The sequence below is a fragment of the Pedobacter miscanthi genome (assembly GCF_003315595.1).
GTDB lineage: Bacteria > Bacteroidota > Bacteroidia > Sphingobacteriales > Sphingobacteriaceae > Pedobacter > Pedobacter miscanthi.
The window spans coordinates 1-57,671 of sequence record NZ_QNQU01000009.1 but is presented as its reverse complement, the minus strand read 5'-3'; the positions used below and the strand labels follow the sequence as shown (position 1 = coordinate 57,671).

At 40.2% G+C, this 57,671-nt stretch carries 52 protein-coding genes and 1 tRNA gene (1 of these 53 running past the window's edge); 27 read left to right on the top strand and 26 right to left on the bottom strand.

What is annotated here, in order from left to right:
* The 4 genes from DRW42_RS11760 to DRW42_RS11745 all read right to left on the bottom strand — a co-directional run.
* Nucleotides 1-653: the 5' portion of a M28 family metallopeptidase gene (locus DRW42_RS11760; RefSeq protein ID WP_244215252.1), read on the bottom strand. Its footprint begins 916 nt before the window's first position; only the first 653 of its 1,569 coding nucleotides appear in the window; the start codon lies at nt 651-653; its stop codon lies off the left edge, out of view.
* Between the two features lie 87 nt (nt 654-740).
* Entirely contained in the window at nt 741-1,538 is a 798-nt protein-coding gene (locus DRW42_RS11755) for an ABC transporter permease (protein WP_113949021.1), read from the bottom strand.
* Nucleotide 1,539: 1 nt separating this feature from the next.
* The gene (locus DRW42_RS11750) at nt 1,540-2,448 is read right to left on the bottom strand and encodes an ABC transporter ATP-binding protein (RefSeq protein ID WP_113949020.1); all 909 of its coding nucleotides are present in this window, start codon (nt 2,446-2,448) and stop codon (nt 1,540-1,542) included.
* A 5-nt stretch (nt 2,449-2,453) separates the two neighbouring features.
* Nucleotides 2,454-2,711: a hypothetical protein gene (locus DRW42_RS11745; RefSeq protein ID WP_113949019.1), complete on the bottom strand. Its 258-nt coding sequence runs from the start codon at nt 2,709-2,711 to the stop codon at nt 2,454-2,456.
* A gap of 476 nt (nt 2,712-3,187) precedes the next feature.
* On the opposite strand from DRW42_RS11745, the gene DRW42_RS11740 reads away from it, so the two are divergent.
* A complete protein-coding gene (locus DRW42_RS11740; RefSeq protein WP_244215251.1) occupies nt 3,188-4,006 on the top strand; it encodes a sensor histidine kinase in 819 nt (272 codons plus the stop codon).
* 53 nt (nt 4,007-4,059) lie between these two features.
* Nucleotides 4,060-4,809 (top strand): LytR/AlgR family response regulator transcription factor, encoded by a 750-nt coding sequence (locus DRW42_RS11735; protein ID WP_113949018.1) that lies wholly within the window; start codon nt 4,060-4,062, stop codon nt 4,807-4,809.
* 109 nt (nt 4,810-4,918) lie between these two features.
* Here DRW42_RS11735 and DRW42_RS11730 read toward each other — a convergent pair whose 3' ends face one another.
* The 4 genes from DRW42_RS11730 to DRW42_RS11715 all read right to left on the bottom strand — a co-directional run bounded on the left by DRW42_RS11730 (nt 4,919) and on the right by DRW42_RS11715 (nt 10,011).
* The gene (locus tag DRW42_RS11730; RefSeq protein ID WP_113949017.1) at nt 4,919-5,677 is read right to left on the bottom strand and encodes a lysophospholipid acyltransferase family protein; all 759 of its coding nucleotides are present in this window, start codon (nt 5,675-5,677) and stop codon (nt 4,919-4,921) included.
* A gap of 36 nt (nt 5,678-5,713) precedes the next feature.
* The gene (tnpA, locus tag DRW42_RS11725; protein ID WP_113949016.1) at nt 5,714-6,175 is read right to left on the bottom strand and encodes an IS200/IS605 family transposase; all 462 of its coding nucleotides are present in this window, start codon (nt 6,173-6,175) and stop codon (nt 5,714-5,716) included.
* A gap of 687 nt (nt 6,176-6,862) precedes the next feature.
* Nucleotides 6,863-7,417, bottom strand: a complete 555-nt coding sequence (locus DRW42_RS11720) for an NUDIX domain-containing protein (protein ID WP_113949015.1) — start codon at nt 7,415-7,417, stop codon at nt 6,863-6,865.
* A gap of 104 nt (nt 7,418-7,521) precedes the next feature.
* Nucleotides 7,522-10,011: a TonB-dependent receptor gene (locus DRW42_RS11715; protein ID WP_113949014.1), complete on the bottom strand. Its 2,490-nt coding sequence runs from the start codon at nt 10,009-10,011 to the stop codon at nt 7,522-7,524.
* A gap of 219 nt (nt 10,012-10,230) precedes the next feature.
* Here DRW42_RS11715 and DRW42_RS11710 point away from each other — a divergent pair, with 219 nt between their 5' ends.
* Nucleotides 10,231-11,157: an NAD(P)-dependent oxidoreductase gene (locus tag DRW42_RS11710; protein WP_113949013.1), complete on the top strand. Its 927-nt coding sequence runs from the start codon at nt 10,231-10,233 to the stop codon at nt 11,155-11,157.
* A 165-nt stretch (nt 11,158-11,322) separates the two neighbouring features.
* Nucleotides 11,323-11,793, top strand: coding sequence for an OsmC family protein (locus DRW42_RS11705; protein WP_113949012.1), 471 nt, complete (start codon nt 11,323-11,325; stop codon nt 11,791-11,793).
* Nucleotides 11,794-12,060: 267 nt separating this feature from the next.
* Here the strand turns inward: DRW42_RS11705 and DRW42_RS11700 are convergent, their stop codons facing one another.
* A complete protein-coding gene (locus DRW42_RS11700) occupies nt 12,061-13,941 on the bottom strand; it encodes a M1 family metallopeptidase (RefSeq protein WP_113949011.1) in 1,881 nt (626 codons plus the stop codon).
* 277 nt (nt 13,942-14,218) lie between these two features.
* On the opposite strand from DRW42_RS11700, the gene greA reads away from it, so the two are divergent.
* Nucleotides 14,219-14,692: a transcription elongation factor GreA gene (gene greA, locus DRW42_RS11695; protein ID WP_047798983.1), complete on the top strand. Its 474-nt coding sequence runs from the start codon at nt 14,219-14,221 to the stop codon at nt 14,690-14,692.
* Between the two features lie 96 nt (nt 14,693-14,788).
* The gene (locus tag DRW42_RS11690) at nt 14,789-15,187 is read left to right on the top strand and encodes an HIT family protein (protein WP_113949010.1); all 399 of its coding nucleotides are present in this window, start codon (nt 14,789-14,791) and stop codon (nt 15,185-15,187) included.
* A gap of 57 nt (nt 15,188-15,244) precedes the next feature.
* Here DRW42_RS11690 and DRW42_RS11685 read toward each other — a convergent pair whose 3' ends face one another.
* Nucleotides 15,245-16,105 carry a hypothetical protein gene (locus DRW42_RS11685; RefSeq protein ID WP_113949009.1) on the bottom strand — a complete coding sequence of 287 codons (861 nt, stop codon included), beginning with the start codon at nt 16,103-16,105 and terminating at the stop codon, nt 15,245-15,247.
* A gap of 175 nt (nt 16,106-16,280) precedes the next feature.
* Here DRW42_RS11685 and DRW42_RS11680 point away from each other — a divergent pair, with 175 nt between their 5' ends.
* Entirely contained in the window at nt 16,281-16,919 is a 639-nt protein-coding gene (locus tag DRW42_RS11680; protein WP_244215250.1) for an RNA polymerase sigma factor, read from the top strand.
* A complete protein-coding gene (locus DRW42_RS11675; RefSeq protein WP_113949007.1) occupies nt 16,916-18,103 on the top strand; it encodes a hypothetical protein in 1,188 nt (395 codons plus the stop codon). The genes DRW42_RS11680 and DRW42_RS11675 overlap by 4 nt, the downstream gene beginning before the upstream one ends.
* Here DRW42_RS11675 and DRW42_RS11670 read toward each other — a convergent pair.
* The 3 genes from DRW42_RS11670 to DRW42_RS11660 form a co-directional block, all read right to left on the bottom strand.
* Complete coding sequence (locus DRW42_RS11670; RefSeq protein WP_113949006.1) at nt 18,100-18,990, bottom strand: pirin family protein; 891 nt, start codon at nt 18,988-18,990, stop codon at nt 18,100-18,102. The genes DRW42_RS11675 and DRW42_RS11670 overlap by 4 nt on opposite strands.
* Nucleotides 18,991-19,230: 240 nt before the next feature.
* Entirely contained in the window at nt 19,231-20,331 is a 1,101-nt protein-coding gene (locus DRW42_RS11665) for an NADH:flavin oxidoreductase (protein WP_113949005.1), read from the bottom strand.
* Nucleotides 20,332-20,344: 13 nt separating this feature from the next.
* Complete coding sequence (locus DRW42_RS11660) at nt 20,345-20,650, bottom strand: ArsR/SmtB family transcription factor (RefSeq protein ID WP_113949004.1); 306 nt, start codon at nt 20,648-20,650, stop codon at nt 20,345-20,347.
* A gap of 176 nt (nt 20,651-20,826) precedes the next feature.
* On the opposite strand from DRW42_RS11660, the gene DRW42_RS11655 reads away from it, so the two are divergent.
* The 7 genes from DRW42_RS11655 (at nt 20,827) to DRW42_RS11625 (ending at nt 30,683) form a co-directional block, all read left to right on the top strand.
* Complete coding sequence (locus DRW42_RS11655; RefSeq protein ID WP_113949003.1) at nt 20,827-21,405, top strand: RNA polymerase sigma factor; 579 nt, start codon at nt 20,827-20,829, stop codon at nt 21,403-21,405.
* Nucleotides 21,406-21,749: 344 nt separating this feature from the next.
* Nucleotides 21,750-21,923 carry a sigma factor-like helix-turn-helix DNA-binding protein gene (locus DRW42_RS11650; protein WP_279634123.1) on the top strand — a complete coding sequence of 58 codons (174 nt, stop codon included), beginning with the start codon at nt 21,750-21,752 and terminating at the stop codon, nt 21,921-21,923.
* A 135-nt stretch (nt 21,924-22,058) separates the two neighbouring features.
* Entirely contained in the window at nt 22,059-23,237 is a 1,179-nt protein-coding gene (locus DRW42_RS11645; RefSeq protein ID WP_113949002.1) for a FecR family protein, read from the top strand.
* A gap of 213 nt (nt 23,238-23,450) precedes the next feature.
* Nucleotides 23,451-26,807: a TonB-dependent receptor gene (locus tag DRW42_RS11640; protein WP_244215249.1), complete on the top strand. Its 3,357-nt coding sequence runs from the start codon at nt 23,451-23,453 to the stop codon at nt 26,805-26,807.
* A 10-nt stretch (nt 26,808-26,817) separates the two neighbouring features.
* Nucleotides 26,818-28,326 carry a RagB/SusD family nutrient uptake outer membrane protein gene (locus DRW42_RS11635; RefSeq protein ID WP_158544330.1) on the top strand — a complete coding sequence of 503 codons (1,509 nt, stop codon included), beginning with the start codon at nt 26,818-26,820 and terminating at the stop codon, nt 28,324-28,326.
* Nucleotides 28,327-28,337: 11 nt separating this feature from the next.
* Entirely contained in the window at nt 28,338-29,741 is a 1,404-nt protein-coding gene (locus DRW42_RS11630) for a PKD domain-containing protein (protein ID WP_113948999.1), read from the top strand.
* Nucleotides 29,742-29,801: 60 nt separating this feature from the next.
* On the top strand, nt 29,802-30,683 hold the full coding sequence (locus DRW42_RS11625; RefSeq protein ID WP_113948998.1) for a glycoside hydrolase family 16 protein: 882 nt from the start codon (nt 29,802-29,804) through the stop codon (nt 30,681-30,683).
* 462 nt (nt 30,684-31,145) lie between these two features.
* On the opposite strand, the gene DRW42_RS29065 is transcribed toward DRW42_RS11625, so the two are convergent.
* Together DRW42_RS29065 and DRW42_RS11615 are read right to left on the bottom strand one after the other, a co-directional pair.
* Entirely contained in the window at nt 31,146-31,673 is a 528-nt protein-coding gene (locus tag DRW42_RS29065; RefSeq protein WP_208643548.1) for a hypothetical protein, read from the bottom strand.
* 95 nt (nt 31,674-31,768) lie between these two features.
* The gene (locus DRW42_RS11615; RefSeq protein WP_113948997.1) at nt 31,769-32,161 is read right to left on the bottom strand and encodes a winged helix-turn-helix transcriptional regulator; all 393 of its coding nucleotides are present in this window, start codon (nt 32,159-32,161) and stop codon (nt 31,769-31,771) included.
* Nucleotides 32,162-32,267: 106 nt separating this feature from the next.
* Between DRW42_RS11615 and DRW42_RS11610 the strand changes: the two genes are divergently transcribed.
* On the top strand, nt 32,268-32,636 hold the full coding sequence (locus tag DRW42_RS11610) for a DoxX family protein (protein ID WP_113949186.1): 369 nt from the start codon (nt 32,268-32,270) through the stop codon (nt 32,634-32,636).
* A gap of 107 nt (nt 32,637-32,743) precedes the next feature.
* The gene (locus DRW42_RS11605) at nt 32,744-34,435 is read left to right on the top strand and encodes an arylsulfatase (protein ID WP_244215248.1); all 1,692 of its coding nucleotides are present in this window, start codon (nt 32,744-32,746) and stop codon (nt 34,433-34,435) included.
* 444 nt (nt 34,436-34,879) lie between these two features.
* Here DRW42_RS11605 and DRW42_RS11600 read toward each other — a convergent pair whose 3' ends face one another.
* The 4 genes from DRW42_RS11600 to DRW42_RS11585 form a co-directional block, all read right to left on the bottom strand.
* Entirely contained in the window at nt 34,880-35,443 is a 564-nt protein-coding gene (locus DRW42_RS11600) for an isochorismatase family protein (RefSeq protein ID WP_113948995.1), read from the bottom strand.
* Between the two features lie 15 nt (nt 35,444-35,458).
* Nucleotides 35,459-36,718, bottom strand: coding sequence for an MFS transporter (locus tag DRW42_RS11595; RefSeq protein WP_113948994.1), 1,260 nt, complete (start codon nt 36,716-36,718; stop codon nt 35,459-35,461).
* Nucleotides 36,719-36,722: 4 nt separating this feature from the next.
* Nucleotides 36,723-37,154, bottom strand: coding sequence for a MarR family winged helix-turn-helix transcriptional regulator (locus tag DRW42_RS11590; protein ID WP_113948993.1), 432 nt, complete (start codon nt 37,152-37,154; stop codon nt 36,723-36,725).
* A gap of 96 nt (nt 37,155-37,250) precedes the next feature.
* On the bottom strand, nt 37,251-37,442 hold the full coding sequence (locus tag DRW42_RS11585; RefSeq protein WP_113948992.1) for a hypothetical protein: 192 nt from the start codon (nt 37,440-37,442) through the stop codon (nt 37,251-37,253).
* Between the two features lie 151 nt (nt 37,443-37,593).
* On the opposite strand from DRW42_RS11585, the gene DRW42_RS11580 reads away from it, so the two are divergent.
* On the top strand, nt 37,594-38,472 hold the full coding sequence (locus DRW42_RS11580) for an oxidoreductase (protein ID WP_113949185.1): 879 nt from the start codon (nt 37,594-37,596) through the stop codon (nt 38,470-38,472).
* A gap of 497 nt (nt 38,473-38,969) precedes the next feature.
* Nucleotides 38,970-39,767: a helix-turn-helix domain-containing protein gene (locus tag DRW42_RS11575; protein ID WP_113949184.1), complete on the top strand. Its 798-nt coding sequence runs from the start codon at nt 38,970-38,972 to the stop codon at nt 39,765-39,767.
* A 63-nt stretch (nt 39,768-39,830) separates the two neighbouring features.
* Here DRW42_RS11575 and DRW42_RS11570 read toward each other — a convergent pair whose 3' ends face one another.
* From DRW42_RS11570 to DRW42_RS11540, 6 genes are all read right to left on the bottom strand, one after another.
* Nucleotides 39,831-41,447 (bottom strand): discoidin domain-containing protein, encoded by a 1,617-nt coding sequence (locus DRW42_RS11570; protein ID WP_113948991.1) that lies wholly within the window; start codon nt 41,445-41,447, stop codon nt 39,831-39,833.
* 461 nt (nt 41,448-41,908) lie between these two features.
* Nucleotides 41,909-42,493, bottom strand: a complete 585-nt coding sequence (locus DRW42_RS11560) for a hypothetical protein (protein ID WP_147243728.1) — start codon at nt 42,491-42,493, stop codon at nt 41,909-41,911.
* A 321-nt stretch (nt 42,494-42,814) separates the two neighbouring features.
* Nucleotides 42,815-43,039: a CDGSH iron-sulfur domain-containing protein gene (locus DRW42_RS11555; protein ID WP_010600649.1), complete on the bottom strand. Its 225-nt coding sequence runs from the start codon at nt 43,037-43,039 to the stop codon at nt 42,815-42,817.
* A gap of 77 nt (nt 43,040-43,116) precedes the next feature.
* Nucleotides 43,117-43,809, bottom strand: a complete 693-nt coding sequence (locus tag DRW42_RS11550) for a GNAT family N-acetyltransferase (protein WP_113948988.1) — start codon at nt 43,807-43,809, stop codon at nt 43,117-43,119.
* A gap of 152 nt (nt 43,810-43,961) precedes the next feature.
* Entirely contained in the window at nt 43,962-44,741 is a 780-nt protein-coding gene (locus tag DRW42_RS11545; protein WP_113948987.1) for an alpha/beta fold hydrolase, read from the bottom strand.
* A gap of 100 nt (nt 44,742-44,841) precedes the next feature.
* On the bottom strand, nt 44,842-46,095 hold the full coding sequence (locus tag DRW42_RS11540) for an ROK family protein (RefSeq protein ID WP_113948986.1): 1,254 nt from the start codon (nt 46,093-46,095) through the stop codon (nt 44,842-44,844).
* Between the two features lie 193 nt (nt 46,096-46,288).
* Here DRW42_RS11540 and DRW42_RS11530 point away from each other — a divergent pair, with 193 nt between their 5' ends.
* The 8 genes from DRW42_RS11530 to DRW42_RS11490 all read left to right on the top strand — a co-directional run bounded on the left by DRW42_RS11530 (nt 46,289) and on the right by DRW42_RS11490 (nt 57,361).
* Nucleotides 46,289-47,575, top strand: a complete 1,287-nt coding sequence (locus DRW42_RS11530) for a Gfo/Idh/MocA family oxidoreductase (protein WP_113948984.1) — start codon at nt 46,289-46,291, stop codon at nt 47,573-47,575.
* Nucleotides 47,576-47,594: 19 nt separating this feature from the next.
* Entirely contained in the window at nt 47,595-51,044 is a 3,450-nt protein-coding gene (locus tag DRW42_RS11525) for a 3-keto-alpha-glucoside-1,2-lyase-like domain-containing protein (protein ID WP_113948983.1), read from the top strand.
* Nucleotides 51,045-51,074: 30 nt separating this feature from the next.
* Complete coding sequence (locus DRW42_RS11520) at nt 51,075-52,526, top strand: Gfo/Idh/MocA family protein (protein WP_113948982.1); 1,452 nt, start codon at nt 51,075-51,077, stop codon at nt 52,524-52,526.
* A gap of 114 nt (nt 52,527-52,640) precedes the next feature.
* Nucleotides 52,641-53,726, top strand: coding sequence for a Gfo/Idh/MocA family protein (locus DRW42_RS11515; protein ID WP_113948981.1), 1,086 nt, complete (start codon nt 52,641-52,643; stop codon nt 53,724-53,726).
* 472 nt (nt 53,727-54,198) lie between these two features.
* Nucleotides 54,199-54,891: a helix-turn-helix transcriptional regulator gene (locus DRW42_RS11505; RefSeq protein WP_113948979.1), complete on the top strand. Its 693-nt coding sequence runs from the start codon at nt 54,199-54,201 to the stop codon at nt 54,889-54,891.
* A gap of 75 nt (nt 54,892-54,966) precedes the next feature.
* Nucleotides 54,967-55,419, top strand: coding sequence for a DUF1569 domain-containing protein (locus DRW42_RS11500; RefSeq protein ID WP_113949183.1), 453 nt, complete (start codon nt 54,967-54,969; stop codon nt 55,417-55,419).
* 12 nt (nt 55,420-55,431) lie between these two features.
* Nucleotides 55,432-56,007 (top strand): YdeI/OmpD-associated family protein, encoded by a 576-nt coding sequence (locus DRW42_RS11495; RefSeq protein WP_113949182.1) that lies wholly within the window; start codon nt 55,432-55,434, stop codon nt 56,005-56,007.
* Between the two features lie 322 nt (nt 56,008-56,329).
* Entirely contained in the window at nt 56,330-57,361 is a 1,032-nt protein-coding gene (locus DRW42_RS11490; protein WP_113948978.1) for a S41 family peptidase, read from the top strand.
* Between the two features lie 139 nt (nt 57,362-57,500).
* Here the strand turns inward: DRW42_RS11490 and DRW42_RS11485 are convergent.
* Nucleotides 57,501-57,572, bottom strand: a tRNA-Glu gene (locus DRW42_RS11485).
* Between the last annotated feature and the right edge of the window lie 99 nt (nt 57,573-57,671).

The following is a 57,671-nucleotide window of genomic DNA, read 5'->3' as shown; positions in this document are numbered from 1 at the left end:
GTATTCATGGCTGCACGGATTTCACGCATTTTCATCATCTGCGCCATTCTATCAGCCATCGGCCCGCCTGCAGGGCGTTGCCTTGCTCCGGCTGCCTGCGGTTTTGCTGCAGCCATTTGCGCAAGGGTTGTATCTGCATAACGTGAAAAATCGGCTTTGATACCACTTGTAAGCGGTGTGCCCTGATCCATCATGATGATTTTTCCGGCCAATTTGCCCTTATATTTTGCTAAATCTGCAACACTATCGGCTTTGATTAAGATGACCTCAGATTTTATCGGCCCGTTTGTGCCGGGTGTCCAGGCTTTTGGCGAGGCAATAATGGCATGATAATAAGGAAGAGTGGTAGCTGCATAGTATTTATCAATCTGCCAGCCTTTACCGAAAGTTCCCCAGGCTTCGAGGTGGGCATTTTTCAATCCCCAGTCGGTAAGTTGTTTTACAGCCCATTCCTGTGCTTTTTTTAAGCCGGGCGAATTTGATAAACGCGGTCCGCTAACATCCGTCAGGTTAAAAGCAATGTCCATTGCCTTCGAATGTTCCAAACCTTCTTTTCTTATTTTTTGTACTACAGCTGCATCAGGGGTATCTTGTGCAAAAGCTGAAAGGCACAGGCTAAAAGCCAATGCGGTTGTGGTAAATCTTTTGATCATTCGGAATAATTTGTTAGGTGATTTTAGTCTAAAATACGCTTTAAACCCCTTCAAATTAATTTCTAATGATATTTTTACACGATTATCCTATTTTATGCTTTTTTTGGTTACAATAAAATAGCCGATAATGAAAAGAATGGCCGCATAGATTAAGCTTGTCCATATTTCCTGTGTAAAAACCGGAATATCTAAAGGATTGCCCGATTTTTTAACTTTAGTGATTCTTAAAGCTAGCGATGGTAGTGAATATGGTATGAGATAAGCATATTTCCAGCCTACATTAGCACCTATAATGCCCATAATCGTGCCAACAAAACCAATGCCCATAGGTTTAAGAAAATCGCCCCATAGTAAGCTCAAAATAAACTGGATGGATAAAATCCCTAATGATGACAGGAAAAGTTTAGCGTATGAATTGATGAGGATATCCAGCGGATTGTATTGATTAAAATTATATTCAGGAACCAAAAGCTGCAATAAATGGGCAAAAGCAAAGGTTAAAGTAGCAAAAAGGAATAAGCAAAGGAATATTAAAAATACAGCATAAAGGTATTTGGCCGCATAAATGGCAAACTTATTTAAAGGCTGTGCAAAAAGCATTTTCCAGGTATCATTCTTATGTTCGATATTATTGACTGAAAAAGCCATAAATATTACATAGAAAGGCATAATTAACAAACCCATTACGCCCAGAGCAGCGCCGCTATACTTGCCCCATAGCATTAAAGGTGGATTATGTGCTGCGATGATTTCTGTCCGTCCGTTGTAAAATCCAAAGGTGATAAGGCCACAAATGATCACTGGCAACAAAATCGCCGCCCAAAAAGCCAGTGTTTTCCGCGATTTATAATATTCTGATATTAAAGATATATAGAGCGTACGCATGTTAGTTTGTTTTGGTAATATCCAGGAATAAATTTTCGAGGTCTTTTCTTTGTTGATAAAGGCTGCTTACTGTAAATCCGTTCTGAACGAGCAGTGTATTTAATTCGCCGCTTTTTTGAGCTGAAGTAAATGGGACAGTAATTTTTTTGTCGGTTTGGGTAACGATTTCGTACCCGGCCTTTGCGATAAAAGCACTTGCATTTCCGATCTTATTCACTTCAATTTCGAGCATGGGTTTGCTCAACTGATGAAGTTCATCAATAGTACCCTGAAATAACAGCTGGCCTTTGTTGATGATGCCCACATGAGTGGCAGTTCTTTCTATTTCTGCCAGTAAGTGGCTCGATACGAGTATGGTTTTTTGGTGTTTGGTGGCCAATTCAATCATCAGGTTACGCACCTCAATAATGCCATTTGGATCCAACCCATTGGTAGGTTCATCCAAAAGCAGCAATTCGGGATCAGAGATTAGTGCCTGTGCAATGCCCAAACGTTGTTTCATCCCTAAAGAGTACTTACTGGCTTTTTTATTTGCCGCATCGGTTAAACCTACAAGAGCTAACATTTCGGCGGCTTTGGTTTTTTTAATACCGAGGAGGATACAGCGGTTAATCAGGTTTTCTTTGCCTGTTAAATGTCCGTAAATAGCAGGTTGTTCTACCAAAGCACCTACACGCTTTAAAATGGCAATGCGGTTGCTGTTTATTTCTTTGCCGAATATAAAAACCTGATCTGAGGGTGATTTCAGCAGGTTAAGCAAAATTTTTATAGTGGTTGTTTTTCCGGCTCCATTTGGCCCCAAAAAGCCATAAATGCTGCCTTTTGGTACCTGTAACGATAAATCTTTTACAATGGTTTGATTACCAAAGTTAAAGTTTAAACCTACGGTTTCGATTGCGTAATTTCCCATTGCTATTATTTAAAAATAGCAGTGGCCTGTGTTACGATGGTGTTGGAGGTTTTTGCAGGTTTAACTACTATTTCTGCATCATTCTGACTGGTGCTTACGGTAAGTGTTAAAATAATCATCATAAATACTGGTAATAATAGAAGTAAAAATGGTGATGTGTTTCCTAACTTTTTCATGATGTTTTGTTTTATTTGAGAGGCTGCGAAAATACCATCAGCCATTACTGTTTGATTTTTTAAGTTGATTGCTGATGTAGTTTTCATATTGTTTTCGTTTTGATGATTCAAAGAAACACAGGAAAAACTTCCTGCTAAAATCTATTATACCAAGTGTTCAAGATTCTAGATCAACAGACATTTTTGGCGTTGGTCGATAAAAATTGCCCATTGGGCCGTTGGTAGAAAAAAAATGCCCGTTGGTAGATTGTGTAAGTAAATCGATAAAACTTTATTTATTTTGTGGCTTTGAACAATATGCGTTAATTAAACGTGTATAGGTTTTGCCAATTTTTAATAAATTTCAAATGAAACAGAGTAAAGGGCCTTTAATATTACATGCTATATACTGGGTAATGATATCTTTTATTATCATACTGGGGTTTTTTCTCAGTCCGGAGCGGGGCAGTGTTAAGCATTATATGATCACTTTGGTAGGGTTTGGGATCATTAATGTTTCTTTGTTCTATATTAATTATCTAATACTTATACCGCAGTTAATAAAAAATAAGAAGAGGTACTTTTTGTATATTCTAACCTTTATCGTGTTATTGGGAGCTGGTGCGCTGATTAAAACCGTTATCGCCGTATTAAATCCAAAAGATTTGTTAGAGTACGTGGAAGCGGGACAGGGGAAAAAAACTTTACAGATAAACTCTTACTTTTTCGTTCAATTGTTTTTATGCGGATTCTTTTTGGTATCGAGTTGTATTATAAAATTTGCCGCCGATTGGTTTTCTAGCGAACGCATTCAGCGTAACCTGGAAAGCGAACGTCGCGAAATGGAACTCCAGTTTTTAAAATCGCAGTTAAACCCGCATTTTCTTTTCAACTCGCTTAATAATATCTACTCACTGGCTTATCAGAAATCGGATAAAACAGCCGATGCGATTATGAAACTTTCTGAAATTATGCGTTATATGATTTATGAAAGCAATACCCCAACGGTAGCTTTAAGCAAAGAGGTAGATTATTTAACCAATTATATTGAGCTGCAGAAAATCAGGTTTAAAGATGGTGCATATATTGAGCTTACTTTAAACGGGGAAATAGACAATCAGAAAATTGTTCCGTTGATGTTGATTTCATTTGTCGAAAATGCGTTTAAACATGGTGTGGTAAACGATCCGGCCGAACCGGTTAAGATCAATATCATTGCCAACCAGAAAATTCTGCATTTTAGTGTAATCAATAAAAAGAACCAGCAGAATAAAGATGCGCAGGGAGGCGTAGGTTTAACCAATGTAGAACGTAGGTTACAATTGGTTTATCCCGACAGATATAAATTAAATGTTGTAAATTCGGCTACCCATTACACCTGCGAACTGATGATTGATATATAACCGGACAACCATACCGGATATAATAAAATCGCGAATTAAATAGATTAACCAAAATGAACTTAAACTGTATTGTTGTTGATGATGAGCCTTTAGCGCTTGATATTTTACAGGATTATATATCAAAAGTACCTTTTTTAACCATGGTGAAAAGGTGCGAAAACCCGATAGAAGCTTTGCAGATTGTACAGGGTGGAGGGATTGATCTTGTATTTTTGGATATCCAGATGCCTGAATTAACAGGAATCCAGTTTTTAAAGATCGCAGGTAATAAATGCCATTATATTTTAACCACTGCCTACCCGCAATATGCTTTGGAAAGTTACGATCTGAATGTATCTGATTACCTGCTAAAGCCAATTGCCTTTGATCGTTTTTATAAAGCGGTAGAAAAAGTGCACAACCAGGTAAAACCGGTTGAAGCGCCTGCCAGCGTTGCGCAGCCGATTGTTACGCCTGCTCCATTTTCGGCACCACCAAACCCGGTACAGGATTATATTTTCGTAAAAACAGAACACAAGATCCAAAAAATCTATCTTCACGATATTTTATTCATCGAAGGTTTAAAAGATTACATCTCCATTTTTACCAAAGATGAACGTGTAATTACCTTGCAGAGCATGAAAAAAATGGAAGAGGCATTGCCACAAAGCCAGTTTATCAGGGTACACAAATCTTATATAGTTGCGGTTGATAAAATTGAAAGCATCGAGCGTAGCCGCATTACCATTAATCAGAAAATTATTCCTGTAGGCGATACCTACCGAGATGAATTTTTCAGGGTGATTGGGAATAAGAACATCTAAGGAATGATGTATGATGGGAAATGTAAGATGGATGATGGGCGGCTGGCGCTAAGCGTATAGCGTTTCACCTCGATTAACCGATTTAAACAATTAACCAGTTAACACTTCTTTACAGCGTAGCTGGCTGCTCCATTGGCTGGCCTAAAACTTTCCTGATTTCGTTTTCTACTTCGAGGGTAATTTCGTTAGCTGTTTTTACTCCGGGCTCTATCGGTTTTAAAACTGTCCATTTTAAGGCATTGCCCGTAGTTAATGGAAACATGCCAAAGCGCACAATTTTCCACGAATTTTCTATTGCTACCGGAACTACCAGTGCATCGGGTACTACCTTTAAAATGGTAGCAATGCCGCCAAACTGAAAGGTTTTTAGCTGTCCGTCTTTTGCACGTGTGCCTTCGGGGAAAATCACTGTGCTCCAGTTGTTTTCTTTCATTCTGCGGCCAAGTTTAATGATTTCTGAAATGGCCTGTTTGTTATCTTTTCTGTTAATGTTTGCTCCGCCACCTAAACGCAGGTTAATGGATATAGAAGGAATGCCTTTGGTAAGTTCGATCTTTGAGATAAATTTTGCACTGTGTTTTTTCAAAAACCAGATCAGCGAAGGGATATCGTACATACTCTGATGGTTGGCCGCAAAAATAATCGGTCGGTCGGTCGGCAGATTGTACTCATTTTTAAAGTTGATGGAATTGAACAGGAAAACCTGGCAATAGGTAAGGAAAAAGTTAAGGATATCAACCGAAACTTTATGTGCTTTATAGCCGAAAAATTTAAAACATATCCATTGTATGGGGTGGAAAATGCAAAGCGTTAATCCAAAGAAAATATAAAAAATTGGGCTTAAAATATATCCGAAAAGCTTGCTCATCTGCTTGATTAAATAGATGGCAAAGATAATAATAAATTATTCTGGTTCTTTGAAGATGTATTTTTCTTCGTAGTTGATATCAAAGTCTTTTAAAAGGCCTGCATATTCTCCTAAAAAGGTTTTCTTTTTGTGGTGCTGTTCCTGATTTTTGATATATCTGATCACATTTTCTACATGTCCCTTCGAGTAAGAAAATGCCCCATAACCTTCCTGCCATGCAAATTTACTCTTGCAAAAACCTTGGTTGTTAACCCATTTCGAGCTTTCCGTTTTTACATTTTGGATCAAACTGGAAATAGATTGATGTGGGCGCATTCCGATGAGAATATGAATATGGTCGGGCATACAGTTGATCTGGATCATTTTATGGGTATTTGCCTGAAATATTCCTGTAATATATTTTAAGAGCTGCTCTTTCCAATGGGGTTGAATTAATGAAGCGCGGAATTTAACAGCAAATGCAAATTGAATATGCAATTGGGTATAGGTATTTGGCATAGCGTTAATGGATTAAATATTTAACGTTCTACCGGGGATTTGTCTCTCCAAAGACAACAAGCAGGTTAATTTGGGATAGGTTTCAATTGCTTCTGGCAATTGATTACTCAAATTAAGAAATATTTCCGGAATTCCATAACATATTGAATGTACTAAACGTTCCTAGGGAACGAAAAAATGCTTTTCGTATTTTTTTTACCGATGAATTGTCCCTACGGGACAGCAAATAGCATTATTATCGGAGGTAAAGCAATGCGGCTTTCGATTATAATAACCAGATTGATTAATATAGTTAGAGCTTTAATATATTCTATGAGACACAAAATGGATTTGCTTGAGGTAAAAAGAAGCAATATGGTTTTTGATTTTAATAACCAGATTGATTTATACAGTTAGGGCTTTAATAGATTCTACAGGACAAAAAATAGATTTATTGGCCGTAAAAAGACGCAATGTGCTTTTCAATTTTAATAACTAGGTTGATTTATACAGTTAGATCTTTAATAGGTTCTACGGGACAGAAAATAGATTTACTGGATGTAAAGGAAGCAAAATGGTTTTCGATTTTAATAACCAGGTTGATTTATACAGTTAGGGCTTTAATATGTCCCATCGGGACATATCCTGGGTAGAAAAAATATGAAATATTTTTGATGTTCCGTAGGAACATTTGGTGATTGCGTGTCGTTACAATTCGCTATTCAGTATCATTAGCCTGGCTTTAAGAATGGCTGCCACGCTCATCGAATCGGTAATTTGTCCGTTTAATACCATGTTATACGCTTCCTCAAAAGGCAATTTTTTAACTACCAGTTCTTCCGTTTCTTCGGGCATGGCAATGCCTTCAATTAAACCGGTAGCTACATAAATAATGCTTAGTTCATCGCTCACAGAATTGGAAAGGTGCATTCTTTGAATTTCTTTCCAGTTTTTGGCGCTCATTCCGGTTTCCTCCAATAATTCTCTCCGAGCGCTTTCCAGAGGTACTTCATTTAACGGACCGCCGCCTTCGGGGATTTCCCAGCTATAGGCATTTAACGCATAACGGTACTGACCAACGAGCCAGGTATTGTAATTTTCGTCTAAAGGGAGGATGCCGATGGCCAGGTTTTTAAAATGGACGGTACCATAAATACCCTTTCCACCTGACGGGTTAATCACCTGGTGTTCGGTTAAACGGATCCAGTTGTTATCATATTTTATTTCACTCTCCAGCGTTTTCCAGGGGTTGATGTCTTCCATGCTGCAAGATAAACAATCTGATTTTATATGAGAAGGGGGTAGGGGGCTAATAAAGATATCCAATAAAAAAGGTGCTTGATTTTTGACAAGCACCTTAATTAAAATTAGAATGATCCTTCATCAGGACGGTTATCCTGCTGATCGTCTTTTTTCTTTTTACTGGTGCCGGTAAAGGTCGTTTTTCCGAAGCGGTAAGAGAAGGTTAAACTTCCCATTGTGCCCTGCATCTGACGCTGGAAATCAACTATCGTGAAGTTGTCTTCCGTTGTCATGCTCCATCTTCTGGTGTTGAAAACGTCTCTCACATTAAAGCTTAACGAAGCTTTTTTGTTAGGGAAATCATATTTGGCGCCGCCATCAATGCCATACATTGCATTACGTTTACCCTGTGCCATTACTTCTGGTGCCCTGTAATCGCCGCGTACCTGCAATGATAAATTTTTAACTACGGTTAAGTTTCCGGTTAAATTGGCATTCCAGCTAAAACCACTGCTCGATGGGATATTAAATCGGTCATCGCCTGCAAATTTTGCCTGGTATAAGTTTACGTTGGTGGTAAAGTTTAAAGCTTTGATCAGATCGAAACGACCGATTAATTCCACACCACTATTAATCTGGTTGGATAAGTTTTGAGGTGTTGAAGTAATGATGCCGTTAACCGGAGTGCTTCTTACCCTTTGGATTACATCGTTGGTTTGGCGGAAATATAAACTTGATGTAAAGGTTACTTTTTTCCAGTATTTGCTATATCCCAATTCGAAAGAGTGTACATCCTCCGGTAATAAATTCGGGTTACCACCTCTGTAATTTAACGGATCTGAAACATCCAGAAACGGGTTGGTATCCCATGGGCGTGGACGGTTTACCCGACGAGTATAGCTTAACTGAAGCTGGTTATCGCCTTTTAATTTCTGCGTTAAGAAAACACTTGGATATATTCTTTTATAGTGGATATTTCCTTCCGCAGTAGTTAATACATTACCGGTATAACCTTCTAAATGCGTATCCAAACGGGCATCTTCGGCCCTTAAACCCAATTGATAGCCGAAATCCTTAATCTGGTTCTGATAATTGAAATAAAGCGCATGTACCTGGTCTTTACTATCAAAACCATTAATCAGTTTATTGTTGCTGATGTAAATGTTGGTATTGGTAGGAATCGAATCGGCATATTGATCATTCTTACCCAAACGGATCTGGCTGCGGTAACCTACTTCAATTTTACCTGCTTTACCTACCGGAAGTGCATAATCGGTTTGAATATTGTAGTTTGTATTATTTCCGGTGTTAAATACGCGCTGTAAACTTAGAGTTTCATTAATTGGCGTACCATTACGGTTGGTTGTGGTAGTACTGTAAGCCTGATCATTGTTATTTGTACCGTACGAATAACCAAAATTAAAAGTTAATTCTTCTTTTGGTTTTTTAAACTTTTGTACATAATCCAGGTTGGCATCATAACTATTTCCATAACCATCGGTGGTATTGGTTCTGTTGCTCAATAACACAGGTGCGTGGTTTGTGTTTAACTGTTTGATATCAAGTAAATCGTTGCGGTCGTTATCCCTCGAGTTGAAACCACCTGATAAGCTGATTACACTTTTTGGAGCGATATAATAATCGATACCGGCTTTTGCGTTATGGCCTTTATCTAAAGAATTTGAAACAGTGGTCTGATCGGCAAAAGCTGTTGAGCCGGCTGGTGTTTTATAAGTAATGTCCTGAAAACCACCACCCCTACGGTTACCGTAGCGATAGCTATAATTGCCATAAATGTTTACCTTACTGTTTTGGAAACTTAAATTGGTATTGGCGTTGTAGTTGTCGCGGTTACCCGCAGTTACTGCAGCCGAACCATTAAAACCAAGTTTGGTATTTTTCTTTAATACAATGTTAATGATCCCTGACTGGCCTTCGGCATCGTATTTTGCTGATGGATTGGTAATCACCTCAACACTTTCGATTGAGCTGGCAGGAATAGATTGAAGAATCTGCGCCACATTACCACCGGCAATTAATGATGGCTTACCATCAATTAACACTTTTACACCGGTTGATCCGCGAAGGCTCACGTTACCATCCATATCAGTAGAAACTGAAGGAACATTTTGTAATAAATCGCCTGCAGAACCACCTTCACTGATTACGCTTTGATCTACAGCAAAAATCTTTTTATCGATTCCCATTTGCATACCCTGTTTTTGCCCTGTTACGGTAATTTCGCTCAGTACATTTCCTTTGGCTGCGTTCATTTTAATGTCGCCAAAATTTAATGTGCCTGTAGAAGCCGTAATTGTTACATTATCCCTAACCATGGTTTGGTAACCTACAAAACTGATTTTAAAGGTAAATGTTCCTGTAGGAAGGTCGGCCATTACAAATGCACCATTCACATCTGTCTGAACTATTTTGGCATTTTTTGCTGTTGCCTTATTAATTAATACTGCCGTGGCAAAAGGAATGGTTTCCTGTGTTTTGGCATCTTTAAGTACTCCGGTAATTTTTGCTTTTCCGCCTGTTTGTGCGAAAAGGCTAAATGATAAGGTGAGAAGAAGGAGGGTAATCTGTATTGTTCTGTATTGAAAAAGTCTCATTAAAAAATAAAATTTGTGTGTTTTTATAAAGGGAGACAAAGTAACGGCAACTAAGTTTAATAAATGGGCCGTAACTATTTTATTACAGCCATTTTAGCGTAATATTTTTGTGGGTTAACCTCCAGTTTACAGTTCGCAATTACCGGTTTTCAGTTTAGCGAAAAACAATGGTTCAATTATTACAATCTAACAATCTGCAAAATGTTACTTTTGTTTATGATGAAAAAGATACTAATTGTTGATGATCTGCACCCTGCTTTTAAGGAACAGGCCATTGCCATGGGTTACCAGGTTGATGATGAACCATTAATTACGCGACAACAAACTTTAGATAAAATAAAAGATTATACCGGTATTGCCGTAAGGACGAAATTTAGGATCGATGCTGAAATTTTTGCAGCTGCGCCAAATTTAAAATTTGTGGCCAGGGCAGGGGCGGGTTTGGATAATATTGATGATAAAATCGCTTTTGAAAGAAATATCGAGCTGATTAATGCCCCCGAAGGGAATTGTGATGCCGTTGGAGAACACGCTACGGGTTTACTTTTATCTTTAATGAATAATTTCCGCAAGGCGGATACCGAAATCAGAAATGGTATATGGGACCGTGAAGGTAACCGTGGTTACGAACTGAAAGGGAAAAAAGTAGGTATTATCGGTTATGGTTTTATGGGACAGAGTTTTGCCAAAAAGCTTGCCGGTTTCGAAGTAGATGTAATGGCTTACGATAAATATAAAACTGGCTTTAGCGATGCATTTGCCCGTGAGGTAAGCATGGAAGAGATTGTAAAACACAGCGATGTGCTCAGTTTACATATTCCTTTAACTGCCGAGACCAAACAGATGGTGGATGACGAATATTTCTTCCATTTTAAAAAGCCTATTTTCTTTATCAATACCGCCAGGGGAGAAATTGTAAATACTACTGCCGTACTAAATGCCATAAAAACGGGTAAGATTTTAGGTGCAGGACTTGATGTTTTACAAACCGAAAAATTCCCGGCATTGAGCGAACAGCCCTGGTATAATGAACTAAAACAGAATGATCAGGTGATTTTAACCCCGCATGTTGGTGGCTGGACGTTTGATTCGTACCGAAAAATTTCTGAGGTTTTGGCTGAGAAACTTCGCGGACTTAATTTTTAACTAGCAAAACCTCGCAGGTTTTTAAAACCTGCGAGGTTTAAGCATCAATAGCTATACGATTCTATCGTTTATAAACGATAAATTATTCAACGCTCGTTAGAAACGAGCGCTAGCTTAAGTAATTTTATTTTCTTAAATTGGCTATACAATCTAACCAATTTTATCATGCCGAAAGATCATTTATATTCTACTACAGTTACCTGGACCGGTAATAAAGGTTCGGGTACGATGGATTACCGTTTGTACGACCGCGATTACATTATTTCAGTAAAAGGAAAAGCCGATATTTCGGGTTCTTCCGATTCTGCCTTTTTGGGTGATAAATCCAAATACAATCCCGAAGACCTTTTATTGGCATCCATTTCAAGCTGCCACATGCTTTGGTACCTGCATTTGTGTTCTAAAAATGAAATCGTAGTAATTGATTATAAGGATGAAGCGGTAGGAACAATGGAAGAGCTTGCTGATGGAAGCGGAAGATTTAGAGAGGTTACCCTACATCCGCAGGTTTTAATCGCAGATAAAGCCCATTACGAACTTGCAGCATCGCTACATCACGAAGCGAATAAAATGTGTTTTATTGCCAATTCATTAAACTTTCCGGTTAAACACGAGCCGGTTCTCAGTTTCAGTTAGTAACCTGAATTCGATTAATATTAATGTGCTTTTTTATTAGTTTTTAGTCTATTTTTCTTAACGCTATCGTCATGCTGTCCCGAATTTTCGGGATCTGCATCTTTCCTGCTAGATAGACCCTGAAATAAATTCAGGGTGACGACTTTGAGATAAAGATATCCGTACGAGACCTTTTAAACCAATATTAATAATCCAACCTGGGTTAATAATTAACAGTTTTCAGTTGACAGTTCGATAAACTGCCAACTGAAAATTGCCAGCTGCAAATTACTTCGCTTCCCAACTATTATCTTTAGGGGTAGCATCCATAAAAATACCATTATCCAAAGAAACCGACTTTACTTTTTTAGCGGTATTAACTGTTAAGTTCAACTCTTTTTGATTTGCTTTCCAAACTGCAGGTGTTTGGTGCATGGTTTCTGTTTTTCCATCAGCATAAGTTATCACCACGTTAAACGGGATGGCAAACCCACCAACATTTTTAACCGTTAAGGTCGATTTTCCTTTTACAGGTGTTACTTTAACAATGGCTAAATCGAGGTAATTGTTGGTGAAAAACCAGTTTTGAAAAAACCAGTTCAGGTTCTGCCCCGCACCCGCATTCATGGAGTTAAAATAATCCCAGGGGATTGGATGTTTACCATTCCAGTTGCTCATGTAAGTATGTAACGCTTTTTTGAAGAGTTCATCTCCAAGCATATCTTTCAATGCTAAATAAGATAATGAAGCCTTTCCATAAGAATTATTTCCATAACCAGCACCCGAAACCTGATCAGACATCGAAATTACAGGCTGATCTTCTTCTGTAGATTTATCATTAATGTATTTATCCACCCTGAAGCTTTTGTAAAACTTATCGGCAGCTTCCTTACCGTGTTCGGCAATACCGATCAGGTATTCGAAAGTGGTAGCCCAGCCTTCGTCCATATAAGCATAACGGGTTTCGTTAATGCCCATATAAAATGGAAAATAAGTGTGTGCAACTTCATGGTCCTGAACCAATTGTGCAAAAACAGGATCTCCGAATTGCGAATCATTTACCATCATAGGGTATTCCATATCGGCAAAGCCCTGAAAAGCAATGGTTTTTACATAAGGATATGGGATGCCCGGCCAGTTATTCGAAAACCAGTCTAGAGCATTTAGATTATATTTAACCGAATTAACAAAATCTTTCCCTGTTGTTGGGTTGTAAGCAGCCTGTGCACTCGATCTTCTGTTGGTTTTTTTATCTACAATTACGCTTGCACCATCCCATACATAATGGTTGCTTAAGGCAAAAGTAACATCGGTAATGTGATTTACGGCAAATTTCCAGGTATTCCATTCTTTTTGCTGGGTTACTTTTCCGTCTTTCATTTCCTGCTCGGTAGCAATGTGGATCACTTCATCACCATTGTATGATTTTTTTAAGCGGGCCGAAATTTCGGGCTGTAAAACCTCATCAGGATTCAGGAAATCGCCTGTGGCATAAACCACATAATTTTTAGGCGCTTTGATCGAGAATTCGTAATCGTTAAAGTCGTTATAAAACTCGGCCCTGTCAGTATGTGGAATGCGGTCCCAGCCATTATAATCATCATAAACTGAAATACGCGGATAACTGTAAGCCACAAAAAATGAATTCGGATCAATCTGCCCTTCGCGGCCACTTTCTTTAGATAAAGGATAATCCCACTCTATTTTAACCGTAATTTTCGATTTTGGTGCTAAAGGTTTTTTCAATTTAACATTCCCAACCGTTCCCCAGTTTTTGCTGTCTACTTTGTAAGTTTCGCCATCTACTGAAAAAGAGATAATATTTAGTCCGGTGCTTAAAAAGTCTTCGCTTACTGCGCCTCCTCTAGGTGAGGTAGGTTTATGCAGGTTGTTTACAAAACGGATAGCAAGCGTTTTTAAGGTATCGTTGCTGTTGTTACTGTATAAAATTTCTTCTTTACCGCTTACCACCTTGGTTTCGGCATCTACCTTGATATCCAAGTTGTATTTACCATGGTTCTGCCAGTAATTAGGGCCTGGTTTTCCGCTCATTGAGCGCGTACCCTTAGTGTATGCTGCTTTAATGTTCCGTGGCATATAAAGTTCTTGTGCCGAGGCCATATATCCACCCAAACCGATAAGCAGGGCAATAGAAAATAACTTTTTCATTTTTTTACGAATAATTTAGGCTAAATTAAAATTAATGATTGAATTTTGAATGGGTGTATGATTGAATGTTACTTTTCTGGTGGGAATTGCACATTATATAAATTGCGTTATGTAACAAAGAGATCCTGAAACCTAAAAATCCGTTAAATCTTAATCTTTTATTTGCTTTTGTAATTTCCACATTTTATCTTCGTTATAATTGAAGCAAGACTATGTAGCAAACCAACTATATAGTCTTGTTTGTTTTTTATAGCGTTTGAATAAAATTAATAGAGCAATGACAGAGGTAACATACTACACCCAAGAGGGGTTGGATAAATTGAAAGAGGAAGTACATTATCTAACTACCACCGGTCGTCAGCTTATATCTAAAGCAATTGCAGAAGCAAGGGATAAAGGTGATTTATCGGAGAATGCAGAATACGATGCCGCAAAAGAGGCACAGGGATTGCATGAAGCAAAAATTTCGAAGTTAAAGAATACGTTGGCGAATGCACGTTTAATTGATGAGTCGAAATTAGATTTATCCAAAGTGCTGGCATTATCCATCGTAAAAATAAAAAATGTTAAAAACGGTGCTACCATGACTTACCAATTGGTGGCAGAAAGTGAAGCGGATTTAAAAACCGGAAAAATTTCGGTTAAATCGCCAATTGCCCAGGGCTTATTGGGTAAATCGGTAGGCGAGTTTGCAGAAATTGAAGTACCTGCAGGTAAAATGCAGTTCGAAGTACTCGAGATATCGAGATAAGCGGATAGTGTTTGGCGGTGAGCGATTATTAAAACGCCTATCGCCAAACGCATAACCCTAACCGCTCGGCCCCCAAACCTTTTAACCTTCCACCTTATGACTATCTTCTCAAAAATCGTTGCAGGCGAAATCCCTGCACATGTTGTAGCCGAAACTGTAGAATATTTAGCTTTTCTGGATGTTCAGCCTTTAACAGCGGGGCATGTTCTCGTGATCCCTAAAATCGAAACCGATTATATTTTCGATATGGACGAAGATTTATATGTTGGTTTGTGGATGTTTGCCAAAATCGTAGCCAAAGGCTTAAAAGAGGCATTTCCCTGCAAAAAAGTTGGCGTTTCGGTAATCGGATTAGAAGTTCCGCATGCACACATCCATTTAATACCAATGAATAATGTGAGCGACATGAACTTTAGCAAAGAAAAATTAAAGCCAACAAACGAAGAGTTGGCTGAGGCTGCCGAGAAAATTAAGCAAGCTTTACTCACCGTATAAAAAAGGCCGGCTGATAAAATACCAGCCGACCATTCTACCCGCCTAATCCAAGTATTTTTATTGTACCGGAGCAACAGTTGTTGTGGTTGCAACATAAGGCCAAAGGGTGCCAATACCGCCAACGGTAATTCCTTTATTATCGCCTCTTTTTGTATCAGATGCAAAATAATATAATGGCCATCCTTTGTAAGTAAGCTGTTTTTTGTTAACCGTGGCTACCGTAATTACACCAAGATCTGTTTTTGCTATGGCTGAAGGCACATTAAGTACTTCTGATGTGTAAACCGGCCATATTCCTTCCTGTGCTGTACCTTTGGTGTAGGTATTCACCCCATTTTTATCAGGTGCAAAAGCATAAAGTGTTCTGCCAAATGCATCTGTAAAGTATTTAGTAAGGCCTGTTCCCTCAACATAAGCACTGGTATAGCTTTTAGTGTTCGAACCAACCAACTGTGCATTAGCTAACATTAATGAATAATCTGGCTTAGCAACAAACCATATTCCACCAACGCCATCACCTTTAATATCACCTTTTACCGCATCGCTGGCATAATAATAAAGTGGATAACCGCGGTAAGTACTTTGTTTACGGCCATCGGCTCTGGTAACTTCGCCAACTTCGGCTTTGTTCAGGTTTAAATCAGTACTGGCATCTGCCGAATAGTAAAGTGGCCAGATGGCTTCGCAACCACCTGTGCAGGTTGGGGTACCAGCAGCATCGGATGAAAAGAAGTATAAAGTTTTTCCGTCCTTATCCGTTAACACGCTTCCGAATTTGGCATCGGTTGCCAGTTGGATTCCTTTGTTGTTGTTAACAGGTGGGGTTGTAGGTTCGTCTGAACTATTTTTCTTACAGGCAGTAAATACCATGGCTATACACGCAACAGCCAATAGATTCTTTTTTAAGTAGATTAGCATAAGATTTTGTTTTTAATTTTAACTTTAATAAAAAATGATATGCCGCTATTACGCCGCCAAATTGCAAATGGTTGCTTGTAGAATGGATGTTTTTGACCAAAACGAACAAAATAAAATATTTTTAAAAAAATAAATTTTTAAGGCAACCTTTTGGTGTCCCTTGCCGTAATGTGTGTTGAAAGGAGAATTTGTGACCGCTAACCGCGATAGTGAAGAAACTATACAAAAGTATATTCAGGGCTGCATTAGAAATGAAAGAGATAGTCAGAAAGCACTATATAAACATTTCTATAGCTTCGCTATGGGTATCTGTTTGCGCTATGCAAATGATCGGTTAGATGCTGCAGGGATACTGAACGACGGTTTTTTTAAAGCCTTTAAAAATATAGCCAAATATGAAACTTCCAAGGCTTTTATGCCCTGGCTGGGACGGATTATAACCAATACCGCGATTGATTATTACCGTGCCAATTTAAAATTTACCGACCATGTGGATATCCAGGAACAGGAAAATATAGCACAGATAGGCTCGGTGTACGATAAATTGGCCTACAATGATCTTCTGGCGCTGGTGCAAACATTAAGTCCTGCCTACCGAACGGTTTTCAACCTTTTTGCTATTGATGGATATAACCATGAAGAAATTGCCGAAACACTGGGGATATCCGTTGGAACATCTAAGTCGAACCTTTTTAAGGCGAGGCAGAAATTACAGGAAATGCTAAAGGCTACAGAAGCGAAAACTTACCAGGTAAGGAGTTCGGGCGTAGATAAAAACCTTTTACAGATAAGGTTAAACACAAACATGCAATGAAAGAGGGAAAAGATATAGATAAATTATTTAAGGACGGATTGGAGAATCCTGATTTGCCTTTTAATGATTTAGATTGGGATAATCTGGAGGAAAGATTGCATCCGGCACCAAAAAGAAGGGTGATACCTTTGTATTGGTATGCTGCTGCGGCCGGAATTGCGGCAATGTTACTGATTGTATTTTTATGGGTTAAACCGAATGATAAAATTGAGGTTATTGCGGTAACGAAAACAAATAAAGAAAATCAAAACAATAACAAAAAAACACAGGATAATATTGCTAAATCAACTGAAGTACCAACAAAACAGATTGATCCAACCGTAAATATAGATTCAAATCAGTTAGCAGTAAATAAAAAGGATATCAAAGTTGCCGGGAAACCGGTTCAAAAAAATATTTCGGATTTAGCTGTAGAAAACAGTCAAAAAGCAACGGAAATTTTAAGTACTAATACCAATATGCTGGCCAATGTGCAGTTTAAACCAGAATTAAATTTGGACATAAACCAGGTTCAATTTAAAGGTCAAAATTTAACAACAAGCGTGGCAGTTGGTAAACCTGAGAGGATTAAAGCACCTGCCGTAAAGCAAAAATCGCGCTTCGTATTAAGTATTTTGGCTGCGCCTGATTTAACCAGCGTTCAGAAATCGGGTACCAGTAGTTTAAGCGGCAGTTTTGGAGTTGAAGCTACCTATGCAATCACCAAGCGATTAAGCATCACCACTGGCGCTGCCTATGCCAAGAAAATTTATGATTCGGATTTCAGTTTGTATAAACCAAATACCAGTTATATTTTTAAGATTGCCCCATCAAATATTCATGCCAATTGCGATGTAATCGATATTCCTTTAAATGTAAATTATAAGGTTTTTGGAAATAACAGAAATTCTGTTTCGGTAAGTACCGGGCTATCCAGCTATCTGATGTTAAAAGAGCAATACACCTATTCTTATGATGGTGCTTACCAGGGGCCGCAGGGTTGGGAGGTTAAGGGCCAAAATCAGCATTATTTGGGTATTGCCAATGTTGGGATAGAATTTCAACATAAAATAAATAATAATTTAAGCATCAGCGCCAAACCTTTCATGAAAATCCCATTAACGAATATCGGTTATGGCAATTCAAAATTATCATCAACCGGCGTAGCCGTTTCGGTAAACATGAATTTGTTTAAAAGAAATTAATGTTTAATATTTCTGATCGGATCTGGCAGTGGCACAAAACCGGTTTCGCCGGGCACGGGTTTAAAGCTTTGTTCAATCCACTTTTGTTTTGCTTTCTCGATCAGCTCTTTATCCGAAGCTACAAAATTCCAATAAATAAACCGCTCTTCGGGGAAAGCTTCGCCGCCGAAAATGTAAACGCTTGTATTTTCATGCATGGTAAATTCGCAGAGTTTGGCATCATTGGCGATTAAAATCTGCCTCGGTTCAAAAATGTGTCCATCGCTTTCTATTGCTCCATCTAAAATGTACAAGGCACTTTCTCCGAATAAGTAGTCGCCGATATTTACTTTCTGGCGGCGGGTACTTTTTAATTCCAGAAAATACAGCGGACTATAAACAGGAACAGGCGATTTACGGCCAAAAGCTTCGCCGGCAATTAATTTAATGGCAACGCCATCCTGTTCCCAGGCAGGAATGTCGGTGCCCTCTACATGGAAAAATTCAGGTTCCATTTGTTCCAGGTCTTTCGGCAAAGCCACCCAGATCTGTAACCCATGCAGCATTTTGTCGCTGTGGCGGAGGTATTCGGGTGTTCTTTCCGAATGGACAATGCCACTGCCTGATGTCATCCAGTTTACCTGTCCGGGTTTAATTACCACATCCGATCCCAGACTATCTTTATGGGTAATTTCTCCTTCGAACAAAAAAGTGAGGGTAGAAAGGCCAATGTGCGGATGTGGAGGAACATCGAGGTTTTCATGATCGTTCATGGCTGCAGGGCCCATGTGGTCGATAAAAGAAAAAGGGCCAACCATGCGTTTCTCTCTGAAAGGCAAAAGCCTCCCAACCATAAAGTTACCAATGTTTGCTGGCCGTTCTTCGATAATCAGTTTAATATTCGACATGGGATGATCAATTTTAATGAGGTGAATTTAAAGAAAAAGGGTGGGAGTTCAAGAGAAAATATACTCATTACAACACTACTTTCCACTCATCGTCATTTCGAGCGAAGTGCAACGGAGTCGAGAAATCTGTCTCGATGGATCTCTCCATTTCACTTCGTTTCAGTCGAGAGGACGGACTTAATGAAAAAAGCACCCCTTTCAGGATGCTTTTAAACTTAAAAAGAAAAATAGGGATATTTATTATACTAATTGCATTAAAGCTTCTTTGCTAAAGCCTTTCAACTCTTCTGTACGGTTATTTTTAATTTTTTCTACCCAGTTCGGGTCTGCTAAAAGCGGACGGCCAACGGCTACCAAATCAAAATCGCCACGGTCCATTCTGCGTACCAGTTCGTCCAATGAGCTGGGTTGTGAGCTTTGACCTGCAAAAGCACCAAAGAAATCGCCATCCAAACCAACCGAACCTACTGAAATGGTTGCTTTTCCGGTAACTTTTTTCGCCCAACCTGCAAAGTTTAAATCAGATCCTTCAAATTCAGGATCCCAGAAACGGCGTTGCGAGCAATGAAAAATATCAATTCCGGCATCGGCCAATGGGGTTAACCACTGTTCTAACTCCTGCTCATTTTTAGCCAGTTTATAATCGTAAGCAGCAGGTTTAAATTGAGATAAACGAATAATTAATGCGAAATCTTCGCCTACCCTTTTACGTACTTCTTTAATTACCTCAACGCCAAAACGGGTACGTTGGGCCAGCGTTTTACCTCCATAAATATCTGTTCGGTTATTTGTGCCTTCCCAGAAAAACTGATCGATTAAATATTGGTGTGCACCGTGTATTTCAACCGTATCGAAACCTAAAGCTTTGGCATCAGCGGCCGCCTGGCCAAAAGCTGCAATGGTATCGGCAATGGTGGCGTCTGTCATCGGCACACCGTTTTCGACGCCCGGTTTGTTAAAGCTAGACGGACCTTCGAAAGGTGCACTTGGCAACCATCCTGAAGCGTGGTTTTCCATAATGCCCTGGTGCCAGATTTGTGGCCCCATCTGTCCACCAGCCTGGTGAACACCTTTAATTACATTTTCCCAGCCAGCCAAAGCCTCCGTACCATAAAAATGTGGAATATTTGGGTCTGCTGATGAAGAGGGGCGGTTAATTACCGTTCCTTCTGATAAGATTAAACCCACTTCGCCAGCTGCCCTTTTGGTATAATAAGTGGCAACATCGGCTGTAGGTACTCCGCCCGGTGAGAAAGATCTCGTCATCGGGGCCATTACAATCCTGTTTTTTGTATTTAATGTTTTAAGGCTAAATGGCCTGAATAAACTATCTGTGTTCATATAATTTTAAAATTTATAATGCTGTGTTGATGATTTCACTTAATTTTTCCAAACCTTCTTTATTGCGTTTGTAATAAGTCCACTGGCCGATTCGCGTAGAGCTGATCAATTCGGCACGTTGCAGGATGGAAAGATATTCGGAAATGGTGCTTTGTGATAAACCACTTTTTAGCTGGATTTGTCCTACACAAACACCAACGGTTTCAAAGTCCGCACCGGCGGGCTGTTCAGGAAAGTTTACTGCCGGCTCTTTAAGCCAGGCTAAAATCTGTAAACGTGTTTTATTCGAAAGGGCTTTAAATATTTCTACCTGATCCATGATGCAAATGTATATCGGAATTTCCCGATATACCAATTATGTGATTAAACTTTACAATTGTGTGTAAAATGCCTGTATCAACGTTTTTAAAACGATTAAATCCAAAGGCATTGTTAAAATAATGTTAGGATATACGATAAACAATTTCTTACATTCGTATTATTCATTCTAACCAAGTGCCTGTATATAAATCATTAACCGATAACGAACTTTTCGTCCTGATACAGGATGGGGATAAGTGTGCTTTCGAAGAAATATACGAGCGGTTTAACGGTTTGTTATATATCTATGCCTGTAAAATGGTCCCGGATAGGGAAGATGCAAGAGATATTGTTCAGGAGATTTTTGTTTACCTGTGGAGTAATCCGGACATTAAAATCAAATCACAGTTATCGGCCTACCTCTATACCGCAGTGCGGTATAAAATCTTCGATTGGCTGGATAAAAATAAATCGCGCACCAATTATTTGCAATCATTAGAAAGTTTTGCTGATCGGGGCGATTATGTTACCGACAACTACATCCGTGAGCGTGAATTTGCTTCATTAATTGAAAAAGAAGTATCACTCCTGCCGCCAAAAATGCGGCTGATATTCGAAATGAGTCGCCAGCAACACCTTAGTCAAAAGGAAATTGCAGAAATTTTGCATTTATCGGATAAAACGGTAAAAAAGCAGATGAGCAATGCGTTAAAGGTTTTAAGGCTAAAGTTGACTTCGTTTTTGTTGTTGGCTGTAATTTTAATGCTTCGCTAGCTTTTAGCCTAACCCAAAAGTTATAAATTGATTGATTTGGACGTTACCCAATCCCGATGAAAAATCGGGAAAGGGGCGGGCTTTTCAGGGCTGCGCTTCGCTCCGGTACCGATGAAAGATCGGTACTGAACCCTTACAATCCCTAACGCAAAACCCACCGGTTTAACTTAGATCATTAACCTGCGAAGTTTGAAAGCTACCCTCTGTAAATAAACCTGATAGAACGGAAAGCCCGGAGCGAAGTATGAGTGAGGACTTGGAGGGATAGCAGGACAGGTGTCAGCCATTAACACTAAGCCATTCATTTACAAAATAATATTGACCACCTTGGTCACCTGAGAAAAATGCGCCTGATATTCGAAATGAGCCGCCAGCAGCACCTTAGCCAAAAGGAAATTGCAGAAATTTTGCATTTATCTGATAAAACGGTAAAGAAACAAATGAGCAATGCACTAAAGGTTTTAAGGCTAAAGTTAACTTCGTTTTTGTTGTTAGCTGTAATTTTAATGCTTCGATAGCTTTTTCTAGAGACCTTATAGGTTTTCAAAACCTATAAGGTCTGTGAATAAAAAAAATAAAAATATTTTCTTTTTATCTACTACCTGGGCTTTGCTTATCCTACATGTATTTAATTAGCCAAATATTTTGAAGTAATGAATAAAGCCGAAGTTGAAAAACTTTTAGAACGATACAGGGATGGACTGTGTACTGAAGATGAACAAGCTTTGGTAGAATCGTGGCACTTATCCGAGCTTAAGGCAGGAACATCCGACCTGGATCATGCTGAACTGATCGATGCCAAAAACCAGATCTGGAATGCTATTGAAGAGGAAACGGAACTAAAACCGGCACGCAAACATACGCTCTGGCCAAAACTGGCAGCTGCGGCAGTAATACTCTTTTTTATTGGTTTCGTAATTAATCACCAGCTTAAAAAACAATCAGCAGATCAGCAGCAAATTGCTACAACAACTGAAAAAATTATTAAACCGGGTGGCAATAAAGCTACTTTAACCCTGGCCGATGGTTCTAAAATCTCGTTAACCGATGCTACGAACGGTATCATCGCGAAACAGGCAGGCATCAACATTACCAAAACCAGCAATGGCGAACTGATTTATACCGTTGCGGCCCAATCGGCATCGAATGGTAAAAAAGACGTTTACAATACAATCGAAACGCCCCGTGGTGGCCAATATCAGATCAACCTTCCTGATGGGACCAAAGTTTGGCTCAATGCCGAGTCTGCTTTAAAATATCCGGCCGTTTTTAACGGTGATGAAAGAAAAGTGGAATTAAAAGGCGAAGCTTATTTTGAAGTAGCCAAGCTAAGGGATACAAAGGGAATGCGGGTTCCATTTAAAGTAAAGAGCGATATCGGTGCCGGCAGAAGTCAGGAAGTAGAAGTTTTGGGCACGCATTTTAACATCAATGCCTATAACAACGAACCCAGCAACAAAACCACGTTATTGGAAGGTAGCATCAGGATCAAAAATTTACAATCAAATATTTCGCAGTTGTTAAGACCTGGCCAGCAATCGGTAATTACTTCCTCATCCCCATCGGTAAGGATAGAAACCGTTGATGCAGAAGAATCGGTAACCTGGAAAGACGGTTATTTCAGCTTTAATGAAGAAAATTTAGCAACCATTATGAATAAGATTGCCCGCTGGTACAATGTAGAAATAGATTACCGCGGTAACAAAATCAATAAAACCTTTGGCGGCCGTATTTCGCGTTTCAATAGTGTAAACGAAGTATTGGATATGCTCGAAACCACCGGGGCCGTACACTTTAAAATAGAAGAGAGGAGGATTTTAGTTATGCCGTAACCTATACTTTTTCATCAAACGATGATGATTTTTTAGAATATGCCTGACTAAAAAAACCGGAAGCGCGGCAACGCTCCCGGCTATAATTAAGGCCTTGTTCTAATCGTAAAATTGTGAGATACAACTATTCTTAACCTAATAACCAAATATATGAATTTTTATACTGAATGGTTGCCCAAACCAAAGGGACGCCTGTTTAAAATTTTGTTGATTATGAAATTGACTTTTGTCTTGCTAATCACTACATTTTTACAGCTCAGTTACGGGGCTGCAAATGCACAAAACGTAACATTATCAGAAAAAAATACTACGCTACTCAAAGTCTTCCGCAAGCTGAACAAAAGTGTGGGTTATAGTTTTCTGTACGATTTAGACCTTTTAAAGGAGGCTAAACCGGTAACCATCGATATCCGTAATACCGATATTAAAGAAGCGCTCAAACGTATTTTTAACGATCAGCCACTAGGCTATACCATAAAAAATAATACCATTATCATCCATCGTAAAGCAGCTGAAGGTACACCTTTGATGATCCGTTCTTTTGTTGATATAAGGGGTAAGGTGATTGACGAAAAAGGCCTGCCGATGATTGGTGCCAGTGTAAAGGTAAAAGGAACCAACCAGGGAGCAGTGACCGACGAAACAGGTACATTTATTTTAAAAGATGTTACTGAAGGTGCTACATTGGTGGTTACCTACATCGGTTACGAAAATAAAGAAGTTGTTGCAGCCAATGGCGTAACCATAAAATTAGAACCACAGGCAGGTTTACTGGCCGATGCGGTGGTAATTGGTTATGGTACACAAAAGAAAAGTGTGGTAACCGGTGCAATTGCTTCGGTTAAAGCTGCCGATCTGGAAAATGCCCCTGTGGTACGTTTAGAGCAATCGTTACAGGGTCGGGCATCGGGCGTAAACGTAATGACGAGTTCTGGCCAACCCGGCGATGGCGGTACCATCAGGATCCGCGGTACAGCGAATATCAATAATGCAAATCCATTATTTGTAGTAGATGGGGTGGTAATTAATGGCGGTATCGAATACCTCAATCAATCGGATATCGAATCAATCGAGGTGTTGAAAGATGCCGCATCAGCCGCTATTTATGGTACGCGTGCCGCAAACGGGGTAATTATTGTGAGTACCAAAAAAGGTGCAAATACGGGAAGAATCAGGTTGGAATACAATAACTACATCGGTACGCAGGCACCTTCTACCAAGCTTAATCTGTTAAATGCTACGCAGTACGCTACTATTTATAACGAATCGCAACTGGCAGACGGAATTACTGCAGTACGGTTCCCCAACCCTGCACAATATGGCGAGGGCACCGATTGGCAGGCGGCTGTTTTTAATAACAGTGCCATGATCCAAAACCACGATTTAAACATGAGCGGAGGAAACGATAAGTCGGTTTATTACGGCTCGTTCAGTTATTTCGATCAGGATGGTATTGTGGCTACATCAAATTCGCAGTTCAAAAGATTTACTGCAAGGTTTAACTTCGAGCATAAAATTACGAAAAACATCAAGTTTGGTAACTCTATTGGTTACACCAGGATAAATTCTGTTGGTGTAAGTACCAATACAGAATATGGTTCGCCATTAAGCAGGGCCATTAATATGGATCCTATTACACCGGTTGTAGAAACTGATCCTGCAAAATATGCTGCTTCAAAATATCTCAATAATCCGGTAGTAAGAAATGAAGCCGGTTTCCCTTACGGAATTTCTGATTATGCACAATCGGAGGTTTTAAATCCGGTTGCCGCCTTACAGGTTGCACAGGGAAACAGCTGGAGCGATAAAGTGGTTGGAAATGCATTTGCTGAAGTTGAATTTATAAAAGGTTTAAAATTTAGGAGCACCGGAGGCGTGGATCTAGCTTTTTGGGGCGGACAAACTTTCCGTCCGATTTATTACCTGAATTCGATTAACCAATCAACCCTAACCGCTTATACAAGAGATAATAACAGGGGTTTATTCTGGTCGTTGGAGAATACACTGAGCTATGATAAAACCATCGGCAAACATGTATTTACGGCACTCTTAGGTTATTCGGCACAGAAAAATAAAGGCGAAACCCAGGGTGGTATTAAAGAAGGTATCCCGGTTGATAACATTAAAGATGCCTCATTACAATTTCCGGTAGCCAGAACCAATTCTGATTTTTACGGTGGCGAATATTTGAACACTTTAAATTCGATATTTGGTCGTGTAATTTATAATTATGATGAAAAATACCTGTTTACGGGTATCATCCGTAGAGATGGTTCATCACGTTTTGGTCCGAATAATAAATATGGTTATTTCCCTTCGGCATCAGCGGGTTGGGTAGCCTCACGCGAAGATTTCTGGCCAAAAAATGATATCATCACCTTTTTAAAGTTCAGGGGTTCGTATGGTATTAACGGTAACGATAATATTCCAGATTTCAGCTACCTGGCAACCGTAAGCGGTGGACGTAACTATTCATTAGGAACAGCTTCTGGTCAGGCGCTGGTTAATGGTGTGAGTCCGAATGCCCTTTCAAACCCTGATTTAAAATGGGAAGAAACCTCTTCAGTTGATTTAGGTTTTGACGCTACCTTATTTGAAGGTATTACTTTAAGTACCAGCTATTTTAATAAAAAAACTTACGGAATGCTGCTGCAACAGGTGGTTCCATCGTATGTGGGTAATAGCGGACCTTATGCCAATACAGCCGATTTATACAACAGGGGTTTCGAAATTGAACTGGGCTGGAACAAAAAAATCGGTGAAGTGAGTTTTCATATTGCCGGTAATGCTTCGTTTATCAAAAACCAGGTAACCTTACTGGGGGCCGATAAAGATTACATCCCAAGCAGACAAACCATTACGCCACAGGGTTTAGAGGTAACTCGTGTAGCTGTTGGTCAGCCGGTTGATTCCTTTTTCGGATACCAGACTGCAGGTCTTTTCCAGAACCAGGCCGAAATCAATAATTATAAAAATGGTGCAGGTACTTTGATTCAGCCAAATGCAAAACCTGGAGATATTAAATTTTTGGACCTGAATGGCGACGGGGTAATCAGCGATGCCGACAGAACTTTCTTAGGCAGATCGAACCCAAATTTCACTTATGGGTTAACTTTCTCTGCAAAATATAAAGGTTTCGATATCTCGTTGTTCGGACAGGGCGTTTCGGGAAATATGATTTTTAACGGATTAAGAAGGTTCGATTTAACTCCATCTAACTATACCACCAATATTTTAAACAGGTGGACAGGTGAGGGGACAAGCAATACCATACCAAGGGTAACCTTACAGGATGATAACAAAAACTATAGTCGTGTATCGAGCTTGTTTTTAGAAAGCGGCGCTTATTTCAGGCTAAAAAACGTTCAACTGGGTTATACCCTGCCTAAGCAACTGGTAAATAAAGTTGGTTTGGATAAGTTGAAAGTTTATGTAATGGGGAACAACCTGTTTACCCTGACGAAATATACAGGCTACGATCCGGAAATTGGTGGTGGCAGTTTGGGTGTAGACCGTGGTTTTTATCCGCAGGCCAGATCATTTTTTGTAGGTGTAAATGTTGGATTTTAATAAGAGCGATATGAAAATTAAACATATAAAATATTCGATTGCCATTTTGGCGATGATGCAATTAACAGTTTCTTGCAAAAAAGATTTTTTGGAGCTGGTGCCAAAAGGAACTGCAACAGAAGAAAATTTTTACCGTAACGAAACCGAGGTTTACCAGGGCCTGATATCGGTTTATGATGTAATGCAATGGGGTACCACTGGTGGTTATACCATGAAACAACCTTTATTAAGTGCCGCATCCGACGATTGTTTTGCTGGCGGCAGTAATGCTTCCGACCAGCCGGGCTGGGTAGCTTACGATAACTTTAATATGGATTCGAGGTTGGGTCCGCAGGTGGGTTTATGGAGCAAAAACTTTACGGGAGTTAACCGCGCCAATATTATTTTAGAGAAAATTGCCAAAGCTACAACACTGAGCGCCGCATTTAAAACCCGCGTTACTGCCGAGGCTAAATTTTTAAGGGCATATTTCTATTTTGATCTGGTAAGGTTTTTTGGTAATGTGCCATTAATTACAGCCACCATCCCAACAGGAGAATTATACACCCAAACACAATCTCCTCCGGCAGCAATTTACGCACAGGTAGAAAAAGATCTCCGCGATGCCTATCCGGGATTACCTGCAACTATTGCTACGAACGAAAAAGGCCGTATTTCGATGGGTGCTGCAAAGGCATTGCTTGCTAAAGTATTGTTATACCAAAACGATAATACCAAATTGCAGGAAGCGGCTACTTTGTTTAACGATATTAATAAAGATGGTAATGCCTATGGTTATTCTTTATTGCCAAACTATGCCGATATTTTCAGGCCGGACAATAAATTTAATGCTGAGGTAATTTTAGAGATTCCGCATTCTAACCTGGCTGCATGGGGCGATTGGGGTTGGGTTAACGGTGGCGAAGGTAACGTAGGTACACAGTTTGTAGGTATGGATAGCTATAATGGCGACACGTATTCTGCTGGCTGGGGTTTCTGCCCGGTAACGCTTAGCCTGGTAAATGCAATGAAAACCGATCCGCGTTTTGCCACTTCAATTATCGATGGTGCTGCATTAAAGGCAGCTGGGGCAACTTACAATGGCCGGTTCCAGAATACCGATTATTTCATAAAAAAATACGCTCCGTTAAAAGCTTACCGCTCTAACAGCGGTACTGCCGAATTAAACTGGCCGATTGATGAAATTGAAATGCGTTTGGCCGATACCTATTTAATGGAAGCCGAAGCTTTGGTAAGGTTAAACAGCGATCCAACACGTGCCCTGGCATTGCTTACTGCCGTTAGGGCAAGGGTTGGTTTAGCACCTATTCCGGCAACTTTAGATAATATTTTTAACGAACGCAGGTTAGAACTCGCTTTCGAAGGCCATCGTTTCTTCGATCTGGTACGCAGTGGAAGAGCCGTTACTGTTTTAGGCCCATCGGGTTATAAAGCTGGTAAAAGTGAATTTATACCCATTCCTCAACAGGAAATCGACCTTACTAAAGGTGTGATCAAACAAAATCCAGGCTATAATTAATTAAATATATCATGAAATTAAATTATATCATTAAACAAACAGCCGGGTTTTTAACCCTGCTGCTTTTGCTAAGCTTAAATGCCTGCAAAAAAGCAAATACAGATAAAGATTTAGCCCCTGCGCCTACAGCCGATCAGGTTAAATTTAGCGTAACACCAACTGCAACCAATGCCAATGTGGTTACGCTGGTCAATCAATCGCCTGGTTTTAAAGCCCTGTGGGATTTTGGTAATGGAGCAACAGCGGATGGCAATACCGTAACGGCTTCTTATCCGCTTGCAGGCACTTATACCGTAAAATTAACCATTGTTACCGACGGCGGTTCAGTTTCGAGTACCAAATCGGTGGTTATTGCAGCTACTAATCCTGCCATGCTAACCGATCCGGCTTTTACCACGCTTTCGGGCGGTTTATCAAATGCTACCGGTTTTACCTGGGTAATCGACCAAAAATCAGCCGGACATCTTGGTGTTGGTCCTGTTACTTCTCAATCACCGGATTGGTATCAGGCAGGCCCTGATGAAAAAAATGGTTTAGGTTTTTACGATGATGAGATGACCTTCAACATGAATGCCTTAAAATATACCTACGATAATAAAGGAACTACTTTTGCCAATGCAGCGAATGCGCCTGGCATCGGCGGACCGGCAGGGGCGAATGATCCAACGGTAAATTATACCCCGCCAACCAATTTAACCTGGCTGGTTACCGAAACCAATGGTGTGAAATACATTACCATTTCTGGCGGCGGTTTTATTAGCTATTACCTTGGCGTTTCACAGTACCAGATCTTATCTTTAAACGAGAATGAAATGTGGCTGCGTTGTTTGGATAAAGCCAACAGTGGAAATGCCTGGTATTTAAAATTGGTAAAAAAAGGTTATGTAAGACCAGTTGTGCAAAAACCGATGCAGGCTGCAAACCTTGCTGATGACTTTCAGGGTACAGCAAACTTCACCTGGACTGCCGAAAATATCAATTTTACCAGTCCTTACGATAATCCGGCAAAATTCCCGGTTAATACCTCTGCAAAAGTAGGTTATTATGAAAAAAGAACAGGTGATGATGGTCAGTACGGAAACCTGAATGTAACCCTGCCGTATCGTTTTGACCTTTCAGCAAAAAATAAAATCCGCTTAAAGGTTTTCATTCCCGGTGGAAATGATTTTACAACCTTACAACCGAAAGTTTCGGTTAAGCTGCAAAACTCACTATTAGGCGGTAATGCCTGGCAAACACAGATCGAAATTGTTAAAACCATAGCAGCTACCGATTACAACAAATGGATACAGTTAGAGTTCGATTATTCGGGATCTGCCACCCAAACCCTATACGATAAAATTGTGGTTCAGTTAGGTGGCGAAGGTCACCCGGCCCCAGGCATATTTTATATAGATGATTTTGAGTTTAAGTAAAGCCTGATTTACCAGGGCAGTTTGTACAACATACAAACTGCCCTATTTAACATTTATAACATGATACATTCAGTAAAGCATTTTAAACGCGTGGTTTTTGTTTTTGCAATTGGTGCAATCGCATTGAGTTCCTGTTCAAAAAAAGGAGACGATGATGGGTTGGTTTATGTACCACCGGTACCGGCAGGCCCTCCGGTTGATAAAGGCTGGACTTTTGAAACCTCCCCAACATGGGCTGATGAATTTACCAATACCGGTGCACCACTTTCAAATAATTGGGATTACGATACAGGTGGCAGTGGCTGGGGTAATAATGAATTGGAATATTACACCAATACCACCAATAATGCCAATGTAGCCGGCGGAATATTGACCATTACCGCCAAAAAGGAAAATATGGGTGGTATGGCTTACACTTCATCCCGCATGGTAACCCGCAACAAACTCGATGCTTTATACGGACGTTTCGAAATTAAGGCTAAGCTGCCTACCGGAAGGGGCACATGGCCCGCCATCTGGATGCTGCCAACTGATCGGGTTTATGGCGATTGGCCAAAATCAGGTGAAATTGATATTATGGAACATGTAGGTTACGATCAGGATATGGTACATTTTAGTACCCATAGCGAGGCTTATTATTTCAAAATCAATACCCAGAAAACGATTACCAAAAAAGTTGATGGGGCGAGTACAGCTTTTCATCTTTACCGGGTAGACTGGACTCCTTTTGCTATCAGGGGTTATTATGATGATGTAAAAGTATTCGAATTTACCAATGAAGGAACGGGTTATAAAGTCTGGCCTTTTGACAAACGTTTTCACCTTTTATTAAATGTTGCTGTTGGCGGCGATTGGGGTGGTGCGCAAGGTGTTGATGATACCATCTGGCCGCAAAAAATGGAAGTGGATTATGTTCGATATTATAAGATGATTGAAAAATAAGATACGTTAGTTTGATTGTAAGGTCGCTGAGGATTCAGCGGCTTTTTTTATGCCTGACCGTGGTCTGTGTCCCACAGACCATTTCGAAAATCTTTAAGCATTCTTTTTAGCCACGGAGGCACTGAAAACATGGAAAATTCCATGTAGTTTATAACCCTGAGCGGAGTCGAATAGTCTTTTTGATTACTTCTTACTGCCCATAGTATGCGTCCTCACAGGCCATTTTGTCATTTCGAACGGCGCTTCTTCGTACCGTCATTTCGAGCGAAGCCGGGAAATCTGGCTTGAGTATATTTTCGAGATAGATCTCTCTCCCGAACATTCGGGACGTTTCGGTCGAAAATGACAGGCATAAAAAAACGGGGATCGATCATACCGACCTATCCCCGTCATCTAAATTAACGCTCTCATATATATAAACAACCAAAAAGGCGATTTATTATATTCGGTGTAAAATATTTTTTATTTTTTTTCTGCAGGCTTTTTCGCTGCGGTTTTAACCTTCTTTTCAGCAGTTGGAGCTTCTTCCGTAACTTCTGCTTTTTTCTTTGCAGGTGCTTTAGCTTTCTTTACTTCAGCAACAGGTTCTTCAGCGGCTTCAGTTTTCTTTTTTGCTGGTGCTTTAGCTTTTTTAACCGCTGCCGGAACTTCCTCAGCTACCGCTTCTTTTTTCTTAGCCGGTGCTTTTGCTTTCTTTTCTTCAACAGGTACCTCGATAACATCTTTTTTAACTTCCGCTACTTTAGGCGCATGCTCCTGTTGCAGGTAATTGGCCAGAATCTGTCTTAAATATACCTCTGGTTTAGGCATATTGATGATTGTTCCAGGCTCTTTATCCTGCGATTGTTTAATATAAGCTGATTTTATTTTGCCCCAATCTTTAGAGTAAAGCCTGATAAACATCTCTACAAATTGTTCGTCTGTATATTTTTTAGGCAACCTACCCAGCACTGCCTGAATTTTTTCTTCTTTTCTATGTAATACCGCCATCGATTTTATTTTGCACAAAGATAGCCGAATTTTATCATTATCAGTGTTTTGCTTTTTTAGCGGTAATGGCGATTTTTTTTACTTCCGTTTACCTGTTAAGCATCCGCGTATTCCAGCTCTTTTTCAGTTCTTCTGCTTTTAACCAACCTTTCGCGATGTTTTAAGCCCCATTCTCTCAACTCATTAATTACCTTATCTAACGATTCGCTATAAGGCGTTAATTCGTAGGTTACAGTTACAGGAGTGGTAGAAAACACTTTGCGCACTACAAATTCGTTGAGTTCTAAATCTTTCAATTCTTTAGACAGGATTTTCGGGGTAATCTCTCCCAATGATTTCTGGATTTCGTTAAAACGCTGCGGTCCTTCCTGCAAACTGATAATTAAAGGCAGTTTCCACTTGCCATTTAGTACATAAAGCGCATCTTTTACTGCATTTAAACTTGCTGTGCAGGCTTCTTTACTGCGGTGTTCTTTTGCTGGTCCCATTTTACAAAGGTATATGCTTTCGTAAAGGATACCACTATCCTTTGGGATACTAGTATCTTTTGGATAGCAAAAGTACATAAGTTTGCATCAAAAAAATAATATGAAAATGAGAACACTTAAAATTACTTATTGGATATCAACAGCTTTGGTAGCATTGATGATGATTTTTTCGGGTTATTCGTACCTCACTAACGAAACCATTAAACAGGCTTTTCACCATTTGGGTTTCCCGGATTATTTCAGGATAGAACTGGCAATCGCAAAAATTATTGGCGCGGTTATACTATTGATCCCCATAAAAGGAAAGTTAAAAGAGTGGGCTTATGCAGGTTTTGCTATCACCTTTGTTTCTGCATTTATTGCACATACCGCTTCAGGCGATCCCATCAATAACCGGATCGGGCCGGTAGTGTTTTTAATCGTTTTATTCTTATCCTATTTTACCAACCAAAAACGGCAAGCCGATATTTCATAATTTCAGGTCGAACCATCCGATAAATACCATGTAAATCGATTTAGCTGTGTTTGCAACAAATTAATTGATAAAATCCTCCCTTTCGGATTTTTATTTTAATTTAGGATATGATGCGCACATTTACCAAATATTCAGCCCTGTTTTTCATCGGATCAATCGGCATTTTAATGGCTTTTACCAATAAGCCTAAACCTAAAAAAGCCTTAGATAAAAGACCTAACATTATCGTGATTCTGGCCGACGATCTGGGCTTTTCCGACATTGGTTGCTATGGAGGCGAAATTAAAACACCCAATATCGATTTTCTGGCAAGTAGGGGAGTACGTTTCAGGAATTTTTACAATACCTCGCGCTGTTGCCCTACACGGGCTGCTTTATTAACCGGATTTTACAACCATAACGCGGGCATCGGCGAAATGACAACCGACCGGAATATGGAAGGATACCGCGGCGCCATCACTGAAAATTCAGTAACATTAGCCGAAGTTTTAAAAGATGCAGGTTACAGAACCGCCATGTCGGGCAAGTGGCATGTTTCCAATACCATCGAACAGTCAACACCTCAGGCACAATTGGATTGGCTAAACCATAAAACAAACTTTCCCCTGTTTTCTCCAATCGATCAGTATCCAACCAGCAGGGGTTTTGAAAAATTTTTTGGAACACTCTGGGGAGTGGTCGATTTTTTTGATCCTTTTAGTCTGGTAAGCGGTACAACCCCGATTAAAGAAGTGCCCAAAGATTATTACCATACCGATGCCATTAACGATACAGCTGCAACTTATATCCGGGAATTTAGTAAAGGCGATAAACCTTTTTTCCTGTATGTAGCCGAAAATGCACCACACTGGCCTTTACAGGCAAAACCTGAAGATATCGCTAAATATAAAGATACTTATAAAGTAGGCTGGGATGCCATCCGCGAAGCGAGATATAAAAAAATGGTTGCCATGGGATTGATTGATCCTAAAACGGCTCCTTTATCTCCGCGCAAATCGACCGTGAAGTGGGAAGATAACCCAACCAAAACTTTTGATGAAATGGCGATGGCTGTGCATGCGGCTATGATCGATAGAATGGACCAGGGGATTGGCCGGATCATTAAAACTTTAAAAGAAACCAATCAACTGGATAATACGCTGATTATCTTCTTGAGTGATAATGGTGCTAGTCCGGAAGATGCCATGCGTTACGGACCAGGTTTCGACCGGCCAAGCGAAACCAGGACAGGAGAAAAAATTGCTTATCCCATTTACAAAAAGGTAATGCCGGGTCCGCAAACCAGTTATACCTCTATCGGACCAATCTGGGCAAATGTAGCCAATACGCCATATCAACTGGCTAAAGCACAATCGTACGAAGGTGGTGTACACACCCCAATGATTGCTTTCTGGCCAAAAGGAATAACGGCTAAGAACGGAAGTTATAGCGATCAGGTTGGACATGTGATGGATTTTATGACCACTTTTGTAGAACTGGCCAAGGCGAAATATCCCGGCAATTATAAAGGAAATAACATTAAACCTATGCAAGGTTTAAGTTTAGTGCCTGCATTAAAAGGAAAGGTTTCAAGCGGGCACGAAACTTTGTTTAACGAGCACTTTAATGCACGTTTTGTACGAGCCGGTGACTGGAAAATGGTTAATTTATCTGATGATTCTACCTGGCATCTTTATAACATCAGAAATGATAAGACAGAATTAAATGATGTGGCTGCCCAACATCCTGATAAAGTAAAAGAGCTGAATGCAAAGTGGCAGGCCTGGGCAAAAGAAAATCATGTACTGCCTAAGCCATAAGGTGTTAAGATTTCGGTCGGTGAGACACCGACCAATAGAATCAAAAAAAGGCGTCATCTCGACTGAAACGTCCCGAATATTTGGGGGAGAGATCTGCCCTGATAGATTTCACTTCGCTAGACCTCCAGACGATGGAGCCGTAAAATCCGTGTTTTTCCGTGCATCCGTGGCGATTAAGAAAGTGTAATAATAAACTGATGGTCTTAGCGAGACGCTAACAATGCTATTAAGTTAAGCCAATAACCCCGGATATATAATTTAACCACAGATAAAAAGGATGCACACAGATGAAATCCGTGTTTATCTGTGTGCATCTGTGGTTAAAAAACCTAACTTAATAGCATTGAAGACGCTAAGACCAGTAAAAGTTAATTGTGGTTTCGGTCAGTGAGCCACCGACCGATAAAGCTTGCTCAGTGTGACAGTGTTTCTGCCGAAGATATGCTAGCTTTTCAAGGCCTCAATAATCTTATCTGTATCATCAACTTCGCCCAACCGTGGAAAAATGCGCTTTACACTATGTTCGTGCGCATCTGCATTCGTATCTGCAATTGCGTCTTCTGCAAAAGTAATGTTGTAGCCATGTTCGCTAGCTGCCCTGGCCGTTCCCTCTACACCCACACTGGTAGAAATGCCAGCAAGTACAATTCCGGTGATTCCCCGTTTTTTCAGTTCAGCATCAAGCTTTGGATTTGTAAAAGCATTCCATGCATTTTTTGTGATGAAAATATCATTTTCTGTGGTTTTAATTTCTGGCGCAATTTCGAACCATTCGTCAGGGAAGCTGGTAAATTTTGCATTGGCATCTGTACGTAAATTATTCAGCAGTGATTTGGTCGGATCTACGTTTACCACTACAATGGGCAGATCTGCTTTGCGGAATGCCGAAACCAATGCTGCGGCTTTTGCTAAAATTTCGTTAACAGGCTTTACGACAGGAAATTGTACAATTCCTTTCTGAAGATCGATTAAAACCAAGGCTGTTTTTTTATCTATTGAAGTAACCATTTTTATAGTGATTTATTATATTTTTTCTAATTCGAGCTGGTTAATTTCTGGTTTGATGGCTGTATTTTTTATTTCATCTTTCCGGAGTTTCCGGTATAAATAAGTGCCGATAAAAAGTGCAATAGCGCCCTCCATTAAAACCGTATCGGGTGTGCCGATCCATTGCGAAATGGCACCTACCAGTAATCCGCCCAAAGGTTGCATACCGAAAAATGCCATCGCATAAAAACTGATAACGCGGCCGCGCATGGATGGATCGACTGTGGTTTGGATGAGGGTATTGCTAATGGTGATCTGCGACATCATGCCGAAGCCCGAAATGGTAGCAAAAACCAGTGCAATAGGGTAATAAGTGGTGTGCGAAAACAAAATCAGGCCCAATCCGAAAATTAAGGTGTTAATAGCAAGGATTTTCCTGAGGTTTCGTCCGGGTTTTAACGAGGCGAGAAAAATAGCGCCCGAGAAAGCACCCAAACCGATCACACTGTCAATTACACCAAAAGTTGATGCCGTACCTTTAAAGATATCTTTCGCATAAACAGGAATTAGTGTACTGAAAGGTAAAACCGTTAAACTAATCAACGCCAGCATAACCAGGATAATGCTGATAGAAGGTGTTTTCCTGATATAGGCAAAACCTTCTTTCAGTTCTTCCACTACATTTTTGGTATTGGGTTTTGCAATATATTTTGGCAGTTTCATCATCAGTAAAGAACCAATAACTGCAATAAAACTTACGGCATTAAGGCCGAAACAGATATCGTCGCCAAATTTTTCTAAAGCCAGTCCAGCTAAACCCGGGCCGATTAACCTCGATAAATTAACCATCGATGAGTTTAGTGCAAGTGCATTGGGCAGATCGGCTTTATCATCCACCATTTCGTAAACCAGCGATTGCCTTGCGGGAACATCAAAGGCATTAATCAGCCCGAGCAAAGCACTTAATGCAATAATTTCCCATACCGAATAATGCCTGAAGAAAATCAACAAGGTTAACAATACGGCCTGGATCATGGAGGCTACCTGAGTGATTAACAATAGCTTGTAACGGTTATAACGATCGGAAGCGACTCCGCCTAAAAAGGAAAAAATAAATGAGGGGAAGAGACTGGCAAAAAGCGTTAAACCCAGCATAAATTTAGAATGGGTTTCTGAATAAATTACCCAGCTTACGGCAGTTTTCTGCATCCAGGTTCCAATCAGCGAAATAGACTGTCCGCCAAAGTATAACCGATAATTACGGCTTTTAAAGGCATTAAATGTGCTGATTTTCATATTCTTAATATTCTACCAGTTTGGCCAACGGACCAATTGCTGCCTTTAAAATTTCCTGTTCTTCTTTATTGCACACTTCGGCAATGGCTTTGCTTAACCATTCATTGCGCTCGTTCCGCACCTGCTGGATCATCTCTTTGCCCAGTGCCGAAATGGAAAGGTATATTTTGCGCTTATCGGTATCGGATGGCTTTTTTTCAATCAGGCCGAGTTCATTTAAATGGGTAATCACCTGTCCCATCGATTGTGGAGTTATTTTTTCGATCACCGCAAGTTCTGCAGCAAGTAGGCTTTGATTTTCTAACGAAACCAATACAGCCCTTTCGGTTTGTGATAATGGCGTATCTACAGGCGAAAGTTTGCGCATTTTTCTCACCAAACGGGTTAAAACCGGACGGAGTTGCGCAGCGATGTCCTGACTATTTTTTGTACTCATATTAATAAGTAAAACTTATAAGTTTACCTTACAAATATACGCCTCTTTATTTAAGAAATTATGTTTTTTAAAAAATCGACACAGGATTTACAAATGCTACTTTTTCCAGCCCTTCTGCATTTTTTTATAGGCCTTTTTACTAATTTTTGATTTCTTTTTAGATCGGGATTTGCCTTTTTTCTTGCGGGCATTAATGTTATTTACCAGCGAATTTTTAACACCCAATTTGTTTTTCTTGCCTTTCTTTTTATCCTTTTTCTTTTTGCCTTTTTTCTTTTTCTCAGCCATAATATTTTGGTTATTTCCTATAGTTCAACAACAAATCTGTTAAAAAGGTTCCCGCAAAAGTTAAATGAGCTTTTTAACAAAGTAAATTGATCCTTTCAGCAAAGCTTAGCCTTCTCTTACGAGCTACCTTTGAATATAAATAATGGAAAAAATGAAAAAAGTTTGGTTTATAACAGGTAGCTCCCGCGGATTGGGACGTAGCCTCACAGCACAGGTATTGGCAAAAGGTGATTTTGTTGCTGCAACGGCAAGAAATATCGAAGCATTAAATGATTTTGTAGAAAAATACCCCGGTCAGGTTTTGCCGGTTACTTTAGATGTTACCAATTATGATCAGGTTCATTTAGCGGTAGAGGCGGCAGTAGAACATTTTGGTAGGATAGATGTATTGGTAAATAATGCTGGTTTTGGTATTGTTGGTGCCGCCGAAGCTTTTACCGAAGAGCAGGTACGCAGTCAGCTGGAAACCAATTTGTATGCGCCTATTGAAATTACCCGCGCCGTATTGCCTTTTATGCGCAAACAACGCTCAGGCAGGATTTTACAGATCAGTTCGGTAGGTGGCCGCGTAGGTAATGCCGGGTTAAGTATGTACCAGGCTGCAAAATTTGGATTGGGCGGTTTTACTGAAGCGTTGGCCAAAGAAGTGTTAGATTTGGGGATTTTTGTAACCAGTGTAGAACCAGGCGGTTTCCGTACCGATTGGGCCGGAGATTCGATGACATACGCACCCGCTGTAGAAGGTTACGAAAACAGTGTTGAAAAACGTTCTGATTTCTTTAAAAGTGGAAAATTTGTACCAATGGGTGATCCGGAAAAAGCCGCAAAAGCCATGATTAACCTGGTAGAAAGCCCTGAACCGCCAATGCATTTGGTATTGGGAAGTGAAGCCATCGGCCTGCTTAAACAGGCTGATGCTGCAAGAACTGCCGAAATGGAAAAATGGATGGACGTAAGTTTATCAACCGATCATGATGAAGCAGAGAACTTTTTAGCTACAGATTTAGGGAAGTCTTTTATAAAGAAGTAAGTTTTTTGGTAGCAAATTCATTTATAGTTTCTTGCCACGGAGACACAACTTAACACTGAGTATTTATTAGAATAGTTTTTCGCTCGTTTTGTCATCCTGAGCGGAGTCGAAGGATTCTTACTTCAGTTAAGATCAGACAATTATGTCGCCACGGAGACACAGATTTGCACGGAATTTTTTCTCTTAGCATGTATTGCAATTGCTTAAATATTAACCATAGATAAAAAGGATGAACCCAGATGACATATTGTAGAATTAAGATCTGTGTGCATCTGTGGTAAAAAAATAATAAGCCATGCAAAATGTAATAGAATAACACATAAAAAGATTATAATCTGTGTTTTTAGTGCATCCGTGGCGATTAGTAAAAAATATTAACCACAGATAAGAAGGATGAACACAGATGACATATTACAGAATTAACATCTGTTTTTACCTGTGTGCATCTGTGGTTAAAAAATACATCAATCCGCTTAAAAACCTTAAATTTGAACAACATGCCAAATCAATTAAAACGTCCGGATATTATGTTTTCCTGTTATGCTCAAAAAAGCAGTGAGGGCGAACAGTTTATACCCAACCATTCTTTAGGGCTGGTGATTGCCGGTACTTCGGAGATTTTTATCGGCGGTGAAAAATTTACCTTTTCGGATGGCGACTTCAGGTTTTTCAGGCGGAACCAGCTGGCGCGTTATACCAAATATCCTCCGGCAGGCGGAGAGTTTAAATCCATCAGCATTAATATCGATCAGGAGATTCTGCACAGCATCAGCACGGAGTATAACCTGCAAATGGACAAACCCAACCCCGATATTAAAGGTTTGGCACTCGAAACCAATGGCCTGCTGAAAAATTATATTGATTCGCTTTGGCCTTACCTCGACGGAAATAATGGATCTAACCAGGCTTTAGTTGATTTAAAAGTTAAGGAAGCGGTAATCATCTTATTGCAAACCAACCCGGTGCTAAAGGATGTGCTTTTTGATTTTTCTGAACCCGGAAAAATCGATCTCGAAGCCTATATGAACGCGAATTACAAATTTAATGTAGACATAAGCCGCTTTGCCTATTTAACAGGCAGGAGTCTGGCTACCTTTAAAAGGGATTTCGAAAAGATATTTAACCTTTCGCCTAACCGCTGGCTACAGAAAAAACGGTTAAATGATGCCTATTACCTGATTACCGAAAAAGGCTGGAAATCATCTGATGTATACCTTGAGGTTGGTTTTAAAGACCTTTCACATTTTTCGTTTGCTTTTAAAAAGGCCTTCGGTATTGCACCATCGCGGGTATGAATCTAAAAAAGCTCCATCAACTTTACATCGGTGGAGCTTTAAATCTAAAATCCTTTTTTGTTTTTAGTATAATCCTAATTCTGCAAGGGCTGCAAACTGAAGGCCATCATAAGCAGAATTGGCAATAACTTTGAAATACCTTAGCGATTTAGCCGTGCCAAAGCTAAAATATTGCGCTCCATAGGTGTTTTGAGCCACATAGTTATTTACAGCGGTGAAATTAGTGCCATCGGTACTGGTTAATACCTGGAAGTTTTTAACCGCCCGCGATAAACCGCTGCGTTGGGTTAAACTCAATCCGTTTGCGGTTTTAACCGATCCCAAGTCAACTACGATAGTGTGTGGATAACTGGTTGCCGAACTTGTCCACCTCGAATGCCAGTAAGTAGCCGAGCTGCCATCGATCAGTTTAGCTGCCCTTCCGTTTACGGTACCCTCACCACTGGTTTCTTCCGAGCTGAATGAGGCGATTGTCCAGCCTGTTTTGCTCAATTCGTTTTGCGTACTGAAAGTTAAAACTGGAACTCCGCTGGCAAATGTATAATTATAAACCGTTTCGGTTACATTGCCGTTTTCGTGCACCAGTTTTACCTTTAATTCGTAAGGAATACCGTCCGATTTATACTGCAGGTCGGAAATGGGCATTTCGACATAAAAACTATCTAAACCTATCGATTTAGATTCCCAGGTGGTGGCATTATAATCGTGGTTTACACCGGTACCTTCGTTATTAACGTTCGGATCGTTGTAGTATACAATGCTGTTCACCTTAACGCTTGTAGAATATTTACCGGATACAATAATCGCACTTTTTGTTGAAGAATAACTAGCATGTATTTTATCTATACTTGCCGAAACCGCACCGTAATAGGTTTTGCTGTCGTTATTAAAAATCTGGTTCACATTTAAAATGGCGGCATCGGTTGCAGTTAAAAAAGTTGGCGATTTACCCAGCGTTCCGTTACCGGCCCACATTAAGGCCATGCCCAAGGTTGCGTTTTCTGAAACTTTCTGGCAATTGTGCGGCAGGTTTAAACCATGGCCAAGCTCGTGCATCATACCGCCGAACCAAACACTGAAGCGGTTACCATCTGTGTCATTTTTGCCCAGGTTTTTAATGTCCATACCCTCATAGTCGAGCGCATAACACCATTTTCCTGTTCCGTAAAACGGTCCGCCACTTGGTGTACCATCGGGCTGAAAACTGTAACGCGGGATAATAATCAGCGTATGGTCGCTGGTTTTTTCCGTAGGATGGGCAGCAAAATAAGCGTTGATCTCGCTTGCAACTGCACCACTTCCGCCTGAATAAGGATAACTGCTTTTTGGCAAGCTTCCCCTGATCAGTATAATTTTTACACCACCTGTAGCCGTATCAGGCAGTAATCCAAAAGTTTTATTACCGTAGCCGTTGCGGTTCATTTCACCTTTGTACCAGTTTTGTCCCCATATCATCAAATCACTCAGTCTTTTTCTATAATTAGGCAAAGTATCCAGGTCGCTTGGTACAAAATAGATCAGGTTAAGGTTGCGGGTTTGTGTAACCAGGTTGGGATTTACCAGCGAAGTTTTGTTTTTTAAACCAGGAAGGTCTTCCTGATTTTCTGTAATCTGGTTTTTCCTGCAGGCCGTGCTCAATCCTGCAAGTAAAATGCAGGTATAAAGGGCGAATTTTTTCATAGTTTTTTTAAGGTTTAGGTTGTTTAATATTGGTTAGATATTAATGGTTAGGTATGATTGGGATTTTAGAATTCGGAATGAGGAAAACCTGGAGAATAATAAATTAGCGTACCAACGCTTTCTAATAAATACGGATTCATAAGTGCTTGTATACGATTTGTTTAATTGTTAAATCAATATAAACAGAATTGACCGGTGGCAGGAAAACAAACTCCACGCAAACGTTTGATGTATATTTTTTGAAAAATGCTGCGAAAAACAATAATTTATGCCATTGTTGTTGCTAAAAGCAAATTAAGATTAGGTAGAGGCAGCTTTTTTGTTAGGGTAAGAAATATTTACCAGCAGCTAAGCACAGAAATGAGGTATAAATTGATTGTAGTAATAGAAAGACAAACGTTTGTTCAAACTTTTATCTTTTCTGTAGTTGTGTAAGCTTTGGGGAGGTTTGATATAAACACTTATTTACAGGTAGATGCTAAATATCTGAGGTATCCGGCGTAAAGTGGCTCATTTACCATTCTTTTTAAAGCCCTCAGGTGAGGATCTTTAAGATTGTTGCCTTCACTTCTTAATTTCATAAAGTTTAAACCTGATTGAAGCGGGAGGCAATCGCCTTTTTCAGCAAGTTCTTTGGTTTTGAGCAATGAATACTCAAATGCGGCTTTTTCGCTGTTTTCCGGATTCCAATCGGCCTGTTTGGTTGTAATGTAATAATGCAGGTGACCAACTTCGTGATAAAGTACAACAATTAACCGGTTATCATCAAAATTGGGGCGGGGCGTTAGGATATAATCGATATTAATGGTAATGATCCCTTTTGGCGACGCAAATGCCGGACCAACACCCTGTTGTTTTACAAATCTGATTTTTTTGATTAACGGGTCATTTACTATAATATATTGAAATTCTCTATAAAATTTGGGATAAAGCTGTTTTGATTTTTCAATAACCCGGTAACCTGTACTGTCTGGAATGGTATCGCGTTGGGCTAACGCAGCAAAAGAAATAACCAGACCAAAAATCATTAGAAAAATTGATTTCATTTCTTAATGACTCGTTTGTAAATGAATGGTTTAATAACTCCATAGAATTGCCGTCATTGCGAGAAGGCTTTTTCAGCCGACGAAGCAATCTTTCTCGCAATAATCGTTGCAGGAAAGATTGCTTCCCCGAAAAGTCGGGGCCGGCTGTCGTACCTACTCGCAATGACGAGCCTTTTTTATTTAATTTTGTCAATGGTAGCACGCTATCGAGAACCAGGTAAGTGCCCGGCGAGGCTTAATCTGTCTAGATAGATTAAGCCTCGCCGCTATGCTTCGGTCGAGATGACGTTTTGAATGAGAAATAGAGACGAACGGAAGTAATTAAACTTTTTTAGGAGGAAGGTCAAAAGCAATGGCTTCGTGCTCGAAATGGCCATTATGTGCGCCATCGCAAAAAGGTTTATTTTTAGATAAACCACAACGGCAGATCGATAATACTTCTCTGCCCTGTAAGCCGTAAACGTTTCCGTTTCTATCTACAATTTCGAAATCGCCCTCAATTTTAACAGAGCCGTTATTATTAATGGTAAGTTTTGTTTTAGACATGTTTGTTTGTTATGCCGCAAAACTAAGCCATAAAAACCGCAAATTTTTTACTGATTTCTATTTAGAAACATTCTCCCTTATGCTTCTAGAGCTTCTTTTTTGATTACATAGGCAATCATATCCGTCCTGATTTCGAAACCCAGTTTTTGATAGAGTTTTACTGCTCCATCATTATCGTTGCGTACATGCAGAAAAGGGATTTCGTTTCGCAGTAAAATACGTTTAATCTGTTCCTGTAAAATTTTGAAAGCATATCCTTTGCCCAAATAATCGGGATGGGTACAAACGGCACTAACTTCGCGGTAAGGGCTGGGGAAAAAACGATGGCCAGCCATGGAGGCCAGTTTTCCATCTGCAAATATGCCGGTATAATTGCTCAATTCGATTGTTTTGATGAGAAAAGGCCCCGGTTTGGTTAATTCCACAAGATCGATCATTTCTGAAACATGCCCCAGATCGAGTTCTGTTAATCCTGAGGCATCTGCAATAGGAATCTCCGATCCGCGAAAAACCAGTTGGAACATATCGATGTGTGTTAGTAATTTCCATTTTTCGGGTATTTCGACAGGCGTTTTACTGAAAAATACAAATAAACTGTCCTTTGGACTGATCTGATAAAGTGTATCCAGGTTTTCCTGCGAATTTTCCTTTAGTCCGGCAAATGCAGCAATATCTTCGCTATAATATTTTACCTCTTCTGCACCTTTTGCCAGGTGGTTATGGCCGGAAATTAAGGCATGATAAATCGGATTATCCAGTATATGTTCCATGCCGCAAAGATATTAAAAGCTAAATCAGGCGAGGGTAATTTTAACTATGTCTAATTAAATCATCGCTCATGCTATTATAAGGGTTTAGCCACAGATATGCACAGATAAACACAGATTTGTATCTGGCTTAAAATGATGTTTCGATAAAGTATTTACTGATTCAAAAAAGTTTCGATCAGATGTACTGTAAATCCGATCGTTTTATCACTTACATCAGGGTTTAAGTTTTCGCCAATCATAGCGCCATGAAAACCGGGTAAAATAACCAGCCTTGAACCTTCAATCAATCTCGATATTTTAACTACATGTTCGGGCATGATTACATCACGGTCGGCTACCATTAATAGGGCCTGCGATTTAATTCCGCTGATATCATTATCGCTTAGGTCAACAAAATCGAGCATACGCTGTTTGTCTTTTTCGAACATCGTTTGCAATGCATTTTGATCAGGATTAACTTCCAGAAAAGAAGTTTTTAGTGCTTCAGGCATGTGATCGATCGTGGCATCTCCGAAACCATTGTAAAAACCTTCAATTAACCCTTCTCTCTGATAATTGGCGGAAATGACGATGATTTTATTTACCACATCCGGATAATGTGCGGCAATGTGTAAAGTTGTTGTGCCACCGTTGCTGAAACCCAGAAAATTTGCCTTTGCTATTTTGAGTTGCTTTAATAGTGTGATTACATCTTTAGCATCCTGTGCGAAAGATTCGGGCTCATCACGGTCGCTGGTGCGCCCATGCGCCTGAAGTTCGACAGCTATTATTTTACCTGTGGCAACTAAAAAAGGGATTAATCTGCCGAAAGTAGATTGTATGGTAGAACCACCACCATGGATCAATACGAGTGGAATTTCGCCTTCTCCATAAATCTCATAATACATATTGATGCCGTTTACAACTTCTTTTCCAGCTTTTTGGGTTTCCATGGAGATCGATTTAAGTTCTGTTAAACAAAGCTAATGGATTTATTATAAAGAAAGGGTTCGATAAAAGACAATTTTAGGGCGATTTGGGCCACTAAGAGCCTCATTTCTTTGGTTTTTTAACTTTTCGGGCATAAGCCTCCAAAAACTGGTCAATTCCTGCCGCTGTATACCCCAATAACCTCGAATTTTCTCCTAAATCAGATGAAACTATTGTTGTTTTTTCTCTAATCTGAGTCATGCAATACATATTAATGGCCTGTTGCATTGGTAAAGTAATGTATTGTTTTGCTTCGGCAATTTTACCGCTTAAAATAATGAGTTCAGGGTTAAATAACTGGATTAACATTGATATGCCCTTCCCCATATATGTTCCCACATTCGATAATAATTGGATGGCATACTGATCGCCTTTATTAGCGGCTTTAATAATCACTGCAGGTTCAATCCTTTCCAGTTCTTCTTTACTCAGCTGGTTGAGCATTGAATTTTTGCCCGATAAAATACCATCTTTAGCCATCTCCGAAAGGGCATTTCCTGAAGCAATGGTTTCTAAACAACCATGTTTGCCACAGTAACACAATGCTCCATTTTCGATAAAAGGAATATGGCCAAGTTCTCCTGAAAAACCACAGTTGCCCTGTCTTAATTTTCCATCCATAATTATACCCAGGCCAACGCCCCAATCCATTAGCAAAACCAGTACATTTCTTTTGCCTTTAGCCATTCCGTGTGTAAACTCGGCCATTGATGAACCATTTACATCATTCTGGATTACCACCGGGAGATTCAATATTTTTTCAAAAGCCGCAGTTAAAGAAATATTTTCCCCGTCGCTTAAAAAGTAACTGTAGTTTTCGCCTTTTTCGGCATCAATTAAACCGGGCATACCTACGCTGCAGCCAATTAGCTGTTTGTTACTGATCCCTGCAGATGTGAGAAATTCATGCAAATGTGCTTTTAAAATATGGAAAAAATCTGTCCTGCTTTTGGAGATGGGTAGCAAAAAGGTTTTAACCTCCGAAACAAAATTGTAATTGTTGTCGATGATTGCAACTTTAGTGCTGAAAAGTTCAATATCGATACAAAGGATGAGGATTTTTTTATCCTTTAAGCGGTAAAGATCAGGCTTCCGGCCGCCTATAGATATCCCAAAGCCTTTTTTCTCTACCCAGCCTTCGGCAATCAGCACCGTTAATAATTTTAGCACGCTGGGTGTGCTCATATCCATCACCTCACAAAGGCCCGACACCGAAGCTGCACCCATATTAAAAAGATGTTTAATCAGTTTGTGTTTATAAACCGACTGCTTATCGTTGGGTGTAACCGATAAGTGATTTAATAGGTTAAGATTCATTTGGTTAGCAATAATATTTTGATAAATATAATTAACTTCTATAAAAAAATTACTAAAGTTTTTTTAATACGTAAAAAAATCATTGATGTTTTGCCTTTACAATATTTTCTTGCTAACATTAAGTTAAAAATATACAACAATATTTACGGAGTAACCGGCCGTGTAAGTATATTTCTACAATACCTAACCAAAAATGAAAACTAAAGAAGAACCACAAAAACAGTCCAGTTCCAGGCGGGATTTTATTAAAAAATCTGCAATTGGTCTGGCCACTTTTACCATTGTACCCCGTTATGTACTCGGCGGACAAGGTTACCTTGCCCCGAGCGACAAACTGACCAAAGCTGTAATCGGCGTTGGTGGTATGGGCAGGGGCCATTTTGGCTATGAAGATACCCAGGTAGTTGCCATCTGCGATGTTGACCAGAATCACCTTAAACAGGCTGCGGCCATGCTGGATAAAGGTGTAAAAACATTTAGCGATTACAGGGAACTGATACAACTGCCCGAGGTAGATATTGTACACATTGCCACACCACCACACTGGCATGGTATTATGGCAGTTGATGCCGCTAATGCAGGTAAGGATATCTGGTGCGAAAAACCAATGACGCATACCATTGGGGAAGGGAAAAGAGTGGTGGAAGCTGTAAAACAGCATGGCCGGATGTTTAGGCTAAATACCTGGTTCAGGTTTAAGGATACTTTTTATGGGATGGGCACTACCGTAAAACCGATTAAAAAACTGGTCGATAGCGGTATGCTGGGCTGGCCTTTAAAGGTAACGGTAAGTAAACACACGGGTTACGACTGGAAATTTTACTGGGTAGGCAAGGATCATCTGGAGCCTCAGCCTGTGCCACCAGAGCTCGATTATGATGCATGGTTAGGTCCTGCACCTTATAAACCTTACAATGCACACCGAGTGCACCAAACTTTTAGGGGCTATTGGGATTACGATGGTGGTGGATTAAGCGATATGGGGCAGCATTATATTGATCCTATCCAGTATTTTTTGGGTAAAGATGATACCAATCCCATCTCGGTAGAGGTAGACGCACCACAACAGCATACTGATGCGGTGGGCATTTGGCGCAGGATAACTTATACCTATGCCGATGGTTGCCAGATTATATTGGATGGCGAAGGAAAAGATGCCAATGTACCTTATATTGAAGGACCAAAAGGAAAATTATATCCGGGTTTCAAATCTGATATCCCTGATCTTGAACGTAAACTGGCGCAGTTCCCCGATCCTGATCCGGAGATTGTAGAATTTTCAGAATCGGTAAGAACCAGGAAGAAATTTGCCCTCAATGAAGAGAACGGGCATCGTTCGTGCAACATTGTAAACATTGGCCTGGCAGCTTTAAGGTTGGGAAGATCGTTAAAATTCGATCCTATTAAACAGGAGTTTATTGATGACGAGGCCGCAAACAGGTTAATTAATCCGGTAATGCGTGCACCATTTTCCATTTAAAACATTCCAATAAGCTATCATGAATAAAAAAATATTATGGGTACTGTTAGCTGTAATGCTCTTCAATACCATATATGCCTCGAGCGTTTTTGCCCAGGATAAAAAAGACGAAAGAACCACTGCTACGCGTATCGCCGATCTGCTGGCACAGTTGCCTGCAAGAGATGCCACTCAGTTAACACGCAATATGAAAGAAGTTGCTGGTTTGGGCGAAGATGGGTATGTAACCTTAATTAGTGGTTTAACCGTATCAGAAAAAGGTAACAATGCTTTAATTGAATATACCGTAGGCGGTTTTACCGCTTTTGCCACTAAAAAAGATCAGCAGGCAGCCAGAGAAATGGCAGTTAAAGCATACTGTAAAGCTTTAACTAAACTAACAGATAAACAGAACAAAGCTTTTATTATTAGTCAGTTCGATCTGGTAGGGGATGATGCTGCAATAGGCTGTTTAGCAAGTTATCTTACTGATCAGGACCTTGCCGACGAAGCATCAAGGGCACTGGCAAAAATAGGAACGCCAAATGCTATTTCGGCACTTAGTAATGCACTCCCAAAAGCAAACGGTAAGGCTAAAATTGCCATAATTGAAGCTTTAGGCCATAGCCATGCAAAAACTGCAGCAACAGCCATAGCACCACTGGCTACCGGTAATGATAAAGAACTGGTTAAGGTAAGTTTGTTTGCATTGGCCAATATTGCTGATCCATCATCAAAAGAGATTTTGATTAAAGCTGCTGAACAAGCAGGCTATAAATATGATCAAACCAATGCAGTAGCGGCTTTATTGCTGTATGCGCAAAAAAATGAAATAACAGATAAAACAGATGCTGAAAGCATAGCCAAAACCATTTTAGCAAAAGCAATTGCCGATGATCAGGTAAATGAGCGTATAGCTGCATTACAATTATTAGCGGCAACAGAGGCTAATCAGGAAACGCTGTTGTTGGCTATGCAGGATAAACAGTTTGAATATCGTGCAGCTGCGGTTAAATTTGCCGCTACGAGTGTAAATGATGGCAATAGCGGGGCATGGTTAAGTCAGTTGAAAAAAGTTGATGCACCAACCCAGGTCGCTATTCTGGATATGCTGGCCAATAGCAAGGCCAAATCCGTGCTGCCGGAAATTTTAAAATACATCAAAAGTGAAAATCAACAAGTAAAAACAGCGGCCGTTAATGCTGCGGTAAAACTTGGAGGAGAGGGTGTTTTGGATGATTTATTAAAGCTGATGAGCAAGGGTAACGCAGCCGATCTTACCACTATTTCTGATGGCATTTTGAGGATAAAAGGCGAGGAGGTAACCACTAAAGTAGCAGCTTATCTGCCAAAAGCTAAACCAGAGGTACAGGTAGCGCTAATCAATATTTTGGCCACCCGTGCAGCAACTAATCAAGCCGCTGTGGTTTATGATTTACTGAACAGTAAAAAACCCGAAGTTAGGAAAGCTGCTTTCGCCGCATTAAAACATGTTTCTACCGCCGAAAATAAAGCGCAGCTATTTGTTCTTTTAAATAAAACCAGCGATCAGGCCGAGCTTACAGCGGTTCAGGATGCAATTATCGCGTCGGTAAAAGGAACTACAGATCTGGCCGCACAAACAGATGCCATTCTGCAACAGATGAACAATACATCCGCTGATAAGAAAATCCTGTTTTATAAAGTTCTGGCGGCATTAGGTGGACAAAAATCATTAAAATCTATTTCTGATGCTTATGCAGCAGGTGATGATACAGCGAAAAAAGCGGCTATTGAAGCGCTTTCATCATGGTCGGATGCAGGTTCAACTGCCGAACTCATCGGTATTGCCCGTACCGCCACCAATCCTGAACTTTTAAACCAGGCTATTTTAGGCTACCTCAATCTGGTAAGAAAAAATAATTATCCTCCCGAGCAGCGTTTATTATTGCTGCGCAATGCCATGCCAGTGGCCAAAACCCCGGTCCAACAGCAACAGATTCTTAAAGATACCGAGCAGGCCAAATGTTTTAATGCAATTGTTTTCGCGGGGCAATATTTAGACAATACAGCTTTACAACAGGCTGCGGCGAATGCGGTAATGAATATCACCATGGCTGGAACCTACAATGGCGATATTGTAAAAGACCTGTTAAATAAAACCATTGCTGTAATTACCGGTGGCGACGCAGGTTACCAAAAGGAGGGCATGCGCAAGTACATTTCAGAAATGAAACCAGGCGAAGGTTTTGTAAAGGTGTTTAACGGTAAGGATTTATCCGGCTGGAAAGGCCTGGTTGCCGACCCTATTAAAAGAGCTAAAATGGATGCCAAAACTTTGGCCGATGCACAGGTGAAAGCAGATGCCGAAGCACAGGAAAGCTGGAAAGTGGTAAACGGTGAATTACAGTTCCAAAGCCATGGCAATAACCTGGCAACGGTTAAAAAATATGGCGATTTTGAGATGCTGGTTGACTGGAAAATCATCGACGATAAAAAAGGCGAAGGTGATGCCGGTATTTACCTGCGTGGTACACCACAGGTACAGATCTGGGACCTCGCCCGTACAAAAGTAGGCGCCCAGATAGGTTCAGGTGGATTGTATAATAACCAGACCAACGAAAGCAAACCGCTTAAAGTGGCCGACAACAAACTGGATGAATGGAATACTTTCAGGATTTTAATGAAAGGCGACCGTGTAACCGTTTATCTTAACGGGCAACTGGTTACGGATAATGTAATCCTGGAGAATTATTGGGACAGAAGCCTGCCTATTTTTGCCGAAGAACAGATCGAGTTACAGGCTCACGGTTCGCCGGTAGCTTACCGCGATATTTATATCAAAGAAATTCCCCGCCCTAAACCTTTCGAACTGAGTGCACAGGAGAAAAAAGAAGGTTATAAAATTTTGTTCGATGGAACCAATATGCACAACTGGACAGGTAATACTACTGATTATGTAATTGAAGATGGCAACATTGCTATCCGCCCGAAACCGGGTAAAGGTTCTGGCGGTAATTTATTCACTAAAGAAGAATTCAGCGATTTCATTTACCGTTTCGAGTTTCAGTTAACCCCGGGCGCAAATAATGGCCTCGGAATCAGGGCTCCGCTCGAAGGTGATGCTGCTTATGTAGGCATGGAATTACAAATCCTGGATAACGATGCGCCCATTTATAAAGATTTAAAAGTGTATCAGTATCATGGCTCTATTTATGGTACCATCCCTGCCAAAAGAGGCTTTTTAAAACCTACCGGAGAGTGGAATTATGAAGAGGTAATTGCCAAAGGCTCGAAAATTAAAGTAATCCTTAACGGGACTGTTATTTTAGATGGGGATATCGAGCCTTTTAAGAAAAACGGCACGCCCGATCATCAGGAACATCCAGGTTTATTGCGCGAAAGTGGTCATATCGGTTTCCTTGGTCATGGCTCACCCGTGCAATTCCGTAACATCAGGATCAAAGACCTCAGCAAAAAAGAAACAGATTTAAAAGCGAAAAAGAAATAAGTTAAATTAGCAGTATAACCTTAAATAATAATGGAAGATAAGGCAAATTCGAATACCGGAAATTCGAGAAGAAACTTTATTAAAACAACGGCGCTTGCTGCGGCCGGATTTATGATCGTACCCCGCCATGTATTGGGTGGTCCCGGTTTTTTAGCGCCGAGCGACAGGCTTCAACTGGCAGGAATAGGAGCAGGGGGAAAAGGTGAGGGCGATATTGCCAGTATAGTTAAGGGTGGTAAAACAGATGTTGCTTTTCTTTGCGATGTTGATGATAGGAGGGCTGCAAATTCATTGAAAAACTTTCCAAAGGCAAAATATTACAAAGATTACCGCGAACTGCTGGATAAAGAAGGCAAAAATATTGATGCTGTAACCGTATCTACGCCCGATCATACCCACGCACAGATTGCCATGGCAGCCATGCAGCTGGGCAAACACGTGTACGTACAAAAACCTTTAACGCACGATATTTATGAAGCCCGGATGCTAACAGAAGCCGCCAGCCGCTACAAAGTGGTTACGCAGATGGGAAACCAGGGTGCCTCAGGCGACGGTGTAAGAAGGTTGCAGGAGTGGTACGATGCCGGCAGGATAGGTAAAGTGCATACCGTTTACTGCTGGACCAACCGGCCTGTGTGGCCTCAGGGAATATCATGGCCTACGGTAAAAGAGGAGGTACCTAAAGAACTCGATTGGGACCTTTGGTTAGGTAGTGCTCCTTACAAAGATTACATCAATAAACTTGTTCCCTTCAATTGGCGGGGCTGGTGGGATTACGGTACCGGAGCCATTGGCGATATGGGTTGCCACTTAGTAGAGCCTCCTTTCAGGGTGTTGGAGTTAGATACACCGATCAGTGTTGAATGTAGTGTAGGTAGCGTGTACGTTGATGAATTTAAACGTGCTTATTTGCCCGAAAGCTGTCCGCCATCAAGTCACGTAATCATGACTTTTGCAAAAACACCTAAAACCAAACACGAAGTTCAGGTACATTGGATGGATGGTGGTATTAAACCCGAACGTCCCGAAGAACTTGGAGCAAACGAAAGCTTTGGCGATAACGGCGTGTTATTTATCGGTACAAAAGGAAAAATGATCTGCGAAACTTACGGTAAAAACCCGCGGCTGCTTCCTTTATCACGGAATGAATCAGATAAAACCAAAATTACCATTCCAAGGATTGTAAATCAGGAAGAAGGTCATTATACCCAGTTTGCTGAAGCTGCAATAGCGGGTTACGGAAAAATGCAGCTCAGCTCACCTTTTGAAATTGCCGGGCCGCTTACCGAAACCTTACTCATTGCCAATCTCGCTATTCGTGGTACCGACGTGCAACGCAGAGATACAGCTGGCAAGATCAGTTACCCCGGCCGTGACATTAAAATGCTCTGGGATAAAGTAAACATGAAGGTGACCAATTTTGATGAAGTAAATCAGTTTGTAAAACGTGAGTACCGCAAAGGCTGGACTTTGGGCGTATAAAAGAATGAGTGAATGGGTGGATTTTGAATGAATGAAGGTGCGAATGAGTGAGTGAAGGCGTGAATGAATGAATGGAAAGTCTAACCTTTAACATTCCAACATTAAATTAAAAGTATGTCGATTGAAAATAAAAATTTAAGGGTTTTGGTGGTAGGCTGTGGCAATATGGGGGCTTCCCATGCCATGGCTTATCATACGCTGCCCGGTTTCGAAATATGCGGACTGGTTTCTACCGGAAAAAGCAAGGAAATCCTGAACGAAAAACTGGGTGGAAATTATAGCTTATACACCGATTTTTATGAAGCCATTGCCATTACCAAACCCGATGCCGTTTGCATATCAACCTATCCCGATACACACGAAGCCTATGCAGTAAAATCTTTCGAAAACGGCTGTCATGTATTTATTGAAAAACCATTGGCCGATAGCGTAGAGGGGGCAATTAAAGTGGCCGAGGCCGCTAAAAAAGCCAATAAAAAATTATTGGTGGGGTATATTCTGCGTTATCACCCATCCTGGACGAAATTTACAGAACTGGCCCAAACTATGGGCAAACCCCTGGTGATGCGCATGAACCTGAACCAGCAGAGCCATGGCCCAAAATGGACCGTACACCGTAACCTGATGAAAAGTTTAAGTCCTATTGTTGATTGTGCGGTACATTATATCGATATCATGTGCCAGATGACGCGGTCTAAACCAGTGCAGGTAAGTGCCATTGGTGCCCGGCTTACTAACGATGTTCCCGAATGGAATTATAATTATGGACAATTGCAGATCCGCTTCGAAGATGGCTCTGTGGGCTGGTATGAGGCAGGCTGGGGGCCAATGGTAAGTGATAATGCCTTTTTTATCAAAGATGTTTTTGGACCAAAAGGGGCTGTTTCCATTGTAGCTAAAAAAGCTGGCGCCGCCGGAAATTCTGATAATATTGATGCGCACACCAAAACCGAATCCATTAAAGTGCATCATGCAGATTTAGATCCACAGGATGAATTCAGTAAAGCTGATGAATGGATTGATCTGGCCGATGAACCCGATCATCAGGAACTTTGCAACCGTGAGCAGTGTTATTTTTTGAAAGCGATTAAAGAGGATATTGATTTAACCGATGCCACCCAGGATGCCATAAACAGTTTAAAAATTGCTTTTGCCTGCGACGAATCAGTAAAAACAGGCGAAATGATCCGGTTGGATTAATAATTATTTCTTTAACAAATGGCCGTCATCTCGACCGGAACGCAGTGGAGTGGAGAGATCTAGCTAGATAAATCTCTCGGCTACGTTTCACTTTGCTCGAGATGACGGGTTGAGAGGAACTATTATGCAGCATTTTATTGACAATATGCAATTCCGCCCAGCTAGGCCATAGTACAATATCTCCGTTCTGCTTAATTCCGGCCTAACAAATTTTTCGGACTTTACTGACCTAGCCAAGCCACTGGCTTTCAAAGAAAAATTTTCAGCCGGCATTTTTTGTTTCTTTTTGATGCCAAAAAGAAAGAGCCCATCGGCGGCGGTGAGCCGAGGCAAGGCTGTGTTATAAGGCAAAAAATGATTGATTATAAACGTCAACAATTCCTGCGTATCTAACATCCAGTTGAAACCTATATCAATAAATAACCACTTTTCGCTATCATTGTAGGAGTATTCTTTCCTGCAAATCCGATCCATGAACGATAACGATACCAAACGACTTTCGCGTCTCACCGCAATCCTGACCCAATTGCAAACCAAACGTTTGTTAACAGCACCCGAACTTGCAGTAAGATTCTCAGTTAGTGTAAGAACTATTTATCGCGATATTAAAGCTTTAGAGCAGGCTGGTGTTCCGGTACTTACCGAAGAAGGAAAGGGTTACAGGATAATGGAAGGTTATAAAATTCCTCCCGTAATGTTTACCGAGAGTCAGGCCAATGCCTTGATTCTTGCCGAACAGTTGGTTTTGAAAAACAAAGACGCCTCTTTTATCAAAGATTATTTGGAAGCCATAGATAAAATTAAAGCGGTATTGGGGCATAAAGTAAAAGATAAAGTAAATCTTTTAGCCGAACGTACCCGCTTTACCCAAAATTTTAATAACGAAAGAAACAGCAACAACCTTTCCGATCTGCAGTTTGCACTCACTAATTTTTATGTTACCCGTATAGATTACACCAACGAGGCCAGCCAGACAAGCTCGCGTTTAATCGAACCTTTTGCGCTGCTGAGTACCCAGGAAAACTGGTTACTGGTGGCCTGGTGTCGCTTACGCAACGCATTCAGGTATTTTCGCCTTGATCGGATTAAAAAACTCGAAATGCTCAGCGAGAAGTTTAATCCTCATAAAATGACACTTCAGGAATTTTTCGACAAATATCATTAAGCTCATTTATACCCCTGACATAGGGCTGTCAATTGGCTGCATTAGTTTTGTGGTGTAAACATAAAATTAATGAAAATGAACAACCTCTTTAATCCTTCTGATACCGATGCCATTTTAACCCGGATTGAAAAACTTTCCCCAACTGCCCAAAAACAATGGGGCAAAATGAATGTGAACCAGATGCTTGCCCACTGTAACGCATCGCTCGAAACAGCAATGGGTTTACACAATCCAGAACGATTGGGTTTTGTAGGCCGCTTTTTTGGAAAATTGATGAAACCAAAGTTTTTTAGCGAAGTACCCTTCCCTAAAAATAGTGCTACTGATAAAAGCTATATCATCAAAGGTAATCCCGATTTTGAAACTGAAAAAGCAAAAGTGATCAGGCAGATTAAAGCTTTTTCAGCTGGTGGCCCTGCCAAATGTACCAGACATCCACAGGCGTTTTTTGGCGAACTTACGCCCGATGAGTGGGCCTTAATGCAATGGAAACATTTCGATCATCATTTAAGGCAATTTGGGTATTAACCAACAATGAAAATGAAAAAAGAGATCGAAACTTTTTGTCCGGCAAGCCAGAAAGATTGGAGGCAGTGGTTAACCGAAAACCATAGCACAAAACAATCCGTATGGCTTGTTTATCATAAAAAAATATCAAATGTGCCCTCAATTTCCTGGAGCCAGGCTGTTGACGAAGCACTTTGTTTTGGCTGGATTGATAGTACTGCCAGGCCGATTGATGAGCACACTTTTATGCAGTTTTTCTGTAGGCGAAATCCCAAAAGTATGTGGTCGAAAATTAACAAGGCAAAGGTTGAAATATTAATAAGAGAAGGACTGATGACCAAGGCAGGTTTTGATAGCATAGCCATAGCAAAGCAAAACGGCTCGTGGACGATTTTAGATGCTGCAGAAGGATTAAAAATACCAAAGGATTTAACCGCTGCCTTTAAAACACAACGCGGAGCAAAGGCTTTTTTCCTGAGTTTAAGCAGATCGGTCAGAAAAAGCATGTTACAGTGGCTTGTTCTTGCAAAAAGGCCGGAAACCCGGCAAAAAAGAATAGAGGAGATTGCCCTGCTGGCTGGCCAAAAACAAAAGCCGAAACAGTTTTGATAAATGCTTTTTCGTTTAAAGCACTTTCGATGCATATCAAAACGTTCGGGCACCATTTCTTGAAATGAAAGCTGCGCAAAATAGCTTTGAAATAAACTTCAATAGTTATGTGGGATATTTGGGTATAAAGTGAAAAAGCCGGAGGTTGTAGTCGGAACATAGGTAGAACTCTATGTAAACGTAACTACAGACAGGATACCTGTAATTGTGGGTTATCGCCTTTATTGTTAAGAAAAATCTGCGCACTTGCAACCATTTGTTTAAGGATCCCGTCCTACCGTTAACCGGTTGGTTACCGTACATTTTTTCCTTGATCAATACCATGAAAAAAATCATATTACTATTTTTTACCATCAGCTTGTCGGCTAATTTATTTGCTCAAGGCAATAAATCAGCAAGCGATAGCATAGCAGTATTTTATGATCAACTTTTTATTAATCTAAAGAGAGATTATTTATTTAAAAAGACAGTTGATTGGAAAGTGGTCGAATCACATACGAGGCAAAATCTGACCCAATACCGTAATTTTGAAAGCTCGCTTGGAGAAATCAGTATGCTCTTTGATGAAATGGGGGCAAATCATTGCATTGTTTTTTATAAGGGGAAAAAATATGCCGGAACAGGTAATAAAGTTTCAGATCCTAAATATAGCGAGCAGTGGAAGAAGAAATATGTTACAAAACCTGGTTTCGAAGCCAAAATGCTCAACAATAAATACGGTTATATCCTGATGCCTAATATGGTCTTTTTTGACAATAGCGCTGAAAATATTCATAAAATTGCGCAGCCTTTATACGATCAGATAGCCCGACTTAAAATGAGGGATAAGCCCATAGGGTGGATTATCGATTTGCGCTTTAATACCGGTGGTAATTCAACCCCAATGCTTTTGGCATTGTATGATTTTTTAGGGAATAATAATATCTGGAGCTCACTTAATATAAATGGGAAGGTAATTGATAAAGCAAAGTTAAATAACGGAAAATATCTTAACAATGGTAGGACCTTATCATTTATCAGTCCTGAAGGCGATCTACTCGACGGAACAAAAGTTGCCGTAATTACAGGTGTATTAACGGCTAGTTCGGGAGAAGTTACCGCGTTGGCATTTAAGGGTAGGCCCAACACCATTTTTATAGGCGAAACAACTGCTGGCTTTACAACCGGAAACATATTTTGTGCCCTTCCTTTCGGAACAACAATGGCTTTAACAAAAACTTTTGATGGCGATCGAAATGATAAATATCACCAGAAGATGATTCCGGATATTTTAGTTTCGAAGCATGACAATTTTGATGATTTGTTGTTAGATAAGAATATTGAAGAGGCTATTAAATTTCTTAACAGCCAATAAAAAGATTAACCACGGCACCTCATTTCCTTAAACCCTTTAGTATAAGGTTTTATTTAACCTTTCCATATAAACTAAAAACCTTCGTTTTCAGAATGGAATGGTCATAAAAAAAGCCGCTTCGGATAGAAGCGGCTTTTCGTAGCCCGTAGGGGAATCGAACCCCTGTTTCCAGAATGAAAATCTGGCGTCCTAACCCCTAGACGAACGGGCCATTTTCAGTTTTTAAATTTTCAGTTCCAAGCTTTCAGTTAAACTGATCACTGTAAACGACCAACTGAATTGGTAGCGGGGACACGACTCGAACGTGCGA

Bases quoted from the DNA above. Each gene is read 5' to 3' on its own strand.
- DRW42_RS11755 (WP_113949021.1), bottom strand. From the start codon at position 1,538: ATGCGTACGCTCTATATATCTTTAATATCAGAATATTATAAATCGCGG.
- DRW42_RS11750 (WP_113949020.1), bottom strand. From the start codon at position 2,448: ATGGGAAATTACGCAATCGAAACCGTAGGTTTAAACTTTAACTTTGGT.
- DRW42_RS11745 (WP_113949019.1), bottom strand. From the start codon at position 2,711: ATGAAAACTACATCAGCAATCAACTTAAAAAATCAAACAGTAATGGCT.
- DRW42_RS11735 (WP_113949018.1), top strand. From the start codon at position 4,060: ATGAACTTAAACTGTATTGTTGTTGATGATGAGCCTTTAGCGCTTGAT.
- DRW42_RS11730 (WP_113949017.1), bottom strand. From the start codon at position 5,677: ATGAGCAAGCTTTTCGGATATATTTTAAGCCCAATTTTTTATATTTTC.
- tnpA (WP_113949016.1), bottom strand. From the start codon at position 6,175: ATGCCAAATACCTATACCCAATTGCATATTCAATTTGCATTTGCTGTT.
- DRW42_RS11720 (WP_113949015.1), bottom strand. From the start codon at position 7,417: ATGGAAGACATCAACCCCTGGAAAACGCTGGAGAGTGAAATAAAATAT.
- DRW42_RS11715 (WP_113949014.1), bottom strand. From the start codon at position 10,011: ATGAGACTTTTTCAATACAGAACAATACAGATTACCCTCCTTCTTCTC.
- DRW42_RS11710 (WP_113949013.1), top strand. From the start codon at position 10,231: ATGAAAAAGATACTAATTGTTGATGATCTGCACCCTGCTTTTAAGGAA.
- DRW42_RS11705 (WP_113949012.1), top strand. From the start codon at position 11,323: ATGCCGAAAGATCATTTATATTCTACTACAGTTACCTGGACCGGTAAT.
- DRW42_RS11700 (WP_113949011.1), bottom strand. From the start codon at position 13,941: ATGAAAAAGTTATTTTCTATTGCCCTGCTTATCGGTTTGGGTGGATAT.
- greA (WP_047798983.1), top strand. From the start codon at position 14,219: ATGACAGAGGTAACATACTACACCCAAGAGGGGTTGGATAAATTGAAA.
- DRW42_RS11690 (WP_113949010.1), top strand. From the start codon at position 14,789: ATGACTATCTTCTCAAAAATCGTTGCAGGCGAAATCCCTGCACATGTT.
- DRW42_RS11685 (WP_113949009.1), bottom strand. From the start codon at position 16,105: ATGCTAATCTACTTAAAAAAGAATCTATTGGCTGTTGCGTGTATAGCC.
- DRW42_RS11675 (WP_113949007.1), top strand. From the start codon at position 16,916: ATGAAAGAGGGAAAAGATATAGATAAATTATTTAAGGACGGATTGGAG.
- DRW42_RS11670 (WP_113949006.1), bottom strand. From the start codon at position 18,990: ATGTCGAATATTAAACTGATTATCGAAGAACGGCCAGCAAACATTGGT.
- DRW42_RS11665 (WP_113949005.1), bottom strand. From the start codon at position 20,331: ATGAACACAGATAGTTTATTCAGGCCATTTAGCCTTAAAACATTAAAT.
- DRW42_RS11660 (WP_113949004.1), bottom strand. From the start codon at position 20,650: ATGGATCAGGTAGAAATATTTAAAGCCCTTTCGAATAAAACACGTTTA.
- DRW42_RS11650 (WP_279634123.1), top strand. From the start codon at position 21,750: ATGCGCCTGATATTCGAAATGAGCCGCCAGCAGCACCTTAGCCAAAAG.
- DRW42_RS11645 (WP_113949002.1), top strand. From the start codon at position 22,059: ATGAATAAAGCCGAAGTTGAAAAACTTTTAGAACGATACAGGGATGGA.
- DRW42_RS11640 (WP_244215249.1), top strand. From the start codon at position 23,451: ATGAAATTGACTTTTGTCTTGCTAATCACTACATTTTTACAGCTCAGT.
- DRW42_RS11635 (WP_158544330.1), top strand. From the start codon at position 26,818: ATGAAAATTAAACATATAAAATATTCGATTGCCATTTTGGCGATGATG.
- DRW42_RS11630 (WP_113948999.1), top strand. From the start codon at position 28,338: ATGAAATTAAATTATATCATTAAACAAACAGCCGGGTTTTTAACCCTG.
- DRW42_RS11625 (WP_113948998.1), top strand. From the start codon at position 29,802: ATGATACATTCAGTAAAGCATTTTAAACGCGTGGTTTTTGTTTTTGCA.
- DRW42_RS29065 (WP_208643548.1), bottom strand. From the start codon at position 31,673: ATGGCGGTATTACATAGAAAAGAAGAAAAAATTCAGGCAGTGCTGGGT.
- DRW42_RS11615 (WP_113948997.1), bottom strand. From the start codon at position 32,161: ATGGGACCAGCAAAAGAACACCGCAGTAAAGAAGCCTGCACAGCAAGT.
- DRW42_RS11610 (WP_113949186.1), top strand. From the start codon at position 32,268: ATGAGAACACTTAAAATTACTTATTGGATATCAACAGCTTTGGTAGCA.
- DRW42_RS11605 (WP_244215248.1), top strand. From the start codon at position 32,744: ATGATGCGCACATTTACCAAATATTCAGCCCTGTTTTTCATCGGATCA.
- DRW42_RS11600 (WP_113948995.1), bottom strand. From the start codon at position 35,443: ATGGTTACTTCAATAGATAAAAAAACAGCCTTGGTTTTAATCGATCTT.
- DRW42_RS11595 (WP_113948994.1), bottom strand. From the start codon at position 36,718: ATGAAAATCAGCACATTTAATGCCTTTAAAAGCCGTAATTATCGGTTA.
- DRW42_RS11590 (WP_113948993.1), bottom strand. From the start codon at position 37,154: ATGAGTACAAAAAATAGTCAGGACATCGCTGCGCAACTCCGTCCGGTT.
- DRW42_RS11585 (WP_113948992.1), bottom strand. From the start codon at position 37,442: ATGGCTGAGAAAAAGAAAAAAGGCAAAAAGAAAAAGGATAAAAAGAAA.
- DRW42_RS11580 (WP_113949185.1), top strand. From the start codon at position 37,594: ATGAAAAAAGTTTGGTTTATAACAGGTAGCTCCCGCGGATTGGGACGT.
- DRW42_RS11575 (WP_113949184.1), top strand. From the start codon at position 38,970: ATGCCAAATCAATTAAAACGTCCGGATATTATGTTTTCCTGTTATGCT.
- DRW42_RS11570 (WP_113948991.1), bottom strand. From the start codon at position 41,447: ATGAAAAAATTCGCCCTTTATACCTGCATTTTACTTGCAGGATTGAGC.
- DRW42_RS11560 (WP_147243728.1), bottom strand. From the start codon at position 42,493: ATGAAATCAATTTTTCTAATGATTTTTGGTCTGGTTATTTCTTTTGCT.
- DRW42_RS11555 (WP_010600649.1), bottom strand. From the start codon at position 43,039: ATGTCTAAAACAAAACTTACCATTAATAATAACGGCTCTGTTAAAATT.
- DRW42_RS11550 (WP_113948988.1), bottom strand. From the start codon at position 43,809: ATGGAACATATACTGGATAATCCGATTTATCATGCCTTAATTTCCGGC.
- DRW42_RS11545 (WP_113948987.1), bottom strand. From the start codon at position 44,741: ATGGAAACCCAAAAAGCTGGAAAAGAAGTTGTAAACGGCATCAATATG.
- DRW42_RS11540 (WP_113948986.1), bottom strand. From the start codon at position 46,095: ATGAATCTTAACCTATTAAATCACTTATCGGTTACACCCAACGATAAG.
- DRW42_RS11530 (WP_113948984.1), top strand. From the start codon at position 46,289: ATGAAAACTAAAGAAGAACCACAAAAACAGTCCAGTTCCAGGCGGGAT.
- DRW42_RS11525 (WP_113948983.1), top strand. From the start codon at position 47,595: ATGAATAAAAAAATATTATGGGTACTGTTAGCTGTAATGCTCTTCAAT.
- DRW42_RS11520 (WP_113948982.1), top strand. From the start codon at position 51,075: ATGGAAGATAAGGCAAATTCGAATACCGGAAATTCGAGAAGAAACTTT.
- DRW42_RS11515 (WP_113948981.1), top strand. From the start codon at position 52,641: ATGTCGATTGAAAATAAAAATTTAAGGGTTTTGGTGGTAGGCTGTGGC.
- DRW42_RS11505 (WP_113948979.1), top strand. From the start codon at position 54,199: ATGAACGATAACGATACCAAACGACTTTCGCGTCTCACCGCAATCCTG.
- DRW42_RS11500 (WP_113949183.1), top strand. From the start codon at position 54,967: ATGAACAACCTCTTTAATCCTTCTGATACCGATGCCATTTTAACCCGG.
- DRW42_RS11495 (WP_113949182.1), top strand. From the start codon at position 55,432: ATGAAAAAAGAGATCGAAACTTTTTGTCCGGCAAGCCAGAAAGATTGG.
- DRW42_RS11490 (WP_113948978.1), top strand. From the start codon at position 56,330: ATGAAAAAAATCATATTACTATTTTTTACCATCAGCTTGTCGGCTAAT.